The 52,877-nt window shown below is 58.6% G+C and carries 63 protein-coding genes, 3 tRNA genes and 1 pseudogene; 28 read left to right on the forward strand and 39 right to left on the reverse strand.

Annotated elements, in window-relative coordinates; all coding sequences use genetic code 11:
- Positions 1-517: 517 nt before the first annotated feature.
- From AC1Q80_RS07350 to AC1Q80_RS07370, 5 genes are all read right to left on the reverse strand, one after another.
- Positions 518-763, reverse strand: coding sequence for a DUF982 domain-containing protein (locus AC1Q80_RS07350; RefSeq protein WP_173419944.1), 246 nt, complete (start codon positions 761-763; stop codon positions 518-520).
- Between the two features lie 175 nt (positions 764-938).
- Entirely contained in the window at positions 939-1,196 is a 258-nt protein-coding gene (locus tag AC1Q80_RS07355; RefSeq protein WP_209792399.1) for a hypothetical protein, read from the reverse strand.
- A gap of 161 nt (positions 1,197-1,357) precedes the next feature.
- Positions 1,358-2,062: an HAD family hydrolase gene (locus AC1Q80_RS07360; RefSeq protein ID WP_209792400.1), complete on the reverse strand. Its 705-nt coding sequence runs from the start codon at positions 2,060-2,062 to the stop codon at positions 1,358-1,360.
- 4 nt (positions 2,063-2,066) lie between these two features.
- Entirely contained in the window at positions 2,067-2,657 is a 591-nt protein-coding gene (locus tag AC1Q80_RS07365; RefSeq protein WP_209792401.1) for a hypothetical protein, read from the reverse strand.
- Positions 2,658-2,737: 80 nt separating this feature from the next.
- Positions 2,738-4,192: a TrkH family potassium uptake protein gene (locus AC1Q80_RS07370; protein WP_209792402.1), complete on the reverse strand. Its 1,455-nt coding sequence runs from the start codon at positions 4,190-4,192 to the stop codon at positions 2,738-2,740.
- Between the two features lie 152 nt (positions 4,193-4,344).
- On the opposite strand from AC1Q80_RS07370, the gene ilvA reads away from it, so the two are divergent.
- Positions 4,345-5,595 carry a threonine ammonia-lyase gene (ilvA, locus tag AC1Q80_RS07375; RefSeq protein ID WP_173419949.1) on the forward strand — a complete coding sequence of 417 codons (1,251 nt, stop codon included), beginning with the start codon at positions 4,345-4,347 and terminating at the stop codon, positions 5,593-5,595.
- An 86-nt stretch (positions 5,596-5,681) separates the two neighbouring features.
- A complete protein-coding gene (locus tag AC1Q80_RS07380; protein WP_173419950.1) occupies positions 5,682-6,002 on the forward strand; it encodes an HlyU family transcriptional regulator in 321 nt (106 codons plus the stop codon).
- Positions 6,003-6,218: 216 nt separating this feature from the next.
- Here the strand turns inward: AC1Q80_RS07380 and AC1Q80_RS07385 are convergent, their stop codons facing one another.
- Positions 6,219-8,201, reverse strand: coding sequence for a bifunctional 2',3'-cyclic-nucleotide 2'-phosphodiesterase/3'-nucleotidase (locus tag AC1Q80_RS07385; RefSeq protein ID WP_492360024.1), 1,983 nt, complete (start codon positions 8,199-8,201; stop codon positions 6,219-6,221).
- Positions 8,202-8,434: 233 nt separating this feature from the next.
- Here AC1Q80_RS07385 and AC1Q80_RS07390 point away from each other — a divergent pair, with 233 nt between their 5' ends.
- Positions 8,435-9,682 (forward strand): GGDEF domain-containing protein, encoded by a 1,248-nt coding sequence (locus AC1Q80_RS07390; RefSeq protein WP_492360025.1) that lies wholly within the window; start codon positions 8,435-8,437, stop codon positions 9,680-9,682.
- Between the two features lie 15 nt (positions 9,683-9,697).
- On the opposite strand, the gene AC1Q80_RS07395 is transcribed toward AC1Q80_RS07390, so the two are convergent.
- Entirely contained in the window at positions 9,698-10,159 is a 462-nt protein-coding gene (locus AC1Q80_RS07395; protein WP_077503517.1) for an Lrp/AsnC family transcriptional regulator, read from the reverse strand.
- A 155-nt stretch (positions 10,160-10,314) separates the two neighbouring features.
- Between AC1Q80_RS07395 and ald the strand changes: the two genes are divergently transcribed.
- Positions 10,315-11,433, forward strand: coding sequence for an alanine dehydrogenase (gene ald / locus AC1Q80_RS07400; RefSeq protein WP_492360362.1), 1,119 nt, complete (start codon positions 10,315-10,317; stop codon positions 11,431-11,433).
- A 42-nt stretch (positions 11,434-11,475) separates the two neighbouring features.
- On the opposite strand, the gene AC1Q80_RS07405 is transcribed toward ald, so the two are convergent.
- From AC1Q80_RS07405 to AC1Q80_RS07425, 5 genes are all read right to left on the reverse strand, one after another.
- Positions 11,476-11,943, reverse strand: a complete 468-nt coding sequence (locus tag AC1Q80_RS07405) for a DUF1203 domain-containing protein (RefSeq protein WP_492360026.1) — start codon at positions 11,941-11,943, stop codon at positions 11,476-11,478.
- A 91-nt stretch (positions 11,944-12,034) separates the two neighbouring features.
- Positions 12,035-12,598, reverse strand: coding sequence for a GNAT family N-acetyltransferase (locus AC1Q80_RS07410; RefSeq protein WP_173419955.1), 564 nt, complete (start codon positions 12,596-12,598; stop codon positions 12,035-12,037).
- A gap of 4 nt (positions 12,599-12,602) precedes the next feature.
- Complete coding sequence (sseA, locus tag AC1Q80_RS07415) at positions 12,603-13,457, reverse strand: 3-mercaptopyruvate sulfurtransferase (protein ID WP_492360027.1); 855 nt, start codon at positions 13,455-13,457, stop codon at positions 12,603-12,605.
- 15 nt (positions 13,458-13,472) lie between these two features.
- On the reverse strand, positions 13,473-14,222 hold the full coding sequence (locus AC1Q80_RS07420) for an alanyl-tRNA editing protein (protein ID WP_173419957.1): 750 nt from the start codon (positions 14,220-14,222) through the stop codon (positions 13,473-13,475).
- A gap of 8 nt (positions 14,223-14,230) precedes the next feature.
- On the reverse strand, positions 14,231-15,271 hold the full coding sequence (locus AC1Q80_RS07425; protein WP_492360028.1) for a cysteine synthase A: 1,041 nt from the start codon (positions 15,269-15,271) through the stop codon (positions 14,231-14,233).
- A gap of 324 nt (positions 15,272-15,595) precedes the next feature.
- Between AC1Q80_RS07425 and AC1Q80_RS07430 the strand changes: the two genes are divergently transcribed.
- Positions 15,596-16,438: an SDR family NAD(P)-dependent oxidoreductase gene (locus AC1Q80_RS07430; RefSeq protein ID WP_173421014.1), complete on the forward strand. Its 843-nt coding sequence runs from the start codon at positions 15,596-15,598 to the stop codon at positions 16,436-16,438.
- Here the strand turns inward: AC1Q80_RS07430 and AC1Q80_RS07435 are convergent.
- From AC1Q80_RS07435 to AC1Q80_RS07455, 5 genes are all read right to left on the reverse strand, one after another.
- Entirely contained in the window at positions 16,426-16,752 is a 327-nt protein-coding gene (locus tag AC1Q80_RS07435) for an SMR family transporter (RefSeq protein ID WP_173419959.1), read from the reverse strand. The genes AC1Q80_RS07430 and AC1Q80_RS07435 overlap by 13 nt on opposite strands.
- Positions 16,739-17,110 carry an SMR family transporter gene (locus tag AC1Q80_RS07440; protein ID WP_173419960.1) on the reverse strand — a complete coding sequence of 124 codons (372 nt, stop codon included), beginning with the start codon at positions 17,108-17,110 and terminating at the stop codon, positions 16,739-16,741. Before AC1Q80_RS07440 ends, AC1Q80_RS07435 begins: the two co-directional genes overlap by 14 nt.
- An 81-nt stretch (positions 17,111-17,191) precedes the next feature.
- The gene (locus AC1Q80_RS07445) at positions 17,192-18,445 is read right to left on the reverse strand and encodes an SAM-dependent methyltransferase (RefSeq protein WP_173419961.1); all 1,254 of its coding nucleotides are present in this window, start codon (positions 18,443-18,445) and stop codon (positions 17,192-17,194) included.
- Positions 18,446-18,550: 105 nt separating this feature from the next.
- The gene (locus tag AC1Q80_RS07450) at positions 18,551-19,999 is read right to left on the reverse strand and encodes a cryptochrome/photolyase family protein (protein WP_492360029.1); all 1,449 of its coding nucleotides are present in this window, start codon (positions 19,997-19,999) and stop codon (positions 18,551-18,553) included.
- A gap of 219 nt (positions 20,000-20,218) precedes the next feature.
- Positions 20,219-20,293 (reverse strand) — tRNA-Asn (locus tag AC1Q80_RS07455).
- Positions 20,294-20,465: 172 nt separating this feature from the next.
- Here AC1Q80_RS07455 and AC1Q80_RS07460 point away from each other — a divergent pair.
- From AC1Q80_RS07460 to AC1Q80_RS07470, 3 genes are all read left to right on the forward strand, one after another.
- The gene (locus tag AC1Q80_RS07460; protein WP_425513769.1) at positions 20,466-20,762 is read left to right on the forward strand and encodes a hypothetical protein; all 297 of its coding nucleotides are present in this window, start codon (positions 20,466-20,468) and stop codon (positions 20,760-20,762) included.
- A gap of 359 nt (positions 20,763-21,121) precedes the next feature.
- The gene (locus tag AC1Q80_RS07465; RefSeq protein WP_492360030.1) at positions 21,122-21,823 is read left to right on the forward strand and encodes a thermonuclease family protein; all 702 of its coding nucleotides are present in this window, start codon (positions 21,122-21,124) and stop codon (positions 21,821-21,823) included.
- 278 nt (positions 21,824-22,101) lie between these two features.
- Positions 22,102-22,175 (forward strand) — tRNA-Cys (locus tag AC1Q80_RS07470).
- A gap of 67 nt (positions 22,176-22,242) precedes the next feature.
- Here the strand turns inward: AC1Q80_RS07470 and AC1Q80_RS07475 are convergent.
- From AC1Q80_RS07475 to AC1Q80_RS07490, 4 genes are all read right to left on the reverse strand, one after another.
- Complete coding sequence (locus tag AC1Q80_RS07475; RefSeq protein WP_492360031.1) at positions 22,243-23,400, reverse strand: tyrosine-type recombinase/integrase; 1,158 nt, start codon at positions 23,398-23,400, stop codon at positions 22,243-22,245.
- A gap of 268 nt (positions 23,401-23,668) precedes the next feature.
- On the reverse strand, positions 23,669-23,902 hold the full coding sequence (locus AC1Q80_RS07480) for a sunset domain-containing protein (RefSeq protein ID WP_492360032.1): 234 nt from the start codon (positions 23,900-23,902) through the stop codon (positions 23,669-23,671).
- A gap of 272 nt (positions 23,903-24,174) precedes the next feature.
- Positions 24,175-24,426, reverse strand: coding sequence for a DUF6959 family protein (locus AC1Q80_RS07485; protein WP_492360033.1), 252 nt, complete (start codon positions 24,424-24,426; stop codon positions 24,175-24,177).
- A 358-nt stretch (positions 24,427-24,784) separates the two neighbouring features.
- Positions 24,785-25,567: a toll/interleukin-1 receptor domain-containing protein gene (locus AC1Q80_RS07490; protein WP_492360034.1), complete on the reverse strand. Its 783-nt coding sequence runs from the start codon at positions 25,565-25,567 to the stop codon at positions 24,785-24,787.
- 70 nt (positions 25,568-25,637) lie between these two features.
- On the opposite strand from AC1Q80_RS07490, the gene AC1Q80_RS07495 reads away from it, so the two are divergent.
- Positions 25,638-26,258, forward strand: coding sequence for a putative metallopeptidase (locus AC1Q80_RS07495; protein WP_492360035.1), 621 nt, complete (start codon positions 25,638-25,640; stop codon positions 26,256-26,258).
- Here AC1Q80_RS07495 and AC1Q80_RS07500 read toward each other — a convergent pair.
- Complete coding sequence (locus AC1Q80_RS07500) at positions 26,255-26,545, reverse strand: YxzC family protein (RefSeq protein WP_492360036.1); 291 nt, start codon at positions 26,543-26,545, stop codon at positions 26,255-26,257. The two genes, AC1Q80_RS07495 and AC1Q80_RS07500, sit on opposite strands and share 4 nt — an antisense overlap.
- Positions 26,546-26,602: 57 nt before the next feature.
- Between AC1Q80_RS07500 and AC1Q80_RS07505 the strand changes: the two genes are divergently transcribed.
- From AC1Q80_RS07505 to terL, 3 genes and pseudogenes are all read left to right on the forward strand, one after another.
- Positions 26,603-27,067 (forward strand): DUF2280 domain-containing protein, encoded by a 465-nt coding sequence (locus AC1Q80_RS07505; protein WP_492360037.1) that lies wholly within the window; start codon positions 26,603-26,605, stop codon positions 27,065-27,067.
- Between the two features lie 127 nt (positions 27,068-27,194).
- Positions 27,195-27,851, forward strand: a pseudogene (locus AC1Q80_RS07510) (terminase large subunit domain-containing protein); the annotation flags it as partial.
- Between the two features lie 93 nt (positions 27,852-27,944).
- The gene (terL, locus tag AC1Q80_RS07515) at positions 27,945-28,439 is read left to right on the forward strand and encodes a phage terminase large subunit (RefSeq protein ID WP_492360363.1); all 495 of its coding nucleotides are present in this window, start codon (positions 27,945-27,947) and stop codon (positions 28,437-28,439) included.
- Positions 28,440-28,453: 14 nt separating this feature from the next.
- Here terL and AC1Q80_RS07520 read toward each other — a convergent pair whose 3' ends face one another.
- Positions 28,454-29,008, reverse strand: a complete 555-nt coding sequence (locus tag AC1Q80_RS07520; RefSeq protein ID WP_492360038.1) for a hypothetical protein — start codon at positions 29,006-29,008, stop codon at positions 28,454-28,456.
- A 60-nt stretch (positions 29,009-29,068) separates the two neighbouring features.
- Between AC1Q80_RS07520 and AC1Q80_RS07525 the strand changes: the two genes are divergently transcribed.
- Positions 29,069-30,454 (forward strand): DUF1073 domain-containing protein, encoded by a 1,386-nt coding sequence (locus AC1Q80_RS07525; RefSeq protein ID WP_492360039.1) that lies wholly within the window; start codon positions 29,069-29,071, stop codon positions 30,452-30,454.
- Between the two features lie 63 nt (positions 30,455-30,517).
- Here AC1Q80_RS07525 and AC1Q80_RS07530 read toward each other — a convergent pair whose 3' ends face one another.
- Positions 30,518-31,030 (reverse strand): hypothetical protein, encoded by a 513-nt coding sequence (locus AC1Q80_RS07530; protein ID WP_492360040.1) that lies wholly within the window; start codon positions 31,028-31,030, stop codon positions 30,518-30,520.
- Positions 31,031-31,199: 169 nt separating this feature from the next.
- Here AC1Q80_RS07530 and AC1Q80_RS07535 point away from each other — a divergent pair, with 169 nt between their 5' ends.
- The 8 genes from AC1Q80_RS07535 to AC1Q80_RS07570 are packed head-to-tail and all read left to right on the forward strand — an operon-like array spanning position 31,200 to position 36,321.
- Positions 31,200-32,348, forward strand: coding sequence for a DUF2213 domain-containing protein (locus AC1Q80_RS07535; protein ID WP_492360041.1), 1,149 nt, complete (start codon positions 31,200-31,202; stop codon positions 32,346-32,348).
- Positions 32,348-32,785, forward strand: coding sequence for a structural cement protein Gp24 (locus tag AC1Q80_RS07540; protein WP_492360042.1), 438 nt, complete (start codon positions 32,348-32,350; stop codon positions 32,783-32,785). The genes AC1Q80_RS07535 and AC1Q80_RS07540 overlap by 1 nt, the downstream gene beginning before the upstream one ends.
- Positions 32,786-32,800: 15 nt before the next feature.
- On the forward strand, positions 32,801-33,754 hold the full coding sequence (locus tag AC1Q80_RS07545; RefSeq protein WP_492360043.1) for a DUF2184 domain-containing protein: 954 nt from the start codon (positions 32,801-32,803) through the stop codon (positions 33,752-33,754).
- A gap of 12 nt (positions 33,755-33,766) precedes the next feature.
- Positions 33,767-34,228, forward strand: a complete 462-nt coding sequence (locus AC1Q80_RS07550; RefSeq protein WP_492360044.1) for a hypothetical protein — start codon at positions 33,767-33,769, stop codon at positions 34,226-34,228.
- A 29-nt stretch (positions 34,229-34,257) separates the two neighbouring features.
- On the forward strand, positions 34,258-34,752 hold the full coding sequence (locus AC1Q80_RS07555; RefSeq protein ID WP_492360045.1) for a DnaT-like ssDNA-binding protein: 495 nt from the start codon (positions 34,258-34,260) through the stop codon (positions 34,750-34,752).
- Positions 34,752-35,117: a hypothetical protein gene (locus AC1Q80_RS07560; protein ID WP_492360046.1), complete on the forward strand. Its 366-nt coding sequence runs from the start codon at positions 34,752-34,754 to the stop codon at positions 35,115-35,117. The genes AC1Q80_RS07555 and AC1Q80_RS07560 overlap by 1 nt, the downstream gene beginning before the upstream one ends.
- Positions 35,114-35,284 (forward strand): hypothetical protein, encoded by a 171-nt coding sequence (locus AC1Q80_RS07565; RefSeq protein WP_492360047.1) that lies wholly within the window; start codon positions 35,114-35,116, stop codon positions 35,282-35,284. Before AC1Q80_RS07560 ends, AC1Q80_RS07565 begins: the two co-directional genes overlap by 4 nt.
- The gene (locus AC1Q80_RS07570) at positions 35,284-36,321 is read left to right on the forward strand and encodes a head morphogenesis protein (RefSeq protein ID WP_492360048.1); all 1,038 of its coding nucleotides are present in this window, start codon (positions 35,284-35,286) and stop codon (positions 36,319-36,321) included. Before AC1Q80_RS07565 ends, AC1Q80_RS07570 begins: the two co-directional genes overlap by 1 nt.
- Before the next feature lie 143 nt (positions 36,322-36,464).
- Here AC1Q80_RS07570 and AC1Q80_RS07575 read toward each other — a convergent pair whose 3' ends face one another.
- Positions 36,465-37,394 carry an alginate O-acetyltransferase AlgX-related protein gene (locus AC1Q80_RS07575; RefSeq protein WP_492360049.1) on the reverse strand — a complete coding sequence of 310 codons (930 nt, stop codon included), beginning with the start codon at positions 37,392-37,394 and terminating at the stop codon, positions 36,465-36,467.
- Between the two features lie 1,374 nt (positions 37,395-38,768).
- On the opposite strand from AC1Q80_RS07575, the gene AC1Q80_RS07580 reads away from it, so the two are divergent.
- The 4 genes from AC1Q80_RS07580 to AC1Q80_RS07595 all read left to right on the forward strand — a co-directional run bounded on the left by AC1Q80_RS07580 (position 38,769) and on the right by AC1Q80_RS07595 (position 40,478).
- On the forward strand, positions 38,769-39,116 hold the full coding sequence (locus tag AC1Q80_RS07580; RefSeq protein ID WP_492360050.1) for a hypothetical protein: 348 nt from the start codon (positions 38,769-38,771) through the stop codon (positions 39,114-39,116).
- Positions 39,117-39,132: 16 nt separating this feature from the next.
- Positions 39,133-39,789 carry a lysozyme gene (locus AC1Q80_RS07585; RefSeq protein ID WP_492360051.1) on the forward strand — a complete coding sequence of 219 codons (657 nt, stop codon included), beginning with the start codon at positions 39,133-39,135 and terminating at the stop codon, positions 39,787-39,789.
- Positions 39,790-39,906: 117 nt separating this feature from the next.
- Entirely contained in the window at positions 39,907-40,152 is a 246-nt protein-coding gene (locus tag AC1Q80_RS07590) for a hypothetical protein (RefSeq protein ID WP_492360052.1), read from the forward strand.
- Positions 40,152-40,478: a phage holin family protein gene (locus AC1Q80_RS07595; RefSeq protein ID WP_492360053.1), complete on the forward strand. Its 327-nt coding sequence runs from the start codon at positions 40,152-40,154 to the stop codon at positions 40,476-40,478. Before AC1Q80_RS07590 ends, AC1Q80_RS07595 begins: the two co-directional genes overlap by 1 nt.
- 33 nt (positions 40,479-40,511) lie before the next feature.
- Here AC1Q80_RS07595 and AC1Q80_RS07600 read toward each other — a convergent pair whose 3' ends face one another.
- The 6 genes from AC1Q80_RS07600 to AC1Q80_RS07625 all read right to left on the reverse strand — a co-directional run bounded on the left by AC1Q80_RS07600 (position 40,512) and on the right by AC1Q80_RS07625 (position 44,082).
- On the reverse strand, positions 40,512-41,015 hold the full coding sequence (locus tag AC1Q80_RS07600) for a hypothetical protein (protein ID WP_492360054.1): 504 nt from the start codon (positions 41,013-41,015) through the stop codon (positions 40,512-40,514).
- Positions 41,016-41,018: 3 nt separating this feature from the next.
- Positions 41,019-41,714, reverse strand: a complete 696-nt coding sequence (locus tag AC1Q80_RS07605; protein WP_492360055.1) for a hypothetical protein — start codon at positions 41,712-41,714, stop codon at positions 41,019-41,021.
- A gap of 1 nt (position 41,715) precedes the next feature.
- A complete protein-coding gene (locus AC1Q80_RS07610) occupies positions 41,716-42,519 on the reverse strand; it encodes a TIGR04255 family protein (protein ID WP_492360056.1) in 804 nt (267 codons plus the stop codon).
- Positions 42,520-42,756: 237 nt separating this feature from the next.
- On the reverse strand, positions 42,757-43,491 hold the full coding sequence (locus AC1Q80_RS07615) for an SOS response-associated peptidase (protein ID WP_492360057.1): 735 nt from the start codon (positions 43,489-43,491) through the stop codon (positions 42,757-42,759).
- A gap of 15 nt (positions 43,492-43,506) precedes the next feature.
- Entirely contained in the window at positions 43,507-43,830 is a 324-nt protein-coding gene (locus tag AC1Q80_RS07620) for a hypothetical protein (protein WP_492360058.1), read from the reverse strand.
- A 9-nt stretch (positions 43,831-43,839) separates the two neighbouring features.
- The gene (locus AC1Q80_RS07625) at positions 43,840-44,082 is read right to left on the reverse strand and encodes a hypothetical protein (protein ID WP_492360059.1); all 243 of its coding nucleotides are present in this window, start codon (positions 44,080-44,082) and stop codon (positions 43,840-43,842) included.
- Positions 44,083-44,491: 409 nt separating this feature from the next.
- On the opposite strand from AC1Q80_RS07625, the gene AC1Q80_RS07630 reads away from it, so the two are divergent.
- Positions 44,492-46,117 (forward strand): RNA-directed DNA polymerase, encoded by a 1,626-nt coding sequence (locus AC1Q80_RS07630; protein WP_492360060.1) that lies wholly within the window; start codon positions 44,492-44,494, stop codon positions 46,115-46,117.
- A gap of 1,163 nt (positions 46,118-47,280) precedes the next feature.
- On the opposite strand, the gene AC1Q80_RS07635 is transcribed toward AC1Q80_RS07630, so the two are convergent.
- Entirely contained in the window at positions 47,281-47,712 is a 432-nt protein-coding gene (locus tag AC1Q80_RS07635; RefSeq protein ID WP_173419965.1) for a GFA family protein, read from the reverse strand.
- A gap of 491 nt (positions 47,713-48,203) precedes the next feature.
- Positions 48,204-48,350 (reverse strand): hypothetical protein, encoded by a 147-nt coding sequence (locus AC1Q80_RS07640; protein WP_173419966.1) that lies wholly within the window; start codon positions 48,348-48,350, stop codon positions 48,204-48,206.
- A gap of 624 nt (positions 48,351-48,974) precedes the next feature.
- Here AC1Q80_RS07640 and AC1Q80_RS07645 point away from each other — a divergent pair.
- A complete protein-coding gene (locus AC1Q80_RS07645) occupies positions 48,975-49,307 on the forward strand; it encodes a hypothetical protein (protein ID WP_173419967.1) in 333 nt (110 codons plus the stop codon).
- A 119-nt stretch (positions 49,308-49,426) separates the two neighbouring features.
- On the opposite strand, the gene lexA is transcribed toward AC1Q80_RS07645, so the two are convergent.
- Complete coding sequence (lexA, locus tag AC1Q80_RS07650; RefSeq protein ID WP_173419968.1) at positions 49,427-50,146, reverse strand: transcriptional repressor LexA; 720 nt, start codon at positions 50,144-50,146, stop codon at positions 49,427-49,429.
- A 180-nt stretch (positions 50,147-50,326) separates the two neighbouring features.
- Here lexA and AC1Q80_RS07655 point away from each other — a divergent pair, with 180 nt between their 5' ends.
- Complete coding sequence (locus AC1Q80_RS07655; protein WP_209792423.1) at positions 50,327-50,566, forward strand: hypothetical protein; 240 nt, start codon at positions 50,327-50,329, stop codon at positions 50,564-50,566.
- A gap of 48 nt (positions 50,567-50,614) precedes the next feature.
- Here the strand turns inward: AC1Q80_RS07655 and AC1Q80_RS07660 are convergent, their stop codons facing one another.
- From AC1Q80_RS07660 to AC1Q80_RS07680, 5 genes are all read right to left on the reverse strand, one after another.
- The gene (locus AC1Q80_RS07660; protein WP_173419970.1) at positions 50,615-50,902 is read right to left on the reverse strand and encodes a hypothetical protein; all 288 of its coding nucleotides are present in this window, start codon (positions 50,900-50,902) and stop codon (positions 50,615-50,617) included.
- A gap of 474 nt (positions 50,903-51,376) precedes the next feature.
- Complete coding sequence (locus AC1Q80_RS07665; RefSeq protein WP_171986879.1) at positions 51,377-51,520, reverse strand: hypothetical protein; 144 nt, start codon at positions 51,518-51,520, stop codon at positions 51,377-51,379.
- 179 nt (positions 51,521-51,699) lie between these two features.
- The gene (locus AC1Q80_RS07670; RefSeq protein WP_173419972.1) at positions 51,700-51,987 is read right to left on the reverse strand and encodes a DUF4242 domain-containing protein; all 288 of its coding nucleotides are present in this window, start codon (positions 51,985-51,987) and stop codon (positions 51,700-51,702) included.
- 316 nt (positions 51,988-52,303) lie between these two features.
- Positions 52,304-52,468: a hypothetical protein gene (locus AC1Q80_RS07675; protein WP_173419973.1), complete on the reverse strand. Its 165-nt coding sequence runs from the start codon at positions 52,466-52,468 to the stop codon at positions 52,304-52,306.
- Between the two features lie 226 nt (positions 52,469-52,694).
- A tRNA-Ser gene (locus AC1Q80_RS07680) sits at positions 52,695-52,784 on the reverse strand.
- Between the last annotated feature and the right edge of the window lie 93 nt (positions 52,785-52,877).

Here is a 52,877-nt window from a genome sequence, read left to right on the forward strand (position 1 = left end):
AGTGGGCGCGACCAATTTTCAGCTTCGATGTCGATTAAGATTCGGCGCACTGGCGGCTGAATATGGAACGACATCTCGAAAACCCGTGGCGAACAGACCATGCGGAGCGCTCGTCGTATTTGCCTTTAAAGGAGTGCGAAAAGTCTGGCTATGATCGCGGGGAGCGGTCCGTTGGTTCGGTGATACTGGAAAGCCCCACTAGCCGTCCGTAAGCTCTTCGGGCGTTGAAACGATTGCTGAATTCCCCAAGGCGCCATCTGCGTACTTGAAGGCAAGTATGCTCATGACGGAGGCGACTATGACCAGCAGGATGATCCGCATTCTTGTTTTTCCGGTTCGTTGCTCTGTCTAGCAACTCCGGTGGAGGCTCGTTGTTCCAACTCGGCGTTCGGCGACCTGTATCGTTCACCTCAACACAACACTGGCCGCTGCCGCCGGCGCCACGGTGCCCGACAGCGCCGTGCGTCTTACGACACGTAAAGCATGCAGTCGCTTGTCGGTGCCGGCAGACGAAGGATTACTCCTCTATGGCAATCCCTGCCTCACGCGCGGCATCAATGAAGGCTTGACGGGCGGTTTCGGCCGATTGCTTGCCCTCGATCACCGCCGCGCATGTATCAAGCGCGCGCGTCAGGAGCGCACTGTCTTCGATCGGCCAGTCCTCGATCATTGCCCAGGATGCTTCGGTCGTATTCGAGATGGTCGTAAATTTGCCCGGCCCCTCCAGGGCCAGGGTTACGGGCTTGTCCCAATTTTCGGCCATGTCGGTTACCTCAATTTCAGCTGGTGGCGGCCCTTAGCACAGATCCGGGCGATTCCGCGAGCAATGCGATCGATACTTATGTTGCGCCGAAGTCGAGCCATCCGCGCCGTAATTTCCGTCAAGCAACCGCATCGGCGAACGCTACCCGGACATCGGTGCGGCCCTTTTTGGTCCCCTACGATGGCTGACGCTTCGATCGCGAGAAATAGAAGATTGTGCCCGCGATCAACGCGCCAAGGCCGTAGGTGAAAAATGCCTGAAAGTATGGAGTGTCTGACGTCAGAAAATAGATCGCTGGCGCAACGAACATCATGACTGTCAAACCGATAAGGCGAGAAGCAAAGATGCTCATGTCCGAGCGTTTCTTGATTATCCACCCGATCAAGATGCTGGTGAATGTCATCACTATGCTGGCTCCGATGAGCTGCGCCATGCTGGTCCTCCATCAAGGTTTCCTCAGGACTTCCGCACATTTCTCCGGTTTGCAAAAGACCAATCGCTCTTCCGGTCAACAATTGATGGTTGCGTTGACGCGTCGGCTGGTACCGGGTTGCCACCAGTTCAATTGGTCGCGCTCACTTCGGCTGTGGCGCGCTATTTGTCCAGCGTCTGCAGCACATCCGGCAGTCCACCGAGATCGACAATCTCACGAAAACGCGGATGGCTGTCCGGCTTGTCGTGATGTTCGAACGCCCAGGTGAGGGCATGCGGTACGTAGATTCCCCAGCTGCCGGCGTCGAGTGCGGGCACAATATCGGATTTCAGCGAGTTGCCGACCATCAGGCTTTTTGATGGGCCGTCGCCGTGATGCGTGAAAATGCGATCATAGGTGGCGACGGTTTTGTCGCTGACGATCTCGACCGCGTTGAAATAGTCGCCGAGCCCTGAGGCGGCGAGCTTGCGCTCCTGATCGAAAAGGTCACCCTTGGTAATCATCACCAGCCGGAATGTGCCATGAAGAGCCTCCAGTGTTTCTTTGACATGGGGCAACGGCTCGACCGGGTGGACAAGCATTTCGCGCCCTGCGGCGAGAATCTCTGCAATCACCGATGACGGCACCCGGCCGTCCGTGACCTCGACGGCCGTCTCGATCATCGACAACACGAACCCCTTGATGCCGAAACCGTAGAGGCCGAGGTTGCGCTTTTCCGCGGCCAGAAGCCTTGCGGGCAGGTTTTCCGTGTCGGCATGCTGCCTGAGCAAGTCAGTGAAGCGCGCCTCGGTTAGGCGAAAGAACTGTTCGTTTTGCCAAAGCGTGTCGTCGGCATCGAAGCCGATTGTCGTAATCATGTCGGGCATTGTCTCACGGTCCGGCGATCTTGAACGGCTGATCGATCGTCGCCGTCTTGCCGCTGTTGATATCGTTGAAGTGGAAGCGCAGCACGTAGTCGCCTGCCGGCGCTCCGGAAACGTCGATTGTCAGGGTCGAATAGATTTCCTGGTTCTTGAGGTAGCCGGTGAAGGTGAAATCGCCGAATGCCTTCTGGCCGGCGAGGACTTTTCCGGCGGGATTGAGGATATCGAAATCGACGGTGAAGCGTGTTTCCAGCTTGTCCTTCACAGCCGCTTGCTTCCAGGTCAGTCCGACTGGCTCGACATAGGAAACGATGGCTTCCCCTGTCTTGAAGACAGTGCCGTCCTTGGGCTCATACATCGCGTAGCCGGCAGGTTCCTTGCTGATGAAGACGGCTTTGCCGATGGAAAAGGGCAGGGTCTGCGAAAAGTCGCCGACCGCCTGTCGCAGCAGCTCTCGCGCCTTGGCCGGGTCGCCGGAGGTTGCCAGTTGTTCGGCCTTGGTGGCAGCCTCGACGAGCGGTCCGGCCATTGCCTCGATGCTTATGCTGAGCATGCTTGCGGCGGTCAGCACCGCCAGCAGTGACCGATATATCGCCATGACGCCCCCCTTTGTCCGGTTGATCCGACTGTCGGCATTTGCCGCATCGAGTCAAGACGATAGGGCCGGCGCGGCGATGGTCAATGTTTCCAGAAGATCGGCGTCAGAATAACGAGCACTGTCAGCACTTCCAGACGACCAAGCAGCATCATGAGCGAAAGAAGGTAAAGCTCGGGATCCTGGAGCGTCGAAAAATTGCCGGCCGGGCCGATCAGGCTGCCAAGGCCAGGGCCGACATTGGAAAGGCAGGTGATTACCGCCGAGGTCGCAGTGATGAAATCGTAGCCGAGCGCACCCATGCCGAGACTGCCCAGCACCCACAGCAGGATATAGGTGGTGAAGAACAGGAAGATAGCGCGCTGCGTGTCGGCATCGACAGTGTTGTTGCCATAGCGCACTGCATAGATCGCATTGGGATAGATGAGCTTGTTGAGGCCGGAGCGAATGGCGTTGAAAAGCACGACGAAGCGATAGGCCTTGATTCCGCCTGCGGTCGATCCCGAGCAGCCGCCCATGAAGGTGGCGATGAAGGCCACCATCACGACGAACGGTCCCCACAGACTATAGTCCTCGCTTGCAAAGCCGCTGGTCGACAGGATCGAGGTGATGTTGAAGAAGGAATGGGCAAGCGCCAGGTGAAATTCGACGCCATTGGTGAGGCGATGGTAGATCGCCACTGCGATCGAGAAAGCCGAGAGGTATCCGAGAAAGACGATGATCTGCGGATCGCGCAGTGCGTCGAGGCGGCCACGCACGACGAGCACGATCAGGATCGAGAAAGGCAGGCTGCAGAGCGCCATGAAGAACGTCGCGGTCCACAGGAGCGGGATGCTGCCGAAATAGGCGAAGGACGCGTCATGGGTGGAAAACCCGCCCGTCGCTACTGTCGACATCGCGTGATTGATGGCATCGAACCGGTTCATGCCCGCCATGTTGTAAGCGACCGTGCAGAGCACGGTGATCGAGACATAGATCAGGAGGAAGGCGCGGCTGAAGCTTGCAAGCCGCGCGAACGGTTTGTCGCTGGTATCGGAGGATTCCATCTTGAAGAACGACATGCCACCCACCCGGAGATAGGGGATGATGAACAGGCCGAGCACGACGATGCCGATGCCGCCGAGCCAACACAGCAGCGAGCGCCAGACGAGCAACCCGGGTGGCGCATCGTCGAGCCCGACGATGACGGTCGATCCGGTGGTGGTGATGGCGGAGACGGACTCGAACAGAGCCTGCGCGAAGTCGAGCTTCAGCGAAGACAGCCACAGTGGGATGGCGCCGACGACCGAAAACACCGCCCAGAGAAGATTGACCAGCACGAACCCGAACTTCTTCGAGAATGGCGGCGGTCCCATCCGCGTTGCCATGAACGTCGCTGCCGACAGGCCGCCTACCATGAAGGCGGAGACGGCAAAGATCTGCCAGTCCGGATGGCCAAAATAGAGATCGACCATCGCGGGCACGAGCATCGCCAGCGAAAGGTACAGGCCGAGTATCGCCGCGATATGCACGGCGTGCCGGATCAGGGTTGCGTTCAAGCGTTCGATTTCCTGGAATGAAACATCGTGATCTGGCGAGGCGCGAGGCGGCAACATTGTCCACCGCCGGGCGATTCGTGTCAAAGCGATGGCCTCAGGCGCTGCAATGTGCAATAGCGGCTGCCATCGGCAAACTCAATGGATGACCTCACGTGACGAAGCAGGATGTTGACAACGCGACCGCGGCGATGCGCGATATTTTCCCGGCCACGCCGCTGCAATTGAACGAACATCTGAGCGGCCGCTACGGCGCCAATATCTACCTTAAACGCGAGGACCTTTCGCCGGTTCGTTCCTACAAGATCAGGGGCGCTTTCAATTTCTTCCGCAAGGTTCTTGGCGCGGGTGCCGCAGGCAAGACCTTCGTTTGTGCCTCGGCCGGCAACCACGCCCAGGGCTTTGCCTTCGTCTGCAGGCACTTCGGTGTTCCCGGTGTCGTATTCATGCCGGTGACCACGCCGCAGCAGAAGATCGACAAGACCCGCATGTTCGGCGGCGAGTTCATCACGATTCGTCTCGTCGGCGACATTTTCGACCAATGCTACAAGGCAGCCCGCGACCATGTCGAAACGATCGACGGCGTCATGGTGCCGCCGTTCGACCACCTCGACATCATCGAGGGACAGGCAACCGTTGCCGCTGAAATTGCCGAACAACTGCCCGAAGGCGTCAGGCCGGATCTTGTCGTGCTTCCCGTGGGCGGCGGCGGTCTGTCGGCCGGTGTCACCGGCTATCTGAAGGATGAGGTCGCCGCCGACCATTTCGTCTTCTGCGAACCGTCCGGTGCACCGAGCCTCAGGCAGAGTCTTGAAACCGGCAGTCTCGTCACGCTCGACCAGGTCGATAACTTTGTCGATGGCGCGGCGGTCGGGCGGATCGGCGATCTGAATTTCGCAGCGTTGCGGCGCTTCTCAGCCGACCAGGTCATGCTTCTGCCGGAAAACGCAATCTGCATGACGATCATCGACATGTTGAATGTCGAAGGCGTCGTGCTCGAGCCCGCAGGCGCGCTGTCGATCACGGCGCTGGAGGCAATCGGGCGCGACAAGCTTGAAGGCAAGACGGTGGTTGCGGTCGTGTCCGGTGGAAATTTCGACTTCGAGCGGCTGCCCGACGTCAAGGAACGGGCTATGCGGCACGCAGGCCTCAAGAAGTATTTCATCCTGCGCATGGCGCAGCGTCCGGGCGCCTTGCGCGACTTCCTCAACCTTCTCGGAGATGAGGACGATATCTCTCGCTTCGAGTATCTGAAGAAGTCGGCCCGCAACTTCGGTTCGATCCTCATCGGCATCGAGACCAGGCATGCGGAGAATTTCCCGATCCTGAAGTCGCGGTTCGACGCCGCGGGCCTGCGTTATCAGGACATCACCGAGAACGAGATCCTGTCCAACCTGATCATCTGACGGTTGCCGAGCTGGAAGGCAAAGCCGGAGTGCCAACTCGACACTTTGGCTTTGACAGCTTTCGCCGTCGCGTCTAAGTCTTGCTCATGGCATCATTTTTCTCAAAACTGTTCGGCCGCTCCGGCTCTACCGAAAACGAAGCTCAAGGCGCGTCGGGAAAAACCGAAGCCTATGCGGAGTGCACGATCCGTGCGACGCCGATGCGCGAAGGTTCGCAGTTCCGCCTGGCAGGCAGCATCGAGAAGACTGTCGGCGAAGACGGCGTGCGCGTACGCAGCTTCATCCGCGCTGACCTGTTCACCTCCGAGCAGGATGCGATCGACGCGACGTTCCGCAAAGGGCGCCAGATCATCGACCAGACCGGACCGTCGCTTTTCGCCGACGACGCCTCTTCGCGACAGGTCTGATTCCAAGCTGCCGCCCGTTGGCCTCGCTTCCTGAGAATTGAAGACAATACAGTCTGTTGTCGCTGATAGATCATGTTTATCGTCAGCGTGACGGGCTCATTGGCGCCGGATGGCCGTTCGCCGCTCCGGCTCGCGTGTTGACGCGTTCCGCCAACAGCGAAATGCCGATTTCGCGCTGGTGAGAATGTGCCCCCGTCTTGCGGGGGGCACGATGGTTCAGAGCTTGATGCGGAAACGGGCAAACCCGTCGGCCGCCTCGCCGGCATCCTCGATTGTCACGCCCTTGACCTCCGACAGGAACTGCCGTGCCTTCGGACCACTGTCGAAGGTGACGCTGGTATTGGCGAGCGGGACGAAGGTCCAGTTGGCATCGGCCGCCGGATTGATGGTTCCCTGGTCGATGATGTAGCGCACCACGACGTCGCGGTTGGTGTCCGGCGCCACGAACACCACCTTGTCGGCAGCGATGTCTGGGAAATGACCGCCGCCACCCGCGCGATAGTTGTTTGTCGCAACGACAAATTTCTGCGCTGGGTCAATTGGTTGTTCGTTGAAGCTCAGGTTCTTGATGCGATTGGCTGACGGGTTGATCGCATTGCCGTCCTTGTCGAATTTCGGCGGCTCGGAAAGGTCGATCTGATAGGTGACGCCGTCGATGACATCGAAGTTATAGGATGGGAAGTCGCCGTTGATCAGGGCGACATCGGAGGCCCCGGCCTTGACCTGGTTGAAGATGCCTGCGGACATTTCCAGCCAGTTGCGCACCTGCTCGCCGGTGATGACGACGGCCTGGACCGTGTTGGGGTAAAGATAGAGGTCGGCCACGTTCTTGATGGCGATGTCACCCGCCGGAACGTCGGTGTAGTAGTCGGCACCGCCGCGGCCACCGGCCTTGAACGGCGCTGCGGCCGAAAGCACGGGCAGGTCCTTATGCTCCGTGTCCTTCAGCATGTCCTTGATGTACCAGGTCTGCGCCTGACTGACGACCTGGACCGACGGGTCGTCGGCGACCAGGGCGAAGTAGGAATAGAGCGGCCCTGAACTTTTGCCGACCGGTGTGCGGACATAGGCAAGCGTCGCCTCGTGCTCCTTTTGCGCCGCCGCCAGCACCTCAGGCTTGTCGGCGACCTCGGCGATCACTTTCTTGTCTTCGCGCCGATAGATCGGGCGCGCTTCGCTGGTGGAACTGACGACGCGCCAGGCGCCGCCTTCGCGCTCGATGAGCAGATCGATCAGCCCGAGATGCGAACCCCAGAATCCGCCCATGACGCCGGGCTTGCCCGAGATCAACCCCTTGGCATTGTCGACGCCGGCAATCGTGTCGAACTTCGGACCGGGGAAGTCGAGATGGCTATGGCCGGTCACGATCGCGTCGATGCCCGCGACCGCAGCCAGCGGGACGGAGGCGTTTTCGAGATTTTCGGCGTAGTCCTGCTGGCCGATGCCGGAGTGGGAAAGCGCGATGACGATATCGGCACCTTCCTCGCGCATCTGCGGAACCCAGGCTTGCGCCGCCTTGACGATATCGCGGGCATTGGCCTTGCCCTCGAGATGCTTGGCATCCCAGCTCATGATCTGCGGCGGCACGAAACCGATGAGCCCGACCCGGATCGCATGTTCAGTGCCTGCGCCGTCCTTCACCTTGCGGTCGAGAATGACATAGGGTTTGAGGAACAGTTCATCCTGGCGGGCATCGGCTGCGAGTGCGCCCTTCGTCAGGTTGGCGCACACGAGCGGGAAGTTGGCGCCGTTCAGCACCTTGAACATGAAGTCGAGGCCATAATTGAATTCGTGGTTGCCGAGCGTGCCGCAGTCATAGCCGAGCACGTTCATCGCCGCGATAACAGGGTGAATGTCTCCATCCTTCATGCCGCGCTGATAGGCGATATAGTCGCCCATCGGATTTCCCTGCAGGAAGTCACCGTTATCGACGAGGATAGAGTTGGTTGCTTCGGCCCGGATGGCGTCAACGATGGAAGCCGTGCGTGCAAGCCCCAGCGTGTCGTTCGGCTTATCGCCGTAGTAGTCGTAGGGGAAGACGTGAACGTGGAGGTCCGTCGTTTCCATGATGCGCAGGTGCGCCTGGTTGGCCGCTGCGCGCGCCGAGAAGGGATGAAGCATCACGAGGGCCGAGGAGGCCACGACGCCCGACAGAAGCGAGCGGCGCGAGAGGTGGAACGGGGATGTCGTCGATTGCATGCTTGCCCTCCATTGATTGGATGTCATTGCAGTTCGGTTGATTGCAATCCGCGGTTTCGTAATTTGAAGGCGAACCACGGTGGGTTGGTCGCGACTATGCCGCAAAGGCAACACTTCGCAAAGCAGTTGATTCTCGCATGCCAATTCCGTGCCGCCGGCCGCCAAGGTAAAGTTTTCTTTAAGCTTTCCGCCTAACGGTTCGCGTGGCGAAACCGGAAATTTTCCTCACGAGCATGCCCAACGCCAATCTCATTCTTTTCGTCGGCGAAGCACTGGTCTACGTCACGGCGATGATCTGGCTGTTGCAGCTTCGTGCCCGGCTGGGTCTCGGAGTCTTCGTCGCTGCACTGGGTGTGATGCATTTCATCGAGACCTATCTGGCAGCGGTCTTTTACGTGCAGTTGCCCTTCGGGATTGTCTCGCCGGGATCGGTCGTGCTTTTCTCCGGAAAGCTGATGATCATCCTGCTGCTGTATGTGAAGGAGGATGCGGCGACCGTCCGGCAACCGATCTACGGCCTGCTTGCCGGCAATTTCCTCACGGTTGCCCTCAGCCTTCTGCTGCGCCAGCACGAAACGGTTTCGATCGTTTCCGGCCGCTCGGCTGACATCGGTTTCATCGACGAAATGGGCGTGCTGATGGTGTGGGGGACGCTGATCCTGTACCTCGACACCCTGCTGATTATCCTGCTCTACGAGCGTCTCGGCAAATGGTTGCGCCGCTTCGTAACCGTCCGCTTCCTGATCTGCGGCCTTGTGATCCTCAGTTTCGATCAACTGGCATTCTTTGCTGCCCTGCGCTGGCTGAACGATGCGCCCACCGAGGTGCTTTGGGGCGGATGGGTCGCCAAGATGCTGGCTGCCACTTTCTACGCCATCGCAATTGGCCTTTACCTCAATGTGTCGCGCCATCCTTTCCTGGCAATGTCGGACCGGCCGCTCGGCGACATCTTCAACGATCTGACCTTCCGCGAGCGCTACGAAGACCTGCTCTCCCGGTCTGGCCAGGACACGCTGACGGGATGTCTCGATCGCAGCCGTTTCGATATCGAAGGACCGCAGATGCTGCGCGCCGCTGTGGCCTCAAAGGCTCCGGTCAGCCTATTGATCATCGACGTCGATCACTTCAAAGGCGTCAACGACCGCTTCGGCCACCAGGAAGGCGACCGCATCCTGCAGAAACTGGTGGAGGTGATGAAGGCGAACCTGCGCGAGGGCGACCGGCTGTTTCGCTACGGCGGCGAGGAGTTCGTCGTCTTGTGTCCGGGATTGTCGCATGCCGACGCGTTGAAGCATGCCGAGACTATCCGGCTGGCAATATCGTCCGGTGTGTTCACTTCTGACAATGCGCCTGTAACCGCCAGCATCGGCTTGTCCTCAACTCCAGACGATGGCGCAGCTATCGCGCACCTTTTGTCCGAGGCCGATCTCCGGCTCTATGCGGCGAAGGGACGTGGCCGCCATTGTGTCGTCGGCCGCTAGCACAATCTTCGTCGGCTATATGCCGACATTCGGCCGGTCGATGACTTCCCGCAGCGAGAAGCTGGAGTTGATCTTGACCACATGGGGCAGGGCGGAGAGCCAGTCCCGGTGGATGCGCTCGTAGTCCTGCAGATCCTTGGCCGCGACCCGGAGAATATAGTCGTATTCACCCGACATCAGGTAACAGACGAGCACATTGGGACAGAGCTTAACCGCCGCCTCGAACTCGGTCAGCGTCTTGGCAAATTGTCCTGATAGCGAAATGTGCACGATGACCATGATCTGGTAGTCGAGCGCCTTGTGAGCGAGGCGGGCATGATAGCCGCTGATGGTGCCGGATTTTTCCAGGATATCGACCCGGCGCGAGCATGCCGATGGCGACAACCCGACCTTGGCGGCGAGATCGGCGTTCGAAATCCGGCCGTTCTGCTGAAGAATGCGCAGAATCGCATGATCGATGGCATCAAGTTCACTCATTCGCGTTTTCCATCACTATCCTACGAGCAAACGCAATCTTCTTCGAAATTGATGCCTTCGCGGAGGCATCTTTGCAAGGACATTCGTTCCGCTGCGTGTTTTGCTGAGTGGGCGTCAATGAGGCGAAATTGCCCACAACAGGAGAGGAACGCTCGATGCGTGTCGGTTGCCCGAAGGAAATCAAAAACCATGAATACCGAGTCGGCCTGACCCCCGGGTCGGTACGTGAATATGTCGCTCACGGCCACGAGGTTATCGTTGAAACCAAGGCAGGAGCGGGGATCGGCGCGGATGACGATACCTACCGCGCAGCTGGCGCGAAGATCGTCGCGACGGCAAAGGACGTGTTTGAAAAATCGGACATGATCGTCAAGGTCAAGGAGCCGCAGCCAACCGAATGGGCGCAGCTGCGCGACGGCCAAATTCTCTATACCTACCTGCACCTCGCTCCGGATCCGGAACAGACCAAGGGTCTGATCAATTCCGGCGTCACCGCGATCGCCTATGAAACCGTCACGGACGAGCGTGGTGGTCTGCCGCTTCTGGCGCCGATGTCGGAAGTCGCCGGGCGCCTCGCCATTCAGGCCGGTGCGACATCGCTACAAAAAGCCAATGGCGGCCGCGGCATTCTGCTGGGCGGCGTGCCCGGCGTGCTTCCTGCCAAGGTCGCGATCATCGGCGGCGGCGTCGTTGGCCTGCACGCAGCCAGAATGGCGGCAGGGCTTGGCGCCGATGTCAGCATTCTCGATCGCTCCATCCCGCGCCTGCGGCAGCTGGACGATATCTTTGGCGGCCGCGTTCATACGCGTTTTTCCACGATCGATGCGCTTGAAGACGAAGTGTTCTCCGCCGATCTGGTCATCGGTGCCGTCCTCATTCCGGGCGCTGCCGCACCGAAACTCGTGACGCGTGAAATGCTCACCGGCATGAAGAAGGGCGCGGTCATCGTCGATGTCGCGATCGACCAGGGCGGCTGCTTCGAGACATCGCACGCAACCACCCATTCCGATCCGACCTACGAGGTCGAAGGGATCGTGCATTACTGCGTGGCCAACATGCCCGGCGCTGTCCCGGTCACATCGGCGCATGCGCTCAACAATGCAACGCTGTATTACGGCCTGCAATTGGCAGATCGCGGCCTGAAGGCCATTGCAGAAGATCGCCACCTGCGTGCGGGCCTCAACATCCACCGTGGGCGGGTGACCAACGCGCCCGTTGCCGAGGCGCTCGGCTACGACGCCTACGCGCCGGAAGCGGTGCTCAACGTCGCCTGATAGCCTTCACGGCGTCGGTCCGGCTTCGGTCGGACCGACGCTTCAGGTGCTTTCGATCCTGCACTGATAACAATTGTTCCTCGCCGATCGCACGTGTACGCTCGCGACCTCAGGCATGGCGAGCAGCGTGTGTGCGCGGGATTCGAGCTGCTCAGTGGGAACCACTCCGCCAGTGCCATAGATGATACGTTCGTTGCTGCCATAGCCGCGCAGCAGATAGTCCTTACTCGTTGTCAGGATAGGCGGTTGTGCCCGGTCGTGATAGGCGGGGCATTCGTCGGCATGCATGAAAACCGGACCGGTTTCTGCGTAGGGTTGCAACGACGTGAAAGGCCGCAGCGCAAAGATCAGATAGGCGTCGCCCGCCTCCACGTTGCGAAGGCAATGCCGACAAGGAACATCATCGCCATCGGATATCTGCCGTTCCGGCAGGTTGCCATAGGCATCCGTTCCGCCTTGTCTTAGGCTTTCGGCCTGATCGGTCGGCATTGAAATATAGCGCAGGGACATGGTGCATCTCCAGATCGATTGGGATCATTCGATGCACAGAGTGCTCCGACCGAGGCGGCGGCGACACCCGAAACTTGCGGTTGGATGGACGTCAAAGGTTCTTGGCGAAGGCCAGCAACTCTTCATCCGTCAGTGGCTCAATGGTCGCTTCGCGGGTCGCGACAGGCGAGAAGCCGAATTGCTGATAGAGCTGGAGCGCGCGCGGGTGATCGAGATTGTTCGTCGTCACCGTCACTTTGCTCGGATTCAAGGTCCAGGCGGCAAACAGCGTCTGCAGCAGAAACCATTTGCCGAGGCCAAGACCAAGTGCGTGCTCCATCAGCCCGAAATGGGTAAGCTCGACGACGTCGTCCTCGGCCTGGTGAAGCTCGAAGAAGCCGGCAGGCGCGCCGTTGACATAGAGCACGGTGACGCTCGTGCGTTTGTCGGCAAGCAGTGCCGCCAGCTTGTCGTCGCTCATGCGGATGCGGTCGGCCCAGTGCCAGCGTTTGCCGACGCGCAGGTAGAGGAACCGATAGTAATTGAGCGGGATGTCCGACACGCGAAGGATCGCCGTCTGGATGTTGACCGGCATCGGCAAGCTCTGCTTGGGCGGTGCGGACATCTCCAGTTCGGTGACATGGGCGGTCAATGAAGCGAGTTTCGGAGGGCGCATGATATCACTCGCTGCCGGTCACGACTGTTGTATCCGCACGTCCGCCCCATTCCGACCAGGAGCCGTCGTAGAGGGTGTTGTCGGTATGACCAAGGGATTGTAACGCCAGCGTGATGATCGCCGCGGTGACACCCGAACCGCAGGTCGTCACCACGGGCCTGGAAAGGTCGACGCCCGCCTCGGCAAATGTCTTGCGCAGTGTGTCGAGATCCTTGAACTTGCCGTTCTCGGAAAACGTGGTGGACGGCAGGCTGCGGGCGCCCGGCATGTGCCCCGAGCGCATTCCCGCGCGCGGCTCGGCCTCGACGCCAAGGAAGCGTCCGGCGCCTCTCGCATCGGCAATCTGGATCGTGCCGGACTTGACGATGTCCTGCATGCGTTCGAATGAGGTGACTGCCGAAGGGGTGAAGGTGACGTTGAACGTAACGGGTCTAGGCGAGGGAACTTCTGTCGTGACCGGGCGCCCGTCCTTCTTCCAGCCGTCCATGCCACCATCGAGCACGTAGACGTCCTTTGCACCCATGATGCGCAGCATCCACCACACGCGCGGCGCGGTCATGATGCCGGGGCCGTCATAGACGACGATCGTATCGGTCTCGCTGACACCAAGGGCACCCACCGCCTTGGCGAAGGCTTCCGGCGTCGGCAGCGTGTGGGGCAGGCCGCTTGTATGATCGGCGATCGCATCCTGGTCGAAGAATACGGCACCGGGGATATGGCCCGCGTCGTATTCCGCTTTCGGGTTTCTGTTCTGCGCCGGCAGATACCAGGCGGCATCAAGGATGCGGACGGAGGGGGCCTCGAGGCGCTGTTGCAGCCAGTCCGGAGAAACGACGAAGGCGCTTTTGATGTTGGTCATGGTCGTATCTCCTGTTCAGATTGCCTGGCGGTCGTCTGGTGTGCCGAATCGGATGCGAAAGCGGCGGTTTTCCTTGCCCTTCTTCTCGATCTTGGCGATGTGGATTGTGCCAACTTCCTGGGTTTCGGACACATGCGTTCCGCCGCAGGGCTGGCTGTCGACCGCCGAATTTGCGCCGATGCAGACAAGACTGACGCGGCCGAGGCCGATGGGCGGGCGCACGTTCTTCGATTTGACGATACCGGGGTTGGAAGCAAGCTCCTCGTCGGTGATCCACTGCAGATAGACCGGATGGTTCTCGTCTATGAGCTTCTTCAGCGCCGCCGTCACCTCGTCCTTGTCGATTGTTTCGCTCATGTCGAAATCGACGCGGCTCTCATCTTCGCCGACCGCAGCGCCGGTGATCGGGAAGGGGCAGACGACGGAAAGCAGATGGCAGGCCGTGTGCATGCGCATCAGCCGGTAACGGCGTGGCCAGTCGATATGCAGGACGAGCTTTTCGCCGACAACAGGCGCCGGCTGCCCTTCCGCCGGCATGTGGATGATGACGTCCTTGGTGGCGCCATGGCGGGCGACCGCAATGTCGATGCGGCTGCCGTCGCTGCGCTCCAGAAAACCGCTATCGCCCGGCTGCCCGCCCGATGTGGCGTAAAAGCAGGTCTGATCAAGCTCGATCCCGCCATCCTCCAGAATTCCGGTGACACTTGCTTCGCAAGTCGAGAGATAGAAATCTTCGCGGAAGAGGGCAGTCACGGTCTTGGTCATCGCAAATCTTATCCGACTGATTCGTATGGAACGGTGATGCTTGAAGATCCCTTCAACCAGGCCGGGACAGGCAGGCCCTTCGAGGCCAGGAAGTCCGGGTTGAAGAGTTTCGATTGATAGCGGTTACCATAGTCGCAAAGGATCGTCACGATCGTATGTCCCGGACCGAGCTCCTTGGCGAGCCGGACGGCACCGGCAATGTTGATGCCGGTCGATCCCCCGACGCAGATGCCCTCGCGTTCAATGAGGTCGAAGACCAGAGGCACGGCTTCGGAATCGGGGATCTGATAGGAGAAATCGGGCGTAAAGCCTTCGAGATTGGCGGTAATGCGGCCCTGGCCGATACCTTCGGTGATGGAGCTTCCGCTCGCCTTCAACTCGCCATGTGCGTAGTAATTGTAGAGCGCGGCACCATCCGGATCGGCAAGGCCGATCTTGATGGCGGGGTTTTTCGCCCGCAGCCCCTGCGCCACGCCGGCAAGCGTGCCGCCGGAACCGACCGCGCAGATGAAGCCGTCGACCTTGCCGTCCGTATCCCGCCAGATTTCGGGTGCAGTCGTCGCGATGTGCGCGTCACGGTTGGCGACATTGTCGAACTGGTTGGCCCAGATCGCGCCGTTCGGCTCGGTCTTGGCGAGCTCGGCGGCGAGGCGCCCGGAGATCTTCACGTAATTGTTCGGGTTCTTGTAGGGCACTGCCGGCACTTCGACGAGTTCGGCACCAAGAAGGCGCAGGGCATCCTTCTTCTCCTGGCTCTGGGTTTCCGGAATGACGATGACGGTCCGGTAGCCAAGCGCCTGGGCGACGAGCGCCAGGCCGATGCCGGTATTGCCAGCTGTGCCTTCGACGATGACGCCGCCCGGCTTCAATTGCCCTGCCTTCTCCGCCTCACGGATGATCCAGAGTGCAGCGCGATCCTTCACCGACTGTCCCGGGTTGAGAAACTCCGCCTTGCCGAGGATGGTGCAGCCGGTCGCCTCGGAAACGGTCTTCAGCCGGATCAGGGGCGTGTTGCCGATTGCTTCAAGGACGGACGGAAGAATGGCCATTTGCAGAACCTCGTGCTTGAGAACGGCCGCCGAAGCGGGCCGCGTTACCGAAGAAAAACGCCGAGTGGCCGGCGAACATTGAGAACGACGCCGGATCGCCGAAATATTGGCGTGTTTTCGGCTCAGCCTGCTTCCCAGGCAAGAAATAGCGTTTCACCGCTGCCCTGTCCCGAACAAAAAACGTCTTCAAGGGGAAAGCTTAGGGTTGAGGCAGCTCTGGGTGCGCGCCGGATATCGGAGGGGGTTGGTCTGGGCCGGGGTGTCAGGTTTCTCGGCCCCTTGAGTTGAGCGTGCACCGGATGGGTGCGTGCCGAGGTATGGGCAATGAGTATGCACAAGATGAATTCCGAGCATGGGTTGGCCTGGGTAACGGGCGCGAGTTCGGGAATAGGCCGGGCGCTGGCTCTGCGTCTGGTTCGCGGCGGCTATTCGGTGGTCGTCACGTCAAGAAATCACGCCAAACTGGTTGCCTTGCAACAGGAGGCTGCTCCTGACGGTCGCATCATCGTTCTCGACGGCGATGTCACCGACCCGCAGGACATGGAGCGTGTGCTCGCATCGATCGAATACGACCACGGCGATCTGTCGCTGGCTGTATTTACTGCGGATGTGACGCTGCCCGTGCGAGGTGACGACCTGCATCGTGAGGCATTCGAGCGTAGCTTCGCGGTCAACGTCAACGGTGTCGTCAACTGTCTGTTGCCGGCCGTGGCCCACATGAAGGCGAGGGGGCATGGCCAAATCGCCATCATGTCGGGAGCGGCCGGTTACGGCGGCCTGCCGGGCAACGCCGCCTATGGTGCGACGAAGGCGGCTCTCATCAACATGGCGGAGAGCCTGAAGTTGGACCTGGACCGGATCGGTATTCGCCTGCAAGTCATCAGCCTGGGGCTTGTCGAGGCGAGCGGATCGACCCGTCCTTGGCTTGCAGCCTCCGACTTGGCCAGCGCTGACGAGGCCGCCGAGCATATCGTTGCAGGCTTGAAGTCGACACATTTCGAAATCAACGTGTCGAAACGCGCGAACGCCGTGGCAAGACTGTCACGATGGCTGCCCTACAGTGCATACTTCGCGCTGGTCGACCGGTTGACTCGCCAAGGTTCGGCGCCGGCGGTGGCGACAACGAAACACGCCAGTACCGAGAATCAGCCGCATCAGGCCGTGTGAAGCACCAGCACTGCGCCGAAGATGAGCGCGAGGCCGACCCAGCCGATCGGCTTGAGCTTCTGGCCGAAAAGCAGGCGACCGCAAATGGCTGTGCCGAAAATCCCGGTTGCGCCGAGAACGGCATAGGCAATCGCAAGCTCCATGCCCTTGACGGCTTCCGCAAGGAAGGCAAAGGCGGCAAGCACGAGAACGATGGAAAGTGCTCCCCAGCCTCGGCGCGCAAAGCCATCGGATTTGGTCGAGGCCAGATTGGCGGCGATGTCGAGAATGCCCGCGATGACGGCAAAGATGAAGTAGATGCTAGGCGCGCTCATCGAGGGCTCCTTCGGTGGCCGGTACTTCCTCTTCTCGGTGTTCGCCGGCGTTGACGAGCAGGATGCCGGCGACCGCCATCGAAAGGCCAAGCATTTCCCGGCCGGTCAGAACGTGGCCGAATACGAACACCGAAACGAGCGTGATGATCGCGACACCTGATCCCTCCCAGATGGCATAGGCGACACCGACGGAGATGGTCTTCACGGCCTTCGCCAGGAAGACGTAGGAAAGCGCGATGGAGACGTACATCACCACGTGGCCGACGTAGGAGCCACTGGCCGATGCGGCCTTCATCGCCGTCAGGCCCGCCACTTCGGTTGCGATGGCGAGCGCCAGGAAAAACCATGCAAGACGCATGAGGAACCTTCAAGAAGAGATCTGGATCGGTTGCCTCATAGGCGTTGTCGCGCGAACGGTAAAGCCTGCAGGTGGACCGGTTTACTCGAAGACGATCTGCCGGACATCGATGTTTCGCGCGCGGAAGCCCGCTTCGCAGTAGTAGAAGTAGAATTCCCACAGCCGCTTGAAGCGCAGATCGAAGCCCAGCGGCTCGATCTTGCCCCAGACAGACCAGAAGCGTTGCCGCCATTCACTGAGCGTGCGGGCATAGTCGCTACCGAACCCGAAATCGTTGATCATGCGCAGGCCGACATTGCGCCCGAGGTCGACCAGATGGTCGCGTGTCGGTAGCATCCCCCCTGGGAACACGTATTTCTGAATGAAGTCCGGATTGGATCGGTATTCCTCATAGGCTTCGGGCTTGATCGTGATGATCTGGAGTCCCGCTTTGCCGCCAGGTTTCAGGCACCGCTTCAGTTGAGAAAAATAGGTCGACCAGAATTTTTCGCCGACGGCCTCGAACATCTCGATCGACACGATCCGGTCATATCGTCCGGTTTCCTCCCGATAGTCCTGGAACTTCAGCTCGACCCGATCGGCAATTCCGGCCTTGTGCATGCGCTCGCGGGCAAAGGCGAGCTGTTCGCGGCTGATGGTCAGGCCGGTGACCTTGCAGCCGATCTCGGTTGCGGCAAATTCTGCAAAACCGCCCCAGCCGCACCCGATCTCGAGCACGTGGTCGCCCGGGCGCAGATTTGTGGCTTCGGCCAAGGCTCGGTACTTGGCGGCCTGAGCGGCCTGCAGATCGTTTGCGCCACCGGCGTAAAGCGCCGAAGAATAGGTCATGCTCGGGTCGAGCCATTCACGGTAGAAGGCGTTGCCGAGGTCGTAATGGGCGGAGATGTTGCGCTCGGCACCCGTCTTGGTGTTGGCATTGCGCCAATGGAGGAACTTTTCGACCAGCCGCATCAGGCCGCGCGCGCGATTCGGGAAGCGGTTGCCGATATCGGCATTGACAAGGAATAGCTCGAGAAAGGCGCCGACATCTGGGCTGTCCCAGTCACCGTCGATATAGCTTTCCGCAGCGCCGATCGTGCCGCCGGTAATGGCCCGGTGCGGGAGGTTCCAATTGTGCAGGGTCACAGTGGCGCATGGCCCCGGCACCTTTCCCTTGACCACCAGTCGGCGGCCATTGGGCAGAGCGAGTGCCAGTGCGCCCGCCTCAAGGTGAACGAGGCCGCGAAGGACCATCTGGGCCTTGAGCGGAAAGTCCTTCAGCACCCGTGAGAGATTGTCATTCGAAAGCAGCTCGGCGTTGTCGAAATCGGCAAAGCAGGCTTCAGTATCATGCATAAACCACCCTCCGGCAATCGTTGCATCCGTAAGGTGAGCCTAGCGACAATCCTGTCAGAGGCCAACTACGGATTTGTACCGGCGGTGGTGCAGTTGTAGCGATTTTTAACTGGCGTTTCTGATTTCCTGAAACGCGGCCAGCGCGCGGTCGCGCGCAAAGGCATGATCGATGACAGGGGCAGGGTAGGTCACCCCCAGCGTAATGCCGGCAGCAGCAAGTGCGGGTTGGGGCGCCGAGAACGGGCGATGAATGTAGCGTGCGTCGAGATCGGCCAGTTCGGGAACGAAGCGCTTCACATAGTCCCCGTTCGGATCGAATTTCTCCCCCTGAAGCACGGGATTGAAGATACGGAAGAATGGCGAAGCGTCGGCGCCGGAGCCGGCCACCCACTGCCAACTGGCGGCGTTCGAAGCCGGGTCAGCATCCACCAGCGTGTCCCGAAACCACGCCTCTCCGCGGCGCCAGTCGATCAGCAGGTCCTTGATCAGGAAGGAGGCGGCAATCATCCTGACGCGATTGTGCATGTAGCCGTGGCGCCAGAGTTGCCGCATGCCGGCGTCGACGATCGGGTAGCCCGTGAGGCCCTTTGTCCAGCGCTCGAAGTGGTCGTCGTTGTCGAGCCAGCGAAAACCGTCAAAGCGACGATCGAGATTCCGACGCCCCAGGTCGGGATTGTGAAACAGGAGATTGTAGGAAAATTCGCGCCACGCGAGTTCCTTGCGGAATGTGACGATATCGTCGACCGGAGTCTCCGTCAGGCCGCGCGTGGCGTGCCAGATCTGCGTCGGCGAGATCTCGCCGAAGGCAAGGTGCGGCGAGAGCAGGGATGTGCCCGCATCGGCCGGGACATCCCTGGCGGTCTTGTAGCCGTCGAGCGTGTCTTCGATGAATGTCTGCAAGCGGTCCGCCGCGCCGACCTCACCCGGTGTCCAGATTTCGGTGAAGCGCGATGCCCAGTTCGGTTGCGTCGGCAGCAGGTTCCACCGATCAGGGTCTTCGGACGCAGGCCAGCGCTCAGGCGCGACAAGTCTTTCGGGCGGATCGATCGGTGCCGGCGGCTCGCCGCTTGCTTCGAGCGCGCGCCAGAATGGCGTAAACACGCGATAGGGGCCACCGGTCTTGTTGAACAGGCGGGTTGGTTCGTGAAGCAACTGGCCGGCAAAGCTGTTGACGGTAAAGCCGCGATCCACGAGCGCCTTCTTCAACGGCGCATCCGTCGCCGTTCCGTTCGGATCATAGCGCCGATTCCAGAAGATGGTGGCGCTGCCGGCTTCTCGCGAAATATCGGCGATGACATCGAGCGGATCGCCGGAGCGAAAAACAAGATCCGATCCGATCCGTTGCAGCGATTCCCGAAACGCCGACAGTGAGTAATGCAGCCACCATCGCTGCGCATCGCCGAGCGGCCCGTTGCCGCTGTCGGCCGGCTCACGAATGTAGAGAGGAATCACCGCTGCGCCATCGGCCGCAGCGGCTGCAAGCGCATGGTGGTCGCCAAGCCTGAGGTCTTTGCGAAACCAGACTAGAATGGGCGACGACGATTTCACGCGCATGACATCCCGGGGTGAGGGTAAGGTGGTTTACTCGCCACCATAGCCGCAAAATGAAAAAGAGCCACTCCGGCGCCTGTGGTCCGAAAAGTAGCCAAAATGTAACCAAAGAAGCGAGGTGGGAGGGCGAACGGCAAAGGGCGGTGCACCCATATGTCTGGAGAAGCCTCTGATATCCCTAAATGAAAAGGGCCGCTCCTTTCGGAACGACCCTTTAGAAACTGGCTCCCCGGGCCGGATTCGAACCGGCGACCTGTCGATTAACAGTCGAATGCTCTACCGCTGAGCTACCAGGGATCATCTGCAGTTTTTTCTGCAGAAGTTCTGCGCGGTTTGTGTCCTGCAGAAGTGAGGCTGCTAATACAAATGCTTTTCCGATTTGCCAAGCGGTTTTTTCAAAAAAAGTGAGAAGATTTGTTGCGAGCCTGTGGAGAAGTCCCCAATTGTGGGAAACGCAGGCGGATAGGGAATGATGAATAAAAACAGAAAACAGACGCATTTCGGCATCGACCCCCACACCCGGCAGATCGTGCTGGGCAAATGGCGCCTGGCGCTTCCGGAATCACCCCTCCTGCGCATGCTCGTCGGCGGCTTGCTGATTTTCGGTGGCTTTCTCGGCTTCCTGCCGGTGCTCGGCTTCTGGATGGTGCCCCTGGGGTTGCTCATCCTCTCGCACGACATTCCCGCGGTTCGCCGTCGCCGTCGCCGGTTCGCCGTCTGGTGGGCACGCCGCCGCGGCCGTGCGGGCTCTTCAAGGGAGCCGTGAGCCTTCGAGGCTACCGCTCAAAGCTTCGAGCCAGTGCAAAAATCCTGAAGGCCGATTCTGATGTGGGGATCAGCCGGTCATGCACGCACTGTGTCAGTGCGTGCATGACCGATTCCTCGGGCTTTGGCGGCAGGTGAGACATCTGGTCGACTGATTCTGAAAATCTTCCGCCAGCAATGTCTGCCTCTGTCCGAACTGGGCGCGGTATCCGGTTGCGGCGAGCGGGACAGGCGAGGTCGCGCTTGCCGCCGATGAAGCCCAGGCTCGCTGCTGGTGAACCTCCGCAATCAAGTGGCCAATGAAAACCATTCGGCAACGGATCGCCAGCATAATGCCGGCCGGATCAAGGATGAGGCGGAATGGGTAAAGCCACAACAAGCCGTGGGCGTCGCCGCGGCAGCCGGACAAAGAAGCAGGGCGGCATGCTGCCGTGGTATCTCGCCGCTGTGCTGACGGTCGGTGGCGTGGTTGCCTATGATCATCGTGGACAATTGCGCGACCTGCCGGCCATTTCGGATATGTTCGCATCGGCCCCTAAGGCGCCATCGACATCTAGGGCCGAGGTTCGGCCGAAGGTGGCAGTGCGTGCGGTCGTACCGCCCGCTGCAAACAGGACGAAGGCCGTCGATGGTCCAATACCCGCGGTCAACGTCGGATTGGCCGCGCCGACCCCGGTCGAACGGCCTGTGGTGCAGCCGGCCGCGCTCCAGCCTCAGGCGAATCAGTTTTATTTCTGCGGTATCCGCAACGATAATTGCGTCATCGACGGCGCGACTTTCCGTTATCACGGCGAACTGGTCCGGGTCGCCGATATCGACGCGCCGAGAACCAAGCAGGCAGCCTGCGATGGCGAACGCGCGCGCGGCTTCTACGCCAAGCAGAGATTGCGCGAACTGTTGAACGCCGGAGATTTCAGGCTGATCGAAGCGATCGGCAGGGATGACGACAAGGCCAGCGAGAAGCTGCGCGTCGTGATGCGCGACGGCCGTTCGCTCGGAAACATTCTCGTCTCGGAAGGGCTTGTGCGGCCATGGAAGGGACGATCGACGCCTTGGTGCTAGGCGGATGGAAAAATCCGCGGATATGACCGCGGCGTGGGTCGGCACCAGGTTTCAAGCCGGCGGTGACCCAATCGACTCAACACGTCGGGCGAGCGGGGTATCGCCGTCATCGCGCGATGGTCGCCAAAGGTGGGCAATTCTTCCTGTCGAGTAATTGCCTCTGAGACGTCATACGCTCGTTCAAAATGAAAAAAGGATCGCATTCAGAATGAACCCTCTTGCACTCTTTCTATATTCATTCTAAACGCTCGCCACGACTTGATAATCTCAGTCGGTGAGGCCTCGTGGCGGAGTGGTGACGCAGAGGACTGCAAATCCTTGTACCCCGGTTCAATTCCGGGCGAGGCCTCCAAAGCCACACCTAAGTAGCTGAATTGATTTTACTATTTAGGTTGCAGGATTTCACCTGCTGCCACGCTTTACTCTAGGGGTGGCAATTCGTTCCCGGTATTTTCCACCTCGACGTCCGACCCAAGCAGCAGATTGCCGACGCCATCCCAATTGATTCTGGCAACGCTCTGCCTCGCCAAGCGCGCCCGTTCGGCGTTCCGCGTGTAGATTTTTGACGTCTTCCCATCCTTCCAGCCAAACATCGCTTCAAGTTGGCTGTCCGTCGCTTCTTCATGAGCTAGATCTGTGGCTAGGCCCTTGCGAACCGAATGCGACGTCAGATGCGCCATGTCAGCTTGACGCCACCAATCCGAAATCCGGTTTCCGAGGCTCTTGGCGCTGCTGAATGGTTTGTCGAACTCGGTGACCAGGTAGTGGAGCCCTTTGGGCGGGTGCATTGCCAAGACACCTTCAAGGATTGGATGGATCGCAATTTCCAGATCGATCGGCGTTCTGTTGCGGTTTTTGAACATGCGCAGCTTCAGCACATCCTTGCGACGGTGCTGAGGGCCAATGACGCGAAGATCCGAGACGCGCAGGCCGGTGAACATCTGGATGGCGAGATAGAGAACGGCCTTCGATTTCACGCCGTGATGAGCGATGAAAGCTGCGAGGTTCTCTGAAGTAGCTGTTTCGTGGCCGTCTGAGTGCGGGCGGAATGGCTCAACCAGGCGCGCAATGTTCGGCGTGATTGGCTTACCATCCCTCTTTGTGTCGAACACTTGCCGAAGCGTCTTCAGGCGCTCGTCAGCGGCGAACGGTGCCTCTCTCTTCCTATCCCGCAGAACCTCCAAATTGCTGACATCCATCTTCGATAGCGGCATGTCTGCGAATAGGCGTCCGTCGATGTCGGACAGTGGCTCTTCCCACATCGCCTCGATGATTTTTCTACGTCGGGTTTGGGTGGTGAGGTCAAGCCCTTTGAAGGCGTTGCTGGACATGTATTCCATACAAAGCCATCGGAAGGTGTTCGGTTTGACTACCTTGGAGAGGAGCTGCGGTGTGTCCGTGTCAGGCGCTGCGTTGGGTTGGTGAGCCTTGCGAGCGACCCAATATGCCGCCTGGAACTCTTCGCTACCTATCGCGTCAGGTAGCCGGCAGATGCGCTTGCCGTCGATGCGCAGATAATAGCGCGCCTTCCCATGCCGGGTTACGTTCCGCTCGATGTAAGGGAGATCGATGCTCACCACGTTTGTCACGCAGACGCCCGCCATTCATCGCCGTCGGCGTCTCCTTCTGTTTTTCTTCTTGCCCCGTCGGCAGGCCACTCGGACATGAAGGCTTCGATTTCCGAGATCAGCCAGACCTTGCGCGTGTGCCAGCGCTACCTCGAAGTCGCACTTCAGCACGTCCTCAACGAGTTTGAAACTGGTCATTCGACGGCGCCACGCGTTTCTCCGCCGGTTTAAGCGCGACCACCCAATGACCGCTGTCTATGCGCAGGGTGGTCGCCTTCTATCTGCTGGCTTTTCGCCAGCCGGCCTGTCGAGCTTCAGCCTCGGAGCAAAACCACCGTTCCCCATATTCGGGGCGAATAATCGTACCGGCATAATCTTCCTGTCCCGGTACATGGAAAATTGCCTGTCCGCTGTTGATACTGATGTTGCCTTTAATGTTGCAGCCGGAGGCCCTTGCATAGATCTGCTTGACCAACGGCGAGCCACTGAGGGCATCCACGAACACAAGCATAGCCAAGACGCCAAAGACGGACGCTACCTTCGACGCAGCGCCGTCACGTGTCGGTCTCCGTTTTCCAGATTGGCGGCGTATAGGTCGCTGTTGCATCCCATCATCACAGCAGAGTGCGGTCGAATTGCAACGCTAGACTGTGAACTCGCTAAAGCGAGTGTCTGCCTGATTGCTAAAATTGAAAGCATTTCAAGTCGGAGTAGAGCAGCCCGGTAGCTCGCCGGCCTCAAAAGCTGGAGAGCCGCAGGTTCGATCCTGTCGCCGCAACCAGACTAATATGGGCGGCTGATACCAGCACGGTTCAAGGTAGCCTCGTAGTGATTGCGAACATCATGTAATCTCTCGATCACATCTGCGAGTGCCGCGGACTTTTCCAGCGGGTCATTCTCGGCTGCTGCTGCTTCCAGGTCTACGATCAGGATGTGCAGGCTGTCTCCCTGGAAGACTACGCCAGGATATTGCCGTTCAGGCAATTGAACGACGGCATAGTTCGTTGGAGGTGTAAGCAGCTTCGCGTCGGTCATTTGCTTCCGTTTCTTTGGCACAATGTTAGAAATTGCTCCGGTGATGTGGGGTGGCTCCTAGCCGTCGATAGGGTGGTCGCTTTTGGTGCAGCTACTCTCGATTGGACGCGTCGCCATATCTTATCTGGTGGACGTTTCCAGCCTCGCTGTTCAGCTTATTTCTCGGCCTCCATTCGGCAATTGAAGGGATCGATGTGATCGTGGATCTCAAAGGTCCGGCCTTTGAAGATCAGGAAACCTGTCTTGGTTTCCTCGTCCCATCGAAACTCCATAATACGGTTGTAGATCATCCGGGCTTAGCCACCCGGTTTCCCGATGTCTCAACTTGTGGCCTCAGGAGAGCGTAGAGGTTGCCGCGTCAAGACTTGAGAGTGAGTTCACCTTCCTCATTTACGCCGAAAAAGTGCTTATGCTTGTAATCACCGACAAGGATCTGCGAAGGTAACGATCTGACGCGCACAAAGAGGCTTTGTAGGTTCGACACCTGTGCCTCAGACGACATGCCGGCAACATTCCCATTGTCGATTACTTTCACGAATGGCATCCCAAATTGCTCGGGGTTGCCGGGGGTACCGACAAAAATATGAGTGATCAGGGATTTCTCTGCGGCGGCCACCAGTGCGAGGCCCGGCGACCATTGTTTATCCCTTGGACGAAATTCCAAGATCAGGCCGTATTCGTCGCGGTGAATCCGGCTATGAACTGGTGGTACGGCCTTCTCTATCTTTAACTTTTCACCACTCAACCCGTCGGCGACCTTCTTTGCCCAATTCGGGTCAGAGAGCGTGACGTACAATCGCGTGGCGAGAGCAGACGGTATAACTTCTCGAGGCATGGCGGCCGGGAAAATCCCAATGATGGGGAAATCGCCCCCGCGGGTCCTCAAGGCTCGGTCAAGAGCATAGGCGAGTTCTTCAAGGCAGGGTTCGCTCTTCAAACTGTTGCTGGTGCAGTAAATCGCCCAGGCATCGGTTTCCTTGTCAGATATTCCCCTGTCGATCGCCTCCCAAAGCCGCCGGCCGGCAAGGAGGTGTACACGGTCAAATACTACCTCGACGCCGTGTTTCTCAAGCTCCTGGATCACATAGTCGACGTCGTTTTCTTCGTTGTCTTTCCACGCGTATGTCAGCCAAAGTCTCACCGCCTTCTCCTCTTTCCGAATTTGAAGAGACTTTGGCTCAGTGGCCTGCCCTCAGGCAAGTGGTGATCTGATGCGCCCACAACCGCCATCGTCGATGTTCAACGACATCGACTTGCCGTCCTTCGTTCATGCCGAAGACATGCTAGACTGGGTAGACGTGACATTCATCGATGCGGCGTCGGAGGTCCACAATCCGGATCACGGTCACCTTCGCTTCGCCTCTATCGGCTACCTCTGGACCACAGTCGGCAACAGCAAGAAGGGTCGTCGGGTAATCGGCCAGTGCGAGACAGGATCTCCGCAAGGCACGATGGGCAAGTGGTCACGCGCTCGCGCTGAAATGCAGATCAAGCAGTGGTTCGGTCATGTCCCGGATTTCATCATCACCCTCGATGCTGACTACTGCCGGGACTGTGGAGACGCCGAGTTCATGGCGCTGGTCGAGCACGAGCTCTATCACGCCGCCCAGGACGTCGATGCATTCGGCGCCCCGAAGTTCAGCAAGTCGACCGGTCGTCCGGTATTCGTCATCCGTGGACACGATGTCGAAGAGTTCGTTGGGGTGGTCAGACGCTACGGGGCAGATGCCACCGGCATCCGCGCCATGGTCGATGCAGCTAACCAGAAGCCCGAGATCGCCAGAGTGCAGATCGCGCATGCATGCGGCACCTGCCAACTTCGTGTGGCTTAGGCGGCACCATCGCGCAGTTGGTCGAGCCAGGTCTGATAATCGGCGTGGTCGTGGAGAAATTCGCGGTCGCCGCCGTACAGGTCGGCACCACTCATCTGGATCAGAGCATCCCAAACGGCCCGGTCTTCAATTCTGACGTCGACAATTGGGTCGTGGTCAGCCAGTACCCAACGGATTGCCCAGGCTGATGCATCCGCGGGTGAGCAACGGTCCTCAATCAGGTCTGCCAGTTTTGCCATCACCTCAGAACGAGGAGGCAGGTCGATGATTTTCGTTCGGCTTTTCATCAGCACTCCCGATGTCACATACGGTGACTGGCTTCTTGACTGGACTTTGACGCTACCATGGCGAAAGCAAAACTCTCAGATGAGGTCAAGACCTATGTCGTGCAGGCGCTGGCTTGCTTCGATAGTCCGTCAGTCGTGGCAGCTGCAGTCAAGAAGGATTTCGGCCTCGATGTCAGCCGGCAACTTGTAGAGAGCCACGACCCGAACAAGAAGGCGGCTTCGGGCCTGGCGCCCAAGTGGCGGGTGCTTTTCGATGAGACCCGCAAGACCTTCCTGGAGGACACGGCCACTATCGCCATCAGTCATCGCGCCGTTCGGCTCCGCGCTCTTCAGCGCATGGCGGACAAGGCAGAGACCCAGGGCAACATGGTGCTGGCCTCGTCATTGCTGAAGCAAGCGGCGGAAGAGGTGGGCAACGCCTACACCAACCGCCGCGAGCTGACGGGGAAGGACGGAAAGGATCTGCCGGTTCCGGTATCGCCGGTCACGATCTTTCAGTTACCCGACAATGGCAGGAACTGAGCAAGGGCAGGGCGCCCAGATAATCATCCGGCCGCAGGCTGGCCCGCAGACGCAGTTCCTCGGGTCTGCAGCCGATATCGCGATCTACGGCGGCTCGGCCGGCGGGGGCAAAACGTGGGCGCTGCTTATGGAGCCGCTGCGCCACGTGGCCAATCCGCAGTTCGGCGCGGTATTCTTTCGCCGGTCGACGGTGCAGGTCCGAAACGAAGGTGGTCTATGGGATGAGAGCTAGAAGCTCTATCCCTCGATCGGCGCGGCACCGAAAGAGCATGTGCTGCAGTGGAATTTCCCGGCCGGCGCCTCGGTATCGTTCGCTCACCTTGAGCACGACAAGACGGTCCTGAACTGGCAGGGCTCGCAGATCCCGCTGATCTGCTTCGACGAGCTGACGCATTTCAGCGCCAAGCAGTTCTGGTACATGGTTTCGCGTAACCGCTCGATGTGCGGCGTTCGGCCATATATCAGGGCGACTTGCAACCCGGATGCCGATAGCTGGGTCGCCGAGTTCATTTCGTGGTGGATCAACCAGGACACCGGCCTACCGATACCCGAACGGGCTGGCAAGCTGCGTTGGTTCGTCCGCATCGGTGATGCCATTGTCTGGGCCGATGATCCGGCAGAGTTGTCGGACTACATCAACCCGCTCGATGGCGAGCCTATCCCGCCGAAGTCGGTGACGTTCGTCCCGGCCAAGCTGACCGACAACGCGGCGTTGATGGCGGCCGACCCCGGTTATCTCGCCAACCTCATGGCACTGCCAACGGTCGAGCGTGAGCGTTTGCTCGGGGGCAACTGGAAGATCCGGCCAGCGGCTGGGCTTCTGTTCCGCCGCGGCTGGTGCGAGGTCGTCGATGCAATTCCCGCTGGCGCACGCTGGATGCGCGGCTGGGACCTGGGCGCAACGCCGAAGACCGAGAGCAACGATCCGGACTGGACCGCAGGCACCAAGATCGGAAAGCTGCCAGATGGCAGATACATCGTCGCCCATCATTGCCGTGATCGCCAGTCGCCTTCTGGTGTCGAGCGACTGATCAAGAACACCGCCGAGGCCGACGGCAAGGATACGCAGATATCGCTGCCGCAGGACCCGGGGCAGGCCGGTAAATCGCAAGTAACCAACCTGACGACGATGCTAGCCGGCTTCGCCGTTCGCGCCACACCGGAATCTGGTGACAAGATCACGCGCTTCAGCCCGTTTTCAGCGCAGGCCGAAGCAGGCAACGTCCTGATCCTATGCGGGCCATGGAACGAGGCCTGGTTTTCATCGCTCGAGGGCTTCCCGGAGGCGACGCACGACGACGACGCCGACAGCACGAGTCGTGCATTCAACGCATTGTTGAGCGCCAGCACGTTCACGTTGGCGAATGTCTGAAATGACGATGTAACTTACGCGATCTGGACGATACGGCTCTTCTGGCACAGGGGGTAGTTTTCCAGAAGAGGCTGCAGTCGTCGGTACATGTCTTGGAAATCCTTTCCGTACATGTATAGCGCGGTTTCCGAGGGGCCTTCCCAGTGGCTGTTGACAAAAGCCGCGCCTTTCAGGAGGCGATCACACTCCTGAAAGACGAAGTTGACGTCACTGTTGGCATAAACCTCAGGCGGTAAGTCGGTGCCATTGATGTAAAGCGCCAACCCCTCGTGACTGCCAAAATCGAGAACACGGTCCTGAGAGGGGATATGCAAGCGGGAGCCTTTGGGAGCGAGCATTGACTCTAGGGCACGAACGACAAGCTGGACGTTTTCATCGTTGAGTTCGTCGATTTCGATCTCAATATCACAATGGGCAATCTCTCCGCTCTCCTCCTGCAACGTTCCTCCGCCGACGACACGCATGCCAAAGCCTTTCCTTTGCATGAGATCGTCGAATGCGTCCTCCAATTCACCGCGGTGAATCGGCTGGAGTTTGGCGTTCAAACTGGCGACAACGATGGATCTCAAATTCGTATCCTCTGCAGGGCTGGTAAGCCCGCGTTACTAAGTGAATCAACTGGAGCGGGTATGGGTAACATAATTGCATTCGTCCGCGACAGCCTGACGAACATGGTTGCCAACCTCGGCACCACCCGGGACAAGGCGTCCGCCACGTTCTATTCAATGCCGATGCTTTCGGACGAGGAGCTATTGAACGCCTACCGTGGTGCCTGGCTGCCGCGGAAGATCGTCGATATCCCGGCATTCGACAGCGTGCGTGCCTGGCGCGACTGGCAGGCGAAGAAGCCGCAGATCGAGGCGATCGAGGCTGAAAAAAAGCGGCTCAATGTCGCCGGCAAGGTTCTCGAAGCCCGCATCAAGGCGCGGCTCTGGGGTGGGGCTGCGCTCGTCATCGGTACCGGTGAGCCCGATCTGACTGTTCCGCTGGAAGTCGATCGCATCGGCAAGGGTGGCTTGAAGTACCTCACGGTCATGTCGCGTCGCCAGTTGACGGCCGGCGAGATCGAGCGCGACCCGGCCTCGGAATGGTACGGCAAGCCGAAGCTCTACCAGCTGAAGTCCGCCGACGGTTTGCAGGTCGATATCCATCCTTCCCGGATGGTCATCTTCAACGGCAACGCTCAGCCAGATGACGAGCTCGTCACGACGACGACCTATGCCGGATGGGGCGACAGCGTGCTGCTGTCGGTCGTCGAGGCGATCAAACAGGCCGATGGTACCGCGGCGAACATTGCCAGCCTCGTTTTCGAGGCCAAGGTCAACGTCATCCGCATTCCCGACTTCATGCAGAACGTCGGGGACGAGCGGTACCGCGCGAAGATCCTGGAACGCTACACGCTCGCGGCCACGGCCAAGGGCATCAACGGCGACCTGCTGCTCGACAAGGAAGAGGAATTCGAACAGAAGACGGCGAGCTTCGCGACCCTTCCGGAAGTCCTGATGTCGTTCCTGCAGATCGTCTCTGGCGCTGCCGACATTCCGGCGACCCGGCTCCTCGGTCAGTCGCCGGCTGGTATGAATGCCACAGGTGAAAGCGACCTGCGCAACTACTACGATCGCTTGCAGGCTATGCAGGAAGTCGAGATGCGCCCCGCGATGTGGCGGCTCGACGAATGCATCATTCGCAGCGGTACCGGTTCGCGCGATCCGGACATCTACTACGAGTGGGCGCCGCTCTGGGGCATGTCCGAGAAGGAAAGGGCCGATGTCTTCAAGACGAAGGCCGATGCCGCGCGCCAGTTGATGGGCACATCGCCGGGGCAGGAAATTATTCCTCGCGAGGCTCTGTCCGACGCTCTGGTCAATGCGCTGGTCGAGGATGGCTCGTTGCCAGGTCTCGATGCTGCGATTGAAGAATACGGCAAGCTCAGCGAGCAGGAGCCGGACGACGTCGAGCAATGTGCTGCTGCTGGGGAGGATTCAGCAACAAGTGCCGATGCCGGTCACCGATGACGCTGCAGCAAGCACGATCGAGCATTGGGAAGTGGGCTTCTCGGAATAGCGATTGAACTCGGATTACACTGGAAGTCCCGCGCAATCGCGATCTTCGATCGAATGGCTGTATGTGCCGCCTGGCCATGTGTAGATAAACTGTATCTGCTTTATTTGGCGCGTGGCGAGCCACTTTCCGAACATTTTACATTGCTCTGCGATCAGTTCAGAATTGGCACTCAAGTTCTCCTTTATGTCCGCCGCGTCAAGCGGGTCTGGGGAGGAGGCATGAAATCCTAAGAACCGATGGTTAAAGGATATTTTTTCGAGCGTGAGCCCGTCAAATTCACGCGGAAGGCTTTCGTTCATTTTAGCAAGACCGGATGGAGGGATCGCGCTCGGTGGGAGGCGCGAGATATTCAACGTGAGCGCGGCCGCATATGTCGCAAGAAATACTAAGGGCCAGCGGATTCTGAACCACCATTGGAGGACGCCCGCCAATGCGGCAGGGAGAATCGCGTGTAATGCTAGCCATGGCAGCCAATCGGAGGTGTTCCAGTAAAGCTCACCCCATATTTCATTCAATATCTCGGTCATCTATTTCGAAACCCAAAGCTCAGAACAGTTGAGTGGTCTAGCTCAACTTTTTGGCGACCGAAAGCACTGAGTGCGATGAATGGTTTTAGCATCTGCCTGCCCGCAAACAGGGCCACCAGTTAGATTCATCTGAATTGATCACCGTTCCGTACGAGTGAGAGGATCTTTCATGCGTTTCTTAGATGCAGCACCGATCGCGGGAACGCGACGGACCGCCGACGGCTACCTTGTGGCCGAGGTCCGGACTGCGCGCACGGGCATCCAGGATTATGCCGGCCATGAGGTTGGCAAGCCCGAGATGCCGGTCGTGAAGGTCTATCGGCCGTCCGACCAGGTCTTTGCCCGAGACAGCCTCGGCAGCTACGCGCACAAGCCGGTGACCAATGATCACCCGATCGAAGCGGTCACCGCTGACACATGGAAGGCCGTATCGGTCGGCCAGATCGGTGACGAAGTGGTGCGCGACGGTGAGTTCGTCCGCATCCCGCTCGTTGTCATGGACGCTGCAGCAATCAAGGCCATCGACGAGGGTAAGCGCGAGCTCTCCGCCGGCTACACCTGCGACCTGGCATGGGAGCCAGGAACTACGCCCGAGGGCGAACAGTACGACGCCATCCAGAAAGATATCCGGATCAACCACGTCGCCATCGTCGAACGTGGCCGCGCCGGATCTCAAGCTCGCATCGGCGACGGTGTGAGGTCGTGGGGCGCTGCCCCGTTCACCAGTGATCATAAACCGCAAGAGGAAAAGATCATGACCCTGAAGACGGTTACCGTCGATGGCATCCCGGTTGAAGTAACCGATCAGGGTGCCACGGTGATCGGCACGCTGCAGCAGCGCCTTGCCGACGCCGTTTCCAAGCTTACCGCCACCGAAACGGCACATCAGACGGCTCTTGCCGCCAAGGATGCCGATCTGGCGAAGAAGGACGCGAAGATTGACGAGCTCACCGGCAAGATCCTGTCGGACGCCGATCTCGATAAGCGCGTGCAGGCTCGCGGCGATCTTATCGCCACCGCCAGGACGATCGCCAAGGACGTCAAGACCGACGGACTTTCCGATGCTGCAATCCGCAAGGCTGTCGTCACCGCCAAGATCGGCGATTCCGCCATTGCCGGCAAGTCCGACGCCTACATTGATGCCCGCTTCGACATGCTCGTCGAGGATTCGGCAAAGGGCGGCGGCACTGATCCGTTCCGCACCGTTGTGCAGCAGGGCGGCCTTTCGCAGGTCTCCGACGCCAACGCCTCCGCAACCGCTCACAAGGCCATGGTCTCCGATCTCGAATCGGCCTGGCAGACGAAGGGAGCCAAGTGATGCCGGCAGTTCAGACTACCTATAGCGCCACTCACGCCCGTTGGGTTGAGGGCATGAACCTCAACATGGAGCCTTCCGTCGTCGTCACCCGCCTGGCGGAAGACGCTGAAGGCATCGGTTTCGGCAAGGTCGGCGTGCAGGGCACCACTGACAATCAGGTCGTGGATTCCGAAGCGACCGTGAAGTTCGTGGGCATCGCTGTCCTCGACCCCACGCAGCCGACTGGCAAGTACGAGCAGTACTCAAACGTCGCGCTGATGAAGAAGGGCGTCATCGTCGTGCAGGCCTCGGTCGCCGTCGCCGTCGGCGACGCCGTCTACTACGTCCCGGCCACCGGCGTTCTCACGAACTCCGCGTCCGGCAACACCCTCATTGCAGGCGCGCAGTGGGATACCAGCACCTCTGGTGCCGGTCTCGCCGCTCTCCGCCTCGGCTAACAGGAGCGTTCCAACATGAACATGCTTATCACCCAGGACGCTCAGCAGGTCGCGATGAGCTTCCTTATCCGTCAGGCCTCGTTGATCGAGCCGACGGTCTACGCGATGAAGTACCAGGAGATCCAGTATTCCCAGCTGATCCCCGTCGACACCTCGGCGCCGGAATGGATTCAGTCGGTCACCTACTTCTCCATGGACTCGGTCGGCCAGGCTCAATGGTTCAGCGGCCTCGCGCACGACGTGCCGAAGGTCGAGCAGACCCGCGAGAAGTTCGAGACCGGCGTCTCCATGGCGGCGATCGGCTACGGTTACACGCTCGAGGAACTGGGCACGGCCCAGCTGCTCGGCATCAGCCTGACCTCGGACAAGGCAAGCTCGGCCCGTCGCATCGCCGAAGAGAAGATCGACCAGGTGGCCTTCGTCGGTGATGCCGGCAAGGGCTACTCGGGTCTGGTCAACTCTTCGACGCCGACGGCCACCACGGCTCCGGCTGATGGTACCGGCTCGGCGACGACCTTCGCCAGCAAGACGCCGGACCAGATCCTTCGCGACATCAACGGCCAACTCACCGGCATCTTCACTGGTACGCTCGGCGCGGAAATCGCGGATACGCTGCTCCTGCCGTACACGGTCCTGTTGGACCTCTCGACCCGTCGTATCGATGCCGTCAACCAGACGACCATCCTCGAATGGATCCGTCGGAACAACATCTACACGCTGACGACCGGTCAGGAACTGACCATCCGCGGTGTGTTCGGCTACCTCGACACGGCCGGCGCCGGCGGTACCAAGCGCATGGTTGCCTACCGTCGTTCGCCGGAAGTGCTGAAGATGCACATTCCGATGCCGTTCCGGTTCTTGCCGGCATGGCAGACCGGACCGATGAAGTTCGATGTCCCCGGCATCTTCCGTGTCGGCGGCGTCGATATTCGCCGGCCGAAGGCCGTTCGCTACCTCGACGGCATTTAAGGGGAGGCGGCAATGAAGGTCACCAACACCCAGAATGGCCCCCGCGGCGTCAACGCCGTGAATGGCCCGGTTCTCGTTGAGCCGGGCGAGACGGTCGAAGTCGATATCTTCGCTCGCGAGCAGTCTCATATCGAGGCTTCGAAGTGGTTCGAGATCGACGGCGACTACACCGACGACCCAATCGTCGGTGCATGGGAGGTTCTGACAGCCACTGCCGATAATACCGGCTCGGAACTCGAACGCCTTCAGGCTCTCCTTGCCGACCGCGACGCCGAACTGGCGAAGCTCAAGGCACAGCAGGAAGAGCCGCCGAAGACGGCTGCAGAAGTCATCGAAATGGCGAAGGACCCGAACGTGCAGTTCATGTCCTTCAAGGCAGCAGCGGCCAAGCTGCTCGGCGCCGACCAGACGCCGGCCAAGAAGGACGAGATCCTCTTGGCGCTCGAAGAACTGGCAACCAAGCCCGGCGCATAAGCGCCTGGCTCTACCCACCGGAGAATGACATGGCTGGATACGGCGATAACGACGGCTTCACGGCTTACGCTACGGCGGCCGGCTATGTCTTCCCCGTGGGTGCGACCGATGCCCAGAAGACCGCAGCGCGCCAGCGCGGTTCTCTGGTGATCGATCGGTACGAACCGAAATTCAGCGGCCGGCGCACAGGTGGCTTTGCCCAGGAGCGAGCATGGCCCCGCACCGGTGCGTCGACCTATTACGGTGAGGCGATCCCGCCGACCGAAATCCCGGTTGCGATCGTCAACGCCTCCTATGAGGCAGCTTTTCTCGAACTGACGAACCCGGGCAGTCTGTCCCCAGTCGTCACTGGCACCTCGACAGTGAAGCGTGAAAAGGTCGGACAGCTTGAGGTCGAATATGCGACGTCCTCGTCGACTGACATCGACGATATGGTCGCGCTCGCAACACCGGTTGTCACCACGATCGAAGGGCTGCTCTGGCCGTTCCTCACGCCGTGCTGGCCTGGGGCGTTGGTCGTCTGATGGCAAACCCGCTCTATGCGCGTCTCCAGGCTACAGCGCAGCGCCTCATTGCCAAGTTTGGCCAGTCCGGCGTCGTCACTCGCGTCACTCCACCGGACACAGTCTTGGGCGGTGAACCGGTCCTGACGCCGTACCCTGCCACGCTCGTCCCGATGGCCTACGAGGCCCGCTACATCGACGGCACCGCGATCAAGACTGGCGACATGCAGATCTACATCTCGTCCGTCGGCCTGGCGATCGATCCGACCGTCGGCGACGTCGTCACCGCCAACGGTTCCGACTACGCCATCGTGAATGGCGACCCGAATAAATATGACGGCGTGACCGCTGTCGTCTTCATCGTCCAAGGAAGGATCGCAGCATGAAAATCCGCTTCGTGAAGGCCTACACGCATTTCGAGGTTGGCGACATCGTCGACGAGACCGAAGTCGGTTCGTCGTTCGCCACGGGCCTGGTCAATCTCGGTATTGCCGAGCAGATGCCCGAGGAGAAGGTCGCCAAGAAGGCCGAGAAGGCCGGCGCAGCCGATTAATGGCATCGCTCCGCCAACAGCTCGAGGCGCTCGTCGACGAGCTTTCTCCCAACATGGAAAAGGCGTTCCGCGAGGCGATCGACGATATCAAGTCCGAGATCGTGCTGAAGGAAGTTGTCGAGCGGTTGGAGCGGCATGATATCGAAGGCGCGATCGCCGCGCTCCATATCGATCCAGCGGCTTTCCGCCCGTTGAATGAGGCGATACGGCAAGCTTTTGATGCCGGCGGGTTCCTGGTTGGCAAGAACATGCCCCGCCTGTCCGATCCGGTGGGCGGGCGCATCGTGTTTCGGTGGGACGTTCAGAACCAGCGCGCCGAGCAGATCATCCGCGAGGCGTCGTCGAAACTGATCACCCATGTCACCGAAGACACGAAGCAGATGGCTCGAGAGCGCATCGAGGCGGGATATGCCAAGGGGCAGGGGCCAAACACGATCGCGCTTGATATAGCTGGCCGCCTCAATCGCGTAACCGGCCGCCGCGAGGGCGGTCTGGTCGGGCTGACGTCTCAGCTTGCTCGCACCGTCGAGAATGCGCGCGCTGCGCTCCTCGCTGGCGATACTGAGGGCATGCGGCACTACCTGACGCTGACGCGCCGCGATAAGCGCTTCGACCGACAGGTGATGAAGGCCATCCGCGAGGGGGGCCTGCCGATCGTGACGGTTCTCCCGCGTGAACCTCTGCAGGCAAGATCGGAGACGGGCGAAATCATCGAGTTTGCGCAGCCGCCAAAAGTGCCCCCCGTAATGGACACCGTCCGTGAGCCGGTGATGCGCGCCGTTCCGAGGATGAGGATGGTCAGGAAGTCGATACAGCGCCCTGTCGAGGTGCCTCGCACCGGCCGTCGTCAGCACTTCGGCCTGATCGCGCAGGAGGTGCAAAAGGCTCTGCAAGGTGTGGACTTCGGCGGCCATGTTATCGATGACTTGTCCGACCCCGACAGCCTTCAGTCTCTGCGCTATGAGCAGTTCGTGCCCATCCTAATCAAGGCCGTACAGGAACTCAACGCTCGGGTAAAGGAATTGGAAAATGCTTAGGCCGCGACAGGTGAGCCCCGTGAATTCATTCAAGTCTGATGCAGGCACCGGAATCTATCGGACCGCGTCTGACCATCGAACGATGGGGCCAATCGACGACGAATATGTTCGAGAACTGCAGGCCTTAATCCGCTCCCTTGGCGCTACTCCGCGGCCACCCTCAGTGCCGGGCGAATGATTGACGCGATATAAGCGCGCGAGTTTCTGCAATCGGCCTGCTTGCGCGTCTCAACGTCACGAAGCCATTCGTCAGTCGATAGCATCTCTACCGGGATGTAAGGGAAAAAGCGCTCTGCTTGCAGCTTGATCACAACGTCCGGTCGGTACTGCTCTTCAAGGTCGAGCAGGAAATCTGGGCAATGGACAGCGAGAGTTTCAGCGAATATCTCGGTGAGAAAGGGTAGGGGCTCCATAAGAAAGCTGTCGTGGAGAATTAACGCGCGGCCGGTACCGCTTTGGCAGGTGAAATGCTGAATGAAGCCTTCGTTCGCGACGTCTCCATGAAATTGCCTGACTGATTGCGGGCTGCGCACCTGAACTCTTGGCAGGCGCCGTAATGGCAAATTCACAAGCGAAGCAAGGTCACCTTGCGACGGCGCGACCGCGACCTTCCGATCGATCGATTTCAGGCCCTCTAGCTCATCATCCCAGCCGAAATAACAGAATGCCTCTTCAAGGTAGACTAGGGCTCCCGTCACACTCCAGTGGCTCTCGTCGACATCGTAGTGTCGGTACTGGCAAGTGTGGTCGCACAGGATGTTGTGGTTGAAAAATGTCGACGCTGACCATTCGGTGTTTGCCAGGAAGAGATTTGCCGGCGTCTTACCGTGCATCTCGTAGACCTCGGGCGACGGCAAATAGTCTCGGCACGCCGTCTCTTTGTTTGGCGCTATCAAATGGATGTAACGGCCCGCGCGGGCTTTTGCTCGTTCATCAGCGGCTTTGTGTGACGAGGCAATCGAAACAAACCGTTCGTGAGTCATGAACGGTATCCCTGTTGTCTGCAGCTGCACGTTATTAGTGTCGTTGTCGAGAAAGAGATGACCCTTTCTTCCCCGCAGCACTTTCGTCATCACCCAAACTCCCGTCTCCTTGACGGGATGTAACCCTAAGTCGCATTTCAAGTCCATATGTCGGGTGAGGCGGTAATGCCCTCGTAAGGCTAGCGGCGAGCTGGCGCCCGGCAACCTCATTCGGGGAACTCTTACTCTTCCCGTCGCTCTCGAGTTCGCATTGAGGGTTGATTTGTGGTTCCGCGGTGCGGAACACTTGTAAGTGGCGCGTCTGTGAATTCGAACGCTCAGACGGGGCCTCTTCTCTTATTCGTAGGAAGAAGGGGCTTTTGCGTTTCAGAGCGCCTTCGTCACAACCTGCGTCGCGACCGCGACCGGTAGACCCGCCACGGCAACGATGGTGGCTTAAAGCAACGCGGCTCTTTGCATTTGTTTCTCTGCGACGAGTGTCCAGATGGCAACTGTGAAGGCTGCCAACGCGGTCACGCTCATTAGCGCAGCATGCCATTTGCCTAGGCGGGTCGCGAAGTAGCGCCTGTATCTGATAAGCCCCCAGGCATCCGAGCAATGTCGCCGCGATGCCGGATCCCAGGCGATGAACAATAGAACGCCGATGCCTTGAAGAGCTCGGCCTATCAGCAAAAGAGTTTCCGGGTGCAACGCGCGCTCCTATTGGTCGTCTGCTTCGCCTTATAGGCGATCGGTTGGCGCAGACTCCACTGCCTTTCGCCAAAACACTCACCAAGGATATGAACATGAACCGACGCATCAACGCGGCGGGCCTTGCGCTCGTCAAACAGTGGGAAGGCCTGACGTTGTAACCTCCCTGCGTACTTTGAAGATCTCTCAGTGTTTGCCTACTTGCACGGCCTTGGATCGGGCCACTTTCGTGCGAAGATGGCTGGCCAGACATTGGTGATCGGAATGCTATGGGTCGAATCTAGGAGCAGGATTACCTCTTCTTCAATCGCTCTGCTTGCCACCTCGTACTCGAATAGAAGCCTCTGGTCCGGCTGTTCTAGCTCTCGTAGTTCTTCCAACCGTCCGGCTGCGAGTGCGTAGGCCTCGAAAAGGTCATTCAGCTCCGCCGAACAGATCCCTGCTTCAAGCGCGTTTCGAAACTTCGGCAGTCTTACCCGCAGACGCCGACGTCCTAGTTCCCTGAGTTTCTGCATTTTTCTCTCCCTCTGAGTGGAGGCTAAGATGGTGCCACCAAGGATGAGTTAAGCCGAACATTCAATTGCGAGAGATCTCGCCATTAGGCCAACAAGGCAAAGTCATGATTGCAAGCATCAATGCGGCGCTGGCGCCCCACGTAACTAAAGCGCCCTGGTAACGATCTGCGTTGCGATCGCGACAAGTAGACCCGCCAAGGCGATGGCGGTTCCAAATCTCGCTGTATTCATCCGGCGCCATCGCACACGATCAAATTTGATGGATTTGCGCATCAGCACTTCATTGAACCAGTCGCGGACCGACGCACTCGATGAGCTGAATGGCGTCGTCTTCCATCCCTTGGCACAGTTCATCGTACTGGGCGATCAAATCTCTCCGGATTCTCCGCGCGCGCAACTCGTCACGTTTGACCACTGCGAGACCGTAGTTTTCCAGGAGCTCGCGCAAAAGGGCAAGTTTAAGATGGGCCAATTGCCGCCGATGATTTGGCAGTCGGGCCATCATTCGAGCCCGACCGATCCGTTCGTAATCCATCTTCCACCTCTGCCCCAGTCGTCGCGACGTGATCGCCGCGACGAAAGTTTGGCGTTTCCAACCCTAATTTAGCAAAAAGGTTCCAACCATGAATGAACGACGTATCAACGCGGCGGGCCTTGCGCTCGTCAAGCAATGGGAAGGCCTGAAGACGAAGGCCTATCAAGACGTGGCCGACGTCTGGACGATTGGTTATGGCCACACCAGCGCAGCCGGCGCGCCAGTGGTGAAGCCGAATATGGTGATCACCGAGGCGGGAGCGGAAGAGATCTTGCGCACAGATCTTGCCACGTTCGAGGAGCGGGTATCGCGCCTGGTTAAGGTGCCGCTCACCGACAACCAGTTCGCAGTGCTTGTCTCCTTCGATTTCAACACCGGGGGGCTCGGCAAGTCGACGCTGCTGAAAAAGTTGAATTTCGGTGACTATGACGCCGTGCCGCTTGAGCTGATGAAATGGGTCAACGCCGGCGGCAAGCGGGTCAAGGGTCTGGTCAATCGGCGAGCAGCCGAAGCTGGGCTCTGGGCCAAGGGCGAGTTCGTTTCCAGCAACACCGTTCCGGCCGCACCGAAGACGCCGGAGGTTGTGACAAAGGAAAATGTCAGCTGGGCGGCCGGCATTCTCTCGACGATCGCCTTTGCCTTCACCGGCAATGGGCCGCTGCAGTGGGCGCTTGCCGGGATCCTCGTTGTCGCCTTCGCGATCGGCGCGTTTCTCTTTATCCGCAAGCGGCTCGATCCGGCATGATCGCCTGGCCGAAGATCCTGGGCGGCGTGCTCGTGCTCGCCGCCACCACCTGGACCGTCCTCGAGCTGCGCGCGGACGGCGCTCGCTCCGTCACCAATGCAATCGAAAGGCAGAACAATGCGGCGGCTAATTCAGCGGGCGATGCTCGCACTGGTTATGACCTATGTATCGCTCGGAGCGGCGTGTGGGACTTCGGCGCCAGCAAATGTCGATGGCCTGCGGCGGGTCGTCGACACTGACCTGGTCGGCGCGCGAGGGGCGACGCCGGCGGATCAGCGGAAGATAGACCGGACCGTCGTCGGCCTATGCGCCGGCGGCGTCTGGACGAAAGGCGAATGTATAAGGCACGGGGAAGCGCGTTAATGCCGCAGAAATATACGTCTTTGATCGAATTGCTCAATGCTTGGTTCGGTGGCGCGGCGACCACCCTGATCGCCGTGCTCGCCGGCCGTCTCATGTGGCACACGAACGAGGTGCGGAAGATGCGACGGAAGTTTTTCGGCAAGGAGCTTCTATGGGAAATGCCGATCGCGGTCGGCATGGCCTTTATTGGTGAAGGACTGGCTACCTGGCTTGGGCTTGGTCAGCCAATGGCTACAGGTATGATCGCCGCGCTTGCATACCTTGGGCCGCGCGGGTCCGAAGTGCTGTTCATGCGCTGGTTTGGGGCGAATGTGGAAAAGGGCTAACCGTTGATGGTTATCAGGGGGCGCTAGCTTTGGTCAGCTGAGTTTGTTTTGCGATAGAAGCAGACGCAATGCAGCCTGCGCTTCAAGAAATACTTCTGATTCCTTGGAAATGCCGGCTTCATGCAACTCAGCGCACAGTTTAATACCGGCGTGAAACGGATCAGAGCCGCCTTGCCCGTCGGTTGAGCAATCGTCAATTACACAGAATAGCCTACCATTATAGCTTGGAGCACGAGCATTCCGGAGGTCACCAGCGAGCGCTCCGTACACGCCAGCGAAAGTCTGGCCGGCTCGCTGTGGCATTTTTTGCGGCAGCAAGAGGGCGTCTTGATAGCCGGCCGCTACCCGCCAGATCGAAATACCGTCGCCAATGAGTTTCCCTGGCTCAGTTATTGAGGTCTTCAGACGATCTTTATTGACGTGCATCGGTGTGTATGCAGCCCGAGCGATCATCTCGTCATTCTGGATCACCCCAGGGGATACATCGGGCGATACGCTGTTTTGCTCCAGCGGACAGCCGGCAGTGGCACACGACATGAGCTATCCGCAGATGATCGCCAAAAGACGTGGATTGTTCAGATGTGCACTAAGCTTCCGATAATCGAGTATCGGGATAACCCATGCAGGGAGTGCCCCTTGCTTTAGATCCGCATGAGCGCCGCCAATCTTGCCCGAATCAAAAACGGTAATTGTGAAGGACTCGTCATTTGTTGCGTTCGCCCAATGAAGTGCAGCAGTGCCATCATCGATGTCAATCTCAGCAGTCGGCTCAGTCGCGCCAGCAGGTAGTATCGAGGCAAGCGTCTGCATTGCACGAATGGTCTTGTCGCTTGGCGCGCGGCTGCCTTCCCCCGCCCAGCCGTCTGAGAGGCGCCCGAGGTCACGAATAATTCTGCTGAGGGGGCTGCTCCAGCGGGGTACGGGTACGATCCGTACAGCGTGAGCAAAAGAAGTGCTCGTATTCTCAGTTATCAAGGTCGGTCGCACGCGCTTCATAACGGAGAAAGCTCGGTAATGGGCGCTTACAACGGAACGAAGCACCCAATCGCGTTCATCAGCAATCACCGATGCGTCGTCGTCGGCCGTAGGCAATAGAGTGCCAATGCGTTCGGCCCTTGGATAAACGACGCCGACCGCTTCGTCATCGAAAACTTCAACATTCTGGCTGAGCAGCGACTCGGCGATGTGCCCCTCCAACGCGCGCGAATCTAGCATCCGTACCGCATATTTGGTCACATCAACCCTCCAACCCGATGGCTTGCTGCAGGTCTTTATTCAACAAGTCGATAAGCAGCGATTTGTTCTTCTTGTGCAAGTCGAACATTTCTTCATTAATTATTGCTAACTTCGACTTGGCGAGAGATTCAATCGTATCATCCGTATCCATCGAGCGAACCTGCTTATGCTCGATAGCTATTAGATATTGCTCATCAGCTTCGTTTACAACGCTACCGGTAAGATTGAGATTCTGCAATGTCTTGTCGTTAGGGCCACCCTTGCTGAACCAGCCAGTGTTACAGTGCCAAAGGGGACCGTTCTTCAGGAGCGCCGGAGCGATAAGCTCTGTGCTATTGAAAAATTCAGCAACGTCGTAGTCTCTACTGGCTGTGAAAGCGTCCTTAACAACAAGCTCGATCGAGAGCAGCTTGTTGTTCTTAGCGGCCGCCAACGGCACGGAATCCAGTGCGCTGATCATGTACCCGAGGGCTGCGCTCCATACCTTTTCCCATCGCGTATAGAGCGAACACTCAACACGTATCTCGTTTTTCGCGATTTCCATCGACCATGTCGGTTCGCCATTGGGTCTCAGGAACGCAAACTGGATGCCTGGCGCGTTTATGATCCCGTTGGGGGTATTGATTGGCGCTTCAACGGCGCCTGTTGCAGGTAGTCCGTCACGCCAAGCGTCGTGCCCTGCCTGAATCGCCATTATGGTTTGGGCCGAAAACGCCGATTTAAACGCGACAGCGAAACTTACTCGCTCTATGGAATGATCTTCGTTGATCGGCATAAAGCCCTTGATCTGACGATTAATTTCCATGCCGCCTCGGTGAGTTATCTGAACTTCAATTCCCAAAGATGCCCTTTCATATAACGCAAAAATTGAAAGGGCAATGTGGCGATCAGTCCACCAATCTTAAACAAAGCGATGGACTTCTTTAAGTGAATGGGGACCGCGCTCACTCCACCGGCCTAACAGGCTGCTTCGCAAGTTCTTCGGCGAACTGACTTTACTGCGGATCGCCTATTCGAAGGCTGGCCCATCCCATCGTGCCGCTTACAGTGCCCCCAGGGTGTCTGCCATCTGAACGATCTTGAGCTTGTCGTCGGGCAGGGGCCGCTGCAGGGCATAGGCTTCTGACCAGGGAGCGGTCAGCCAAGCTTGCACTTCGTCCTTTGACGTCAGGAGCACGGGCATCGCCTTTTGATGCACGGGAGCAACGATGCCGTTGGGTTCCGTCGTCAGGAAGGCGAAAAGATCGATCGTGACGAGCCCATCCTTGACCTTGCGAACACTGGTCCAATCCTTGACCCAGATGCCGGCGAAGAACATCAAAGTGTCGTCGCCGGTGCTGGTGAACCAGGCGTTCGGAGTGCGTCCACCTTCAACCTTGCTCGCAGGGTCCGGTTCGGCGAAACGGGTTACGGGTACGACACAGCGGTTCCCGACTTCCAACCAGCGCTTCCAGTGCTTGCTGGAGGTGTTGCGAACGTTCGTGGTGCCACCGTCGGGCTCCATTTTCAGGAGTTCGTCAAAGTCGACGTCTTTGCTCTTGGCACGAAGTTTATCGGCGCGCTTTGTGGCAGCGTCGAATTGTGCCTTGCTCGACGAAGGCATGCCCCAGCGCACCATCGCGAGTTCGCGGCGGTCCTCATTGTTGCGAATGATCGGCGCTAAGCGATCGGGGTAGACGTCAACCGACGGCTCGAGGTTGCCGACCAGATCATTTGTAATCGAAACGAAATCACGGATGGCCTGCTGGTTCGTGGTCAAATTATAGAGATTGCACATCGTCCTTGCTCACCTTCAGTAGAAGTCGTCTTTCCATACTGGTCTGGGAACCATCTTGATCCTCACCAGCTTCCGGATCTGGAGCTTTCCAGTGTCAGCGCCCCGTGGCAACTCGAATTCTGCCTGCAAATACTCCTTGCGTTTGCACACCTCGCACCGAAAGTGGGGCACGATCTCGTCGATCGGCACGTCACCGCAGAGCTTTAGCAAGTCTCGACAGCGGTATCGGCGCATGATGCGACAATACATGCACTCGATCTTGACGATCTGGCCGGTCTCCTCGGCCTTGGTCAAAGTATGCATGCGCTGCCAGCGGGTTAGGCCATTTTGTTCCGGCATGGCGTCAACCTAACAGCTGAGGCTTTCATTGGCTGCAGAGGACGGTTCGCTGCGCGGGCGCCACCCGCGTGTAAAGCCGAGGCTCATCGAAATTTCGGCCAAGGCGAGTTGTTCTCGCAGATGTCGGCAGTCGGCGAGCAGGGTGCGGACAGTGGCTTCCGCGTCACCATTGTGCCAGGCGAGGGCCGCGTCGAATTCGTCAAAGGTTTGGTCGGCGTCTTCGATCGATGTTGGTTGCTGAGCGGCGGACATGGCTTTTCCTTGTCCGGGGTGCCTTCCCGGAGCGTTCGTCTATTCGGTTTTAGGTTGGCGGCCGCATCGCCGGTGGAATTAGGATCTCTTGCCCGGAGGCCACTCGATCTTGTGTTCGAAGCAGTACCAATTGGGCGGTGCACTGCCGTGGGCAAAGCCGAGGCTTCCCCACTTGCCGCAGCCTAGGTGCTCGCAGAGGTGCTCGACTATGCCGCCTTCAGGCTTTTTGCTGGCGCCAGCATCATCGCTCATTCTGTAGGCCTTCCCAAGGGGTGTGTTCTACAAATGTTCTCATTGGGACTTAGAGTCAACACCAAGATTTGCTGGTTAAGGCCATACAGCTCAATTAACAACTTATGCGCTAAGTTCCGCTAAGCAGAGCATGTAGCTCGAGCGTGGGGGCATCTCTTTGAAGAATCGGTATTCATTGACGGCAAAAGGGCTTTTTCCTGAGACGCTGCCACCATGCTTTATATCAAGCGATATTCAACGCGCTATGAGAGGAATCGTTAAAGACGTCGATGAACGGCAGTCCCGCCGTCGGCCCGCGGATTACATTCGCTATAGCGGCACGAAGCATGACGGAGGGCGGCGATTTTACGGAACTCCCCACCCCATAGCCCATCACTATGTATCCACATTTATTCACAAGCACTGGCGGAAATTTGAGCGACACTACGCGTCGTCAACGTTCTCGGTTAGTGCGCCGAAATTGCTCGCGCCTGAAGCAGATCGCGCGATTCAAATAACGTCTTTGTCCGAGGTTGCAGCAATTGCGCAGAAGCGCCTAAGATATGCACCTTTTTTGTTGAAAACGGACATCTCGCAGTTTTTCCCTAGCATATATACGCATTCTATTCCTTGGGCCGCACATGGCATTGAAGAGTCAAAGCGGGACATGTCTCCGCTCTCGAAAGACCTTCCCTTTAATCAACTCGACTTTTTTGTTCGCAATTGCCAGCTCGCGCAAACCCGCGGCGTTTTGGTTGGTCCAGATGCATTCCGATTGGTCGCCGAGTTTGTGTCGACCAGCATTGATAATGCCCTGCAGGATGCGGTTCAGGGTGTCATTGTAGGCGCGGCAAGGCATGTCGATGATTACTATATTGGATTGAAAAGCGAAGCTGACGCTCTGGTTGTATTGTCGCGATTGCGCGAAGTACTTCAGCGCTACGAACTGCAGATAAATGATACAAAGACTAGAATATATAGCAGCTTAGATCCAATAAACGACATATGGGCTCAAGATCTGAAGCTGTCAATGCCGGAAAAATGGGGGTTTAGCAGTGAAGATCTAGTTTTTCATATCGATAAGTCATTGCAGCTGTCATCAGAATTGAAAACGTCAAGCCCCGTTAAAATTGCACTTAGAAATATTGATAAATTAAAAGTGTATAAAAGTGGGAAGTGGGATGATGTAGAGTCGTATTTGCAAAGAATTTGTTATCACTATCCACATTGTATCGACTATGTATGCCTTCTTGTAGTTAAAAGGTTCGCCATTGACGAGGAAATAGATGTGGACGGTTGGGGGGAGACCTGTTCATATTTACTCGATCGCCACTTAGCGTTCAATCACCATCATGAGGTTCTGTGGTTGACGTGGCTGATGTTGGCTTGCGGTCTTCCATTGAGCGAAGCGAGAGTTGCTTCTCTTTGCCGGTCCCAAAACGGGCACATTTTGTCGTTGCTGGCTTTCGCTTTTACCCAGGGGCATATCGACAAGCGACCGCCGATTAGATTTACGACTCGGCTGCCGACCTCAGATGCAAGCTGGCTTCTTAATCTCGTGGCGAGAGCGAACAATTTCACTCGTGCATCATTTAGCGGGGATTTTTCGAGTGAATTTGAACACCTCGCGGACCGCAATGTAGAGTTGATCAATATAGAGAGTTACGTCAGCTCAATGGAAGATGCATCGAGCGCGATCAGTCGCACCCGTTATGGCTACGATGAAGATGAGGATGACAGCCAGCACACAAATGACGAAGATTTTCCTGACTGGATGTTCGGAGTAGATCAGAATGATTTTTAGAGATCCTAATCTGCCGAGGCAAATTCGATGGGCTCATGAATTCATGCAGCACCTTGCTCTGGGGATGCGCATTATATCCGCGGTCATGGAGCAGTTCTGGCGTATGCCCTGCAGCACGCGGAGAGAAGAACAGCGTGCGGTGAGCGCACGAAAGGTGTGGCAGGGTGTGGCAGCGCCCTTTGATTCTCAAAAGATATTATTTTAGGGAAGTGTGGCAGTCTTCGGCCGCAAGTAGTTGATATTACTTAATTCAGCCACTCCGGGCGAGGCCTCCAAAATTCCACATAACGAATTGATTTCGCGACGAAATTCATCGTCACGGGATGCCAGGATTTCCACATTGGCATGGCGATTCCTTGCCGTTTTCCCCTTCTGTATCTTCCTCCACAGCCAACTGAAGATCACCGATTCCGTCGCATTTGATCCGGGCCACGCTCTTCCGTGCCGGGCCTCCAGGGCCTTTGACCACGAAAGCACTTAAGCCAGCAACACTTGATGATCGTCGTCTATGCAGTAGGGGGCGTGGTTACGTCTCGTTTTGGTAGGGCTCGGTCAGTGTCGCTTCATGCAGAGACTGGCTGAACGGAAAACCTATAAGCGCCGCACTGGCCATGCGATCGGCGACTATACATTCACAATAGAAGCCGGGAGTTCCGAGCCTCTCGCAGTATGCCCGCGGGCTGTCGAGCAGATGGACCCCGCTATCAGAGCCGCGAATTAGGATTGCGGTGGAGCCGTTCTTGTTTGCGCCCATTGGCGGAATCACGGCAAGTCCCGGCTCTGCCCACCATAATACGGGGGCTAAGAGAAGGATTATGAGCGTGGCCCAGCGCGCTAAAGTAATCACGGTTGCTCCAGGTCGTTGCTCGCCTGGGTTTAATCATTCGGAGTAACGGCATCAATGTGCACGCGCGGAAGTAGTTAATTTCGCATACTTCAAGTCGGCATAGAGCAATCTCGCCGGCCTCATAAGCTGGAGTGTGTCGCAACCCACGCTTTCTTGGGCGTTGGGAGAATGTCAACGTACCGAAGCCTCGGCACTGATTTCTCGGCTTCGCCAACCGTCGCCTGTCAGGGCGGACGGCAGCAGTGGTGCCGCGCGGTGTCGTTATCATCTAGCGCATACTTGCCGCATGGTTCCGCTGCTGCCTTGAACGCGTCAGTCATTCCGCCGGAATGAATTTCAGTGTTCCCGCGAGCCTTGGTCCGCTCAAATCCTTGGTGTCCAGTGGGTGATTGATGCCGTCGTTGACGGGCAGTTCTACGAAATCGAATGGGCTGACGCCCTGGAGGCATGCGGCGTTGACGCCGTAGAAGTCCGGGTTCGCGCGCGGTTTGTGGAACGTATAGATCCCGCATTTCGAGCAGAAGTAATGTTCTGCGGCCTTTGTATTGAACTGGTATTTGGTGAGAGCCTCGCCTCCGGAAAGAACCGTGATCCCGTCCTTGGCGGCGGAGACGGCAACCGCACCCTTCAGCTGACAATAGGAGCAGGTGCAGCGGCGAGCGGTATGAAGACCGTTTTTCAGTTTTACATTGAAACGAACCGTTCCGCAGTGGCAGGCTCCGTCGAGGTCCTGAACGTCGAGATTCATGCAACCATCCATCTGATTTTGAAGCACATTTGCACGTCTTCAATATGGGGCGGATTGCGCATGCTCAAGCGTATTCGTACGCTGAGGCATTCTTGAGGATGATCTTGCCATCCGGGTGGCTCTGCGCGTCGGCCACCTCGGCCAGGCGCGTTGCGCGTCGCAATGTCTGTGAAGCCCGCGAGCTTCCACACCACATGCCACCGTCCCATCGGCGCGACGGTCGACGACTTGCGGTGGAGGCTATCTGCGAAGAGAAAGCGCTTGATTGAGCATCGGGCGCCCACTCCACGCTGAGGGTGGGCCCAATGCATGGCTTGGGCAATCATGGCGCGGGGCTCTATGGTCTCAAATTGCCGGTGCAGCAAATTTCAGCCGTTGCTAGCCTAGCCCCACCTGAGCAACCAGTAATCTGGAGGTGGTGACAACGCGACGCGCTGCCGCCGATCAGAAATCAGCCGCTCGTTGCCGCATTGGGAAAATGCGCGGCCTGCTCAATTCTCCTGAACGGAAACGCCGCCCTCGCCAATCTTGATCTCGACACCGGCAGGTTTCGTTTCCTCACGATAAGCATAGACGCCGAGCCCGATGACGGCGACAGCGAGCACGGCGATGACGAGATAGAGGCTATTACGGTTCATTCAGCAGTTCCTCACTTGGTTACGCGAATGGGTAACTAGGCTGCCATCGTCGAAAGGCAACGGTGCGATCGTCGGGTGCGTTGGGCTCAAGGGATCCATGGCTCTGACGAAGATCAGATTCGGTTTCCGTGCGTAGGCAGCGTATCCCTTTTCCCTAGCACCCTTTGTGCCTGACGCGCTGACCCGCGCCCTCGGTGGGCGAGTGACAATCGCTGCAAGTGCGATGCATGATTGAGCCGCCGACTCATTCTAATTTGCTCCTCATGCCGCGACGTCACTCATCTGTGGGCTATCGCCTTTGCAGGCATGCCCGGCTTCGCGGGCTGCCAAGATTCGGGGCACACCTGGCGCAGCAGTGGCGATGTCAGCCTGTTCCTTATTCTCCGCCGATGTCAGTTATTCTTCATGGGTGATCCGACGTGCGCGCGTGCGCTTCACGCGTTTGCGCCGCGAATAGGCATGCGCGGATCTGGCTTGCCGGCGACCTGCCCCGAAATGGTGATTCTGCCCGTATTGTCAGTGCAAAGATTATTGTCTCTAGACGACATCAGGAATGAATATTCCAGCGATGCGACCCGTATAGGTAGCGTCAAACAAAACCGACAATGGAGGAAATGACATAAAATGAAATGTAAGATCGCCCTGACTGCTCTTGCCATATTTGCCGCAACGACGGCCACCGCAAGCGCCGAGGATCTCGTCTTTCAGCTGAAGAACAAGACGAAAGCCGTTCTGACGAACTTCTATACCTCGCCGGTTGGCGTCGATCAGTGGGAAGACGATGTCTTCGGGCGGCAGGTGCTTAATCCGGGCGAGAGCATGGAAATTACCATCGCCGACGGACGCGATGTCTGCAAATACGACATGCGCTTCGAATTCGAGGAAGGCTCCGGTCTCGACACGACCGAAGACATGCAGGACCTCTGTGAGTTGGGCGAGTACTCCATTCACGAATGAAAATTATCGAGCGCGTAAAACGCTCAACCTGACCACTTACGTCTCGCTACCTCTTGGGTGGCGAGACGTTCAAGCACAAGAAGGCCTGTCCAGCAGAAAGACAGCCATCATCATCTGGCTTAGTGATAGCGACGGATCAAGCCAACGAGCTTGCCCTGTATCTTGACGCGGTCCGGGCCGAAGATGCGCGTCTCGTAGGCCGGATTGGCCGCCTCGAGTGCAATCGATGCGCCTTTGCGCCGGAAGCGCTTCAACGTCGCTTCCTCGTCATCGACAAGTGCGACGATGATGTCGCCGGGGTTTGCCGTCGTGGCATTGCGGATGATCACCGTGTCGCCGTCGAAGATGCCGGCCTCGATCATCGAATCACCCTTCACTTCAAGGGCGTAGTGCTCGCCGCTGCCGATCATATCGAGCGGCACGGTAATATCGTGCGTGTTGTTCTGTATTGCCGAGATCGGTACGCCGGCGGCAATGCGGCCCATGACCGGAACCGAGACGGAGCTGTTGTCTGCCACCGGCGGCGCTTTTGCGGTAACCGGGGCAGGGGCGGGAGGTTTGCCGAGACTTCCCTCGATGACGCTTGGTGAAAACCCGCGACGCGGCTGAGCGCTTCCCGCGTAAGCTTCCGGCAGCTTGATGACCTCAAGCGCCCGGGCGCGGTTGGGAAGGCGTCGAATGAAACCGCGTTCCTCGAGCGCCGTAATCAGCCGGTGAATGCCCGACTTCGATGCCAGGTCGAGTGCATCCTTCATCTCGTCGAAGGACGGCGGAACACCGGACTCCTTCATGCGTTCGTGGATGAAAAGAAGCAATTCCTGTTGCTTGCGGGTCAGCATGGCAAGTCGCTCCAGAGGCGTGAAACAAATCAAGAACAGACACTATCTGTTCCATATGTGTTCCGCAAGTGCCTAAAATTCCGTGAATGTTGTATCAATCGTGCGCCTATCCGCTGCCTCGATGCTGGGTATGCCATGCGGAGCTGCCATGCCTCGCGCTTTTTACCGAATGAGGATGCAATGAAAACGCTGATTCGGATCCTGTCGACGATCGTTATCGCAGCGACCGCCGTCCTCGGGTTTCGCTGGTATCAATATGTCGACAACAGGCAGAGCCCGTTCGATGAAGTCGGCATCGCATTGAATGCGATGATGCCGGGGCCGGTCCGCCAGTGGGGTTGTGACCGGTTAAAGTTCACCTTTGGCAAAGGATTGCCACCACGAGGGTGTGCCACGAGCGATGGTAAAGAATGGAAGTAGCGCCGAGATAAGCGGTTGGGACAGCGGGCATGTCGAGGAGAGGGCGTTTCAAGCCGGCTGCGTTGCCGAACAGGCGTCCTCGAACTCCTTCACGGTCTCGGCAGAGTTGTCCTCCGGCAGCACGGCATCTGCCGCGTCGGTCGCCACCGGCGTGTCGCCTTGGTAGACGAATGACTGGATATAATAGGCGATCGAGCCTTTCCAGACATTCCGACCGTCGATCTGCTGGCAGGGGATGGCCGATTCGAAGTCCGTTTGCAGGTCGTCGACCGTGGCCGCGCTAAGGGCGATGTGGGGCGATGCGATAATCGAGGCGATAAGCAAGGCTGCAAGCACGATGGACGTCCGCTAGGTCAGAAGTGGTGCCGATAGATTGGTTAACGATGTGAACCGTGCTTTCGTTCCGGAGTCCAGCAAGCAGGCCGCGTACCCATGCCGTGTTCAACAGTTCTTTGCGAAAGGCGACGATCGCTCTTCAAGCTGTGGCAGCGAAGACACGAAGATTGTTTGGAAGAGCGAGTGTTTCGGGGCGTTTGTTGCTTCTCCGGCATCGGCCCCGAGCGGCATGGCTGGCGGCAGATCGGCCTTGGGGGTCGCGACGGGAGACGACTGGCAAGCGCCGCCGGCAGTGTTTCCTGTGTCTGCGGGAAGGTTCACGCGCCGGTCGGGTGTGCTGCGGAGCCGGCATCATTGCTGGTTTCTTGTCGCGGGACCAGTCGCCCTTGATGTGCGGAGACGTGCACATCCGGTCCGACTGGCCACTGATAAAACCTAAAGGCGTATTTGATTTTCGAGGTTGGAGCGGCTGCCTTACTTTTTGTCTTTCTTGCCCAAAGAGAAGCTGCTGCCTGCAAGCTTCACCTGGGAGCCTTCTGGCGTAACGGCGGCCTTGACGGTCTTGTCCTTCTTGGGCTTTCTAACCTCGCGGTTGCTTCGCACTTGACCTTTTGCCATGTTCGTCTCCTTGGAAAGGCGTGCCGGGGAGCCCATGTGGGCGCCGAATGACCGGCGGACTAGCGTGCATTGATACGGCCGGAAGTCAATGACGGCGCTCGGTGTGCATTGGTTCGGGCGGGCGCCATGGCCTGAAATGAAGTCAATGCTCCGCTGGCGTGATTATAACACCGACTCTGTTATTTGCCGCGCCCCTGAGAGGCTGTCGTGGGCCCAATCACGGCGGCGACCTCGGTGATCTTGTTGGCCGGAAATCCGCCTCGTTCGGCATGTTCGCGAATAACGTCGGCGCTTGGCGCCTCGTGGACGCAGTAGATCTTGTCGCCGGCGACATAGCTGGTGATCCATGTGTAGGGGACGCCGAGATCTGCAACGACTGCGTTGGATTTCGCCGACAGCGCGCAGAGGTCGTCCTGACTAAGCTTGTCGGCTCCGGGTACTTCGCGCTCTATGATGAAGGTGGGCATCGCTCAGTTCCTCAACTGTTGGATGACTACATATGAAGGCGCCCTAATGAAGCGGGAGTCAACGTTTTCGGTTGCCATAAGCTGTTTCACGGCGAATTCGCCGAATGTATCCCGATCCGGTCGAAAGCCGCGTTCCGGCCAGATTTGAAGCAAGCCGCATCAAACGGCCAGAGGATTCACAACCCTCGTCCTATCGAGATTGCTGTGCTGCCGGATCGTGTTTGATAGTCCCAGCGCGACGCTTTCGCACCTTGGCCCAAGAATTGGCGGTCGCACGGACGAGCTGTCGCTCTCCGTGACAAAAAAAGAACGCGCCTCAGTAGCTGAGGCGGAAGCCGCCGGGGCTGGCTGCCGATGGATCTGGTTCCGGCGAAGGCCCTTGCCATTGGGCGTAGGTCGTGTTGGCGTCGCCAGTGCTTGCGCAGCCCGACAGCGTCAGAACAGCAAAAAAAGCGGCTGTCGTCAGATATTTAAGAGGCATGGTTTTCTCCAGTTGTGGGAGATTGCCCAGGCCTCGAAGGGCCGGAATCAGACTTTCACCCAATTCCTTCGGGATGGCAAGCGGACCTGGCGCCCGCCTTCCAAATGCGTGCCTGAATACCAGCGCGACGGCAGCACGTGCGCGCCAAAGGGGCAATCGGAAACCGCTCGAACATTCGCGGTTTCGATCGAGCTCGACGTCGAATGGCAAGAAATGAGACAGTGGATGGCGGAGGAGGTGGGATTCGAACCCACGGTACGCTTTCACGCACGCCGGTTTTCAAGACCGGTGCCTTAAACCGCTCGGCCACTCCTCCGGGCACGGCGTTATTGCGCGAAGGCTTGTTACTTTGCAAGATTTAACATGCGTCGGCGGCAAGATTTTCTGAGCGCGTGAGCTTGTCCATCCG

It is taken from the genome of Ensifer sp. GW823-FHT05D09, assembly GCF_058795755.1.

Excerpts from the sequence above, each read along its gene's own strand:
- AC1Q80_RS07350 (WP_173419944.1), bottom strand. The coding sequence starts at position 763 with ATGGCCGAAAATTGGGACAAGCCCGTAACCCTGGCCCTGGAGGGGCCG.
- AC1Q80_RS07355 (WP_209792399.1), bottom strand. The coding sequence starts at position 1,196 with ATGGCGCAGCTCATCGGAGCCAGCATAGTGATGACATTCACCAGCATC.
- AC1Q80_RS07360 (WP_209792400.1), bottom strand. The coding sequence starts at position 2,062 with ATGCCCGACATGATTACGACAATCGGCTTCGATGCCGACGACACGCTT.
- AC1Q80_RS07365 (WP_209792401.1), bottom strand. The coding sequence starts at position 2,657 with ATGGCGATATATCGGTCACTGCTGGCGGTGCTGACCGCCGCAAGCATG.
- AC1Q80_RS07380 (WP_173419950.1), top strand. The coding sequence starts at position 5,682 with ATGGCATCATTTTTCTCAAAACTGTTCGGCCGCTCCGGCTCTACCGAA.
- AC1Q80_RS07385 (WP_492360024.1), bottom strand. The coding sequence starts at position 8,201 with ATGCAATCGACGACATCCCCGTTCCACCTCTCGCGCCGCTCGCTTCTG.
- AC1Q80_RS07390 (WP_492360025.1), top strand. The coding sequence starts at position 8,435 with ATGCCCAACGCCAATCTCATTCTTTTCGTCGGCGAAGCACTGGTCTAC.
- AC1Q80_RS07395 (WP_077503517.1), bottom strand. The coding sequence starts at position 10,159 with ATGAGTGAACTTGATGCCATCGATCATGCGATTCTGCGCATTCTTCAG.
- ald (WP_492360362.1), top strand. The coding sequence starts at position 10,315 with ATGCGTGTCGGTTGCCCGAAGGAAATCAAAAACCATGAATACCGAGTC.
- AC1Q80_RS07405 (WP_492360026.1), bottom strand. The coding sequence starts at position 11,943 with ATGTCCCTGCGCTATATTTCAATGCCGACCGATCAGGCCGAAAGCCTA.
- AC1Q80_RS07410 (WP_173419955.1), bottom strand. The coding sequence starts at position 12,598 with ATGCGCCCTCCGAAACTCGCTTCATTGACCGCCCATGTCACCGAACTG.
- sseA (WP_492360027.1), bottom strand. The coding sequence starts at position 13,457 with ATGACCAACATCAAAAGCGCCTTCGTCGTTTCTCCGGACTGGCTGCAA.
- AC1Q80_RS07420 (WP_173419957.1), bottom strand. The coding sequence starts at position 14,222 with ATGACCAAGACCGTGACTGCCCTCTTCCGCGAAGATTTCTATCTCTCG.
- AC1Q80_RS07425 (WP_492360028.1), bottom strand. The coding sequence starts at position 15,271 with ATGGCCATTCTTCCGTCCGTCCTTGAAGCAATCGGCAACACGCCCCTG.
- AC1Q80_RS07430 (WP_173421014.1), top strand. The coding sequence starts at position 15,596 with ATGAGTATGCACAAGATGAATTCCGAGCATGGGTTGGCCTGGGTAACG.
- AC1Q80_RS07435 (WP_173419959.1), bottom strand. The coding sequence starts at position 16,752 with ATGAGCGCGCCTAGCATCTACTTCATCTTTGCCGTCATCGCGGGCATT.
- AC1Q80_RS07440 (WP_173419960.1), bottom strand. The coding sequence starts at position 17,110 with ATGCGTCTTGCATGGTTTTTCCTGGCGCTCGCCATCGCAACCGAAGTG.
- AC1Q80_RS07445 (WP_173419961.1), bottom strand. The coding sequence starts at position 18,445 with ATGCATGATACTGAAGCCTGCTTTGCCGATTTCGACAACGCCGAGCTG.
- AC1Q80_RS07450 (WP_492360029.1), bottom strand. The coding sequence starts at position 19,999 with ATGCGCGTGAAATCGTCGTCGCCCATTCTAGTCTGGTTTCGCAAAGAC.
- AC1Q80_RS07460 (WP_425513769.1), top strand. The coding sequence starts at position 20,466 with ATGATGAATAAAAACAGAAAACAGACGCATTTCGGCATCGACCCCCAC.
- AC1Q80_RS07465 (WP_492360030.1), top strand. The coding sequence starts at position 21,122 with ATGGGTAAAGCCACAACAAGCCGTGGGCGTCGCCGCGGCAGCCGGACA.
- AC1Q80_RS07480 (WP_492360032.1), bottom strand. The coding sequence starts at position 23,902 with ATGCTTGTGTTCGTGGATGCCCTCAGTGGCTCGCCGTTGGTCAAGCAG.
- AC1Q80_RS07485 (WP_492360033.1), bottom strand. The coding sequence starts at position 24,426 with ATGACCGACGCGAAGCTGCTTACACCTCCAACGAACTATGCCGTCGTT.
- AC1Q80_RS07495 (WP_492360035.1), top strand. The coding sequence starts at position 25,638 with ATGCGCCCACAACCGCCATCGTCGATGTTCAACGACATCGACTTGCCG.
- AC1Q80_RS07500 (WP_492360036.1), bottom strand. The coding sequence starts at position 26,545 with ATGAAAAGCCGAACGAAAATCATCGACCTGCCTCCTCGTTCTGAGGTG.
- AC1Q80_RS07505 (WP_492360037.1), top strand. The coding sequence starts at position 26,603 with ATGGCGAAAGCAAAACTCTCAGATGAGGTCAAGACCTATGTCGTGCAG.
- terL (WP_492360363.1), top strand. The coding sequence starts at position 27,945 with ATGCGCGGCTGGGACCTGGGCGCAACGCCGAAGACCGAGAGCAACGAT.
- AC1Q80_RS07525 (WP_492360039.1), top strand. The coding sequence starts at position 29,069 with ATGGGTAACATAATTGCATTCGTCCGCGACAGCCTGACGAACATGGTT.
- AC1Q80_RS07530 (WP_492360040.1), bottom strand. The coding sequence starts at position 31,030 with ATGACCGAGATATTGAATGAAATATGGGGTGAGCTTTACTGGAACACC.
- AC1Q80_RS07535 (WP_492360041.1), top strand. The coding sequence starts at position 31,200 with ATGCGTTTCTTAGATGCAGCACCGATCGCGGGAACGCGACGGACCGCC.
- AC1Q80_RS07540 (WP_492360042.1), top strand. The coding sequence starts at position 32,348 with ATGCCGGCAGTTCAGACTACCTATAGCGCCACTCACGCCCGTTGGGTT.
- AC1Q80_RS07545 (WP_492360043.1), top strand. The coding sequence starts at position 32,801 with ATGAACATGCTTATCACCCAGGACGCTCAGCAGGTCGCGATGAGCTTC.
- AC1Q80_RS07550 (WP_492360044.1), top strand. The coding sequence starts at position 33,767 with ATGAAGGTCACCAACACCCAGAATGGCCCCCGCGGCGTCAACGCCGTG.
- AC1Q80_RS07555 (WP_492360045.1), top strand. The coding sequence starts at position 34,258 with ATGGCTGGATACGGCGATAACGACGGCTTCACGGCTTACGCTACGGCG.
- AC1Q80_RS07560 (WP_492360046.1), top strand. The coding sequence starts at position 34,752 with ATGGCAAACCCGCTCTATGCGCGTCTCCAGGCTACAGCGCAGCGCCTC.
- AC1Q80_RS07565 (WP_492360047.1), top strand. The coding sequence starts at position 35,114 with ATGAAAATCCGCTTCGTGAAGGCCTACACGCATTTCGAGGTTGGCGAC.
- AC1Q80_RS07570 (WP_492360048.1), top strand. The coding sequence starts at position 35,284 with ATGGCATCGCTCCGCCAACAGCTCGAGGCGCTCGTCGACGAGCTTTCT.
- AC1Q80_RS07575 (WP_492360049.1), bottom strand. The coding sequence starts at position 37,394 with ATGACGAAAGTGCTGCGGGGAAGAAAGGGTCATCTCTTTCTCGACAAC.
- AC1Q80_RS07580 (WP_492360050.1), top strand. The coding sequence starts at position 38,769 with ATGGATTTGCGCATCAGCACTTCATTGAACCAGTCGCGGACCGACGCA.
- AC1Q80_RS07585 (WP_492360051.1), top strand. The coding sequence starts at position 39,133 with ATGAATGAACGACGTATCAACGCGGCGGGCCTTGCGCTCGTCAAGCAA.
- AC1Q80_RS07590 (WP_492360052.1), top strand. The coding sequence starts at position 39,907 with ATGCGGCGGCTAATTCAGCGGGCGATGCTCGCACTGGTTATGACCTAT.
- AC1Q80_RS07595 (WP_492360053.1), top strand. The coding sequence starts at position 40,152 with ATGCCGCAGAAATATACGTCTTTGATCGAATTGCTCAATGCTTGGTTC.
- AC1Q80_RS07600 (WP_492360054.1), bottom strand. The coding sequence starts at position 41,015 with ATGTCGTGTGCCACTGCCGGCTGTCCGCTGGAGCAAAACAGCGTATCG.
- AC1Q80_RS07610 (WP_492360056.1), bottom strand. The coding sequence starts at position 42,519 with ATGGAAATTAATCGTCAGATCAAGGGCTTTATGCCGATCAACGAAGAT.
- AC1Q80_RS07615 (WP_492360057.1), bottom strand. The coding sequence starts at position 43,491 with ATGTGCAATCTCTATAATTTGACCACGAACCAGCAGGCCATCCGTGAT.
- AC1Q80_RS07620 (WP_492360058.1), bottom strand. The coding sequence starts at position 43,830 with ATGCCGGAACAAAATGGCCTAACCCGCTGGCAGCGCATGCATACTTTG.
- AC1Q80_RS07625 (WP_492360059.1), bottom strand. The coding sequence starts at position 44,082 with ATGTCCGCCGCTCAGCAACCAACATCGATCGAAGACGCCGACCAAACC.
- AC1Q80_RS07635 (WP_173419965.1), bottom strand. The coding sequence starts at position 47,712 with ATGAATCTCGACGTTCAGGACCTCGACGGAGCCTGCCACTGCGGAACG.
- AC1Q80_RS07640 (WP_173419966.1), bottom strand. The coding sequence starts at position 48,350 with ATGAACCGTAATAGCCTCTATCTCGTCATCGCCGTGCTCGCTGTCGCC.
- AC1Q80_RS07645 (WP_173419967.1), top strand. The coding sequence starts at position 48,975 with ATGAAATGTAAGATCGCCCTGACTGCTCTTGCCATATTTGCCGCAACG.
- lexA (WP_173419968.1), bottom strand. The coding sequence starts at position 50,146 with ATGCTGACCCGCAAGCAACAGGAATTGCTTCTTTTCATCCACGAACGC.
- AC1Q80_RS07655 (WP_209792423.1), top strand. The coding sequence starts at position 50,327 with ATGAAAACGCTGATTCGGATCCTGTCGACGATCGTTATCGCAGCGACC.
- AC1Q80_RS07665 (WP_171986879.1), bottom strand. The coding sequence starts at position 51,520 with ATGGCAAAAGGTCAAGTGCGAAGCAACCGCGAGGTTAGAAAGCCCAAG.
- AC1Q80_RS07670 (WP_173419972.1), bottom strand. The coding sequence starts at position 51,987 with ATGCCCACCTTCATCATAGAGCGCGAAGTACCCGGAGCCGACAAGCTT.
- AC1Q80_RS07675 (WP_173419973.1), bottom strand. The coding sequence starts at position 52,468 with ATGCCTCTTAAATATCTGACGACAGCCGCTTTTTTTGCTGTTCTGACG.